The sequence below is a fragment of the Cellulomonas sp. P2_B4 genome (assembly GCF_056404795.1).
This window is the reverse complement of the sequence record NZ_JBFUDI010000003.1, coordinates 508462-566132: the sequence shown is the minus strand read 5'-3', so window position 1 is coordinate 566132 and position 57671 is coordinate 508462. Positions and strand designations below refer to the sequence as shown.

The following is a 57671-nucleotide window of genomic DNA, read 5'->3' as shown; positions in this document are numbered from 1 at the left end:
TGGCATGTTCGAACCGCTTCGGCGATTCCCGGAGCGAAGAGTGACCACGATCGGCGACGTCGCCGGTCTCGCCTGCCCCTCCAGATGAGGACCTCGTTGCCTTGACAGACATGGACGACCGCGTGCTCTTCGGCGCCGCGTACTACCACGAGTACCAACCCTCCCCCCGGCTCGACCAGGACCTCGACCTCATGCAGGAAGCTGGCTTCACCGTGATCCGGGTGGGCGAGTCCACGTGGGCCACCTGGGAGCCAGAGGACGGAGTGTTCGACCTTGACTGGCTGCAGCCAGTCCTGGACGGCGCGCGTTCGCGAGGGATCGCCGTCGTGCTGGGTACGCCCACCTACGCCGTGCCCCCGTGGTTGACGCGCAAGTATCCCGAGATCGCCGGAGAGCGACGCACGGGAGAGCGCATCGGTTGGGGGGCCCGTCAGGAGATGGACCTGACGCACGCGGCCTACCGCTTCCACGCCGAGCGCGTGATCCGTGCCGTTGTCGGGCGCTACCACGACCATCCCGCCGTGGTCGGGTTCCAGGTGGACAACGAACCCGGTCTCGAGCTGCTGCACAACGAGGGTGTGTTCCAGGCCTTCGTCGACGACCTACGCCGCACGTACGGCGACGTCGAGACCCTGAACCGGGAGTGGGGGCTCGTCTACTGGTCGCATCGGCTCACTACCTGGGCGGATCTCTGGCGACCGGACAGCAACGCCCAACCCCAGTACGACCTCGCCTGGCGGAAGTTCCAGGCCCGTATGGTCACCGAGTTCATCGGTTGGCAGGCCGAGATCGTCCGGGAGATCGCCGGCACCGAGAAGTTCGTGACCACCTGCATCGCCTACGACAGGCCTGGAGTGCAGGACCCGGAGCTGACGGCCGCGCTGGATGTGACAGCGGGCAATCCCTACTACGCGATGCAGGACGGACTCGCTCTCCCCGCCACAGGGCACGTCCCGCTGGGTTGGACGGTGAACGGGGCCTGGGCGATATTCCACAGCGCAGACCGGATGTACTCCTCGAAGCAGGCGCGGTTCTTGGTCACCGAGACGAATGCCGGGGCCATCGGCGGCCCGGCCATGAACGCGCCCGCGTTCGATGGGCAGTGGCGACAGGCCGCCTGGGCGATGATCGTCCGGGGAGCACGAATGATCGAGTACTGGCACTGGCACACGCTTCATTTCGGTGCCGAGACGTACTGGATCGGAATTCTCCCGCACGACCAGCGGCCCGGGCGGGTCTACGAGCAGCTGGCCGCGCTGGGTGCAGAGATCAGGTCTGCCGAGGATCACCTGAGCGGACTCGTCCCGGACGCCGTGGTGGGGCTGCTGTGGTCCAACGAGTCGATGTGGGGCCTCGAAGGTCAGCCGGCGCTCGCCCGCGACGACGGCTCCGCGGACCCCGACAGCTACCAGCGAATAGTGCACGCCTTCTACCGGGGAGCGTTCGACGCCGGCGCGCCGGCGCGAATCGTTCACGACGTCCAGCTGGTCGACAAGGGCGACGGCACGCGGCTCCGCGAACCGGCCGAGGTCGCCGCCGAGCTGCCGGTCCTGCTGGCGCCTGCGCTCTACGTGGCCAGCGACGCGCTGCTCGACTGGTTGCGCGACTACGCCGAGGCGGGCGGACACCTGGTGCTCGGACCGCGCAGCGGATATGCGGACAGAGAGGCCCGAGCTCGCGCGGAGGTCAAGCCGGCGCGGCTCGCCGCCGCCGCTGGCGTCAGCTACCAGGAGTTCAGCAACCTGGCGACACCGGTGCGCGTGACGGGCTCCGACGGTGCACTGGAGCTGCCAGACACCGCGGCCGGCGCGGCATGGGTCGACTACTTGCAGGTCTCGGACAGCTCGGTCCAGGTCCTCGCCCGATATCAGCACCCCGCGTTCGGCCTGTACCCGGCGATCACCACCGCTGAGGCGGGGCTGGGGCGCGTCACCGTCGTCGGTACGGTGCCCAACACCGAGCTGTCGGCTGCGCTGGTGGCCTGGGCGGTACCGGGTGCCCGGGACGTCTGGAGCTCGCTGAACACCGGTTCGGTCACGGCGACCTCAGCGACGACGGCCGCAGGGCGTCGGCTGCGAGTCCTGCACAACTGGTCGTGGGACGCCTGCTCGGTGCTGTTGCCGACCGACGTCACGGATCTGCTCTCGACCCAGCCCCTGGCGGCCGGCGCGCTGGTCGAGCTGGGGCCGTGGGACGTCCGCGTTCTTCTGGAGGAGTAGCGGGCGCAACGGCATTCTCGATGACGCGACCCGGTGCTCGACTCGGCGCGGTGAACAAGCGCAGTCACACCTTCCGGAGATGCCCTTTCGTACCTCAACGGTGCGGACAGTGTCGCGGATGAGAGCGTGCGTGACGTGCTGGGGAACCCAGGCACGCCTTCAGCGCCACGCCTTCCTTCGAGATTGCGACAGCGTTGTGCTCCAACCTTCGTCGTGGCGTAAGAAGGACATGCCGGCAGCTCGCCGTCAACGGCGTGGGACGAGAGGAGTGCCGCGGATGGTTGGTCGGGGCGTCACCACCGCGGAGATCGCGGCCGCGGCTGGGGTCTGCGTGCCGACGGACTCGACGACGCGAGGGGTGGCGCGGTGAACGTCGCTCGCCTCGCCGCGGATCCGGCCGTCGCGCACCGCGTCCTGCGTTCCGACCTGACCCTGCGCGGCCCGGACGGGAGGGCTCTGGCGGATCGGCGGGTGACGGTGCGCCAGAAGCGGCACGCCTTCGCGTTCGGCAACATCGGCTTCGACTTCGTGCCGGTCGCCAACGACGAGGAGGACGACGGCCCTCGCGCCGCGTTCGGCGGTGCGTCTCCGTCGACGGCTCGCAGGGTCGCCGAGCTGTGGTTCGACGTGTTCAACACGGCGACCCTGCCGTTCTACTGGGCGGGCTTCGAGCCCGAGCGCGGCCGTCCCGACACGCAGCGGCTGCACCGGACCGCACAGTGGTTCGTCGACCGGGGCGTCGCCGTCAAGGGCCACCCGCTGGTCTGGCACACCCTCGCGCCGTCGTGGCTGCTCGACCTCGACGAGCGGGACGTCGAGCGTGTGGTCCGGGCCCGGATCACACGGGAGGTCGGCGACTTCGCGGACGTCGTCCGGACGTGGGACGCGATCAACGAGGTCGTCATCATGCCGGTGTTCGACAAGGAGGAGAACGCGGTCACCGAGCTCTGCCGCCGGCTCGGCCGCGTCGAGACCGTCCGGCTCGCGTTCGAGACGGCCCGCGCGGCAGATCCCGGGCTCACCCTGCTGCTCAACGACTTCAACATGTCGACGGCCTACGAACAGCTGGTCGAGGAGTGCCTCGGTGCCGGCATCCGGATCGACGCGCTCGGCCTGCAGAGCCACATGCACCAGGGCTACTGGGGCGAGGAGCGCACGCTCGAGGTGCTGGACCGCTTCGCGCGGTTCGGTCTGCCGCTGCACCTGACCGAGACGACGCTGGTCTCCGGCGACCTCATGCCGCCGGAGATCGTCGATCTCAACGACTACCAGGTGCCGTCGTGGCCGACGACGACCGAGGGCGAGGAGCGGCAGGCCGACGAGCTGGAGCGGCACTACCGGACGCTGCTGTCGCACCCCGCCGTCCAGGCCGCGACGTACTGGGGTCTCACCGACGACGGTTCCTGGCTGGGCGCGCCGGCCGGCCTCGTCCGGGCCGACGGCACACCGAAGCCCGGCTACGAGGCTCTTCGCCGGCTGGTGCGCGAGGAGTGGTGGCTCGCGCCCCAGGACGTCGTCACGGACGGCGACGGCCGGATCGTCGTCGAAGGGTTCGCGGGGGACTACGCGCTCGACGTGGAGGGCACGACCGTGCCCGTCCCGCTCGACGGGCGTGCCCACGAGGTGGCCGTGCTCACGCCCCGGTGAGGCGGACCTCTCCGACGCGTACGACGTCCACCGTGGCGATGTGAACCCCGTCGGGGATCTCGCGCACGACCGGGTCGACCCAGACCCCGGTGCTGCGCCTCCACGGCAGGAGCTCGAACCGGACGCCGTGACGAGCGACTGCGGCCGCCCAGGGCGTCAGGTCGACGTCCCAGTCCCGTCCGTGCCAGAAGTGGTCGCTGATCAGCTCGTCGCCCACGTAGGCACGACCGATGTCACCGGTCCATCGCAGCCGGACCAGTGTGCGGTCGGGGCCGTCGAACAGCTCGGGGGGGACGTCGATCTGGACGACGGCGGCGCCGGCGAAGTCCGTGGGCGCGCTGAGCCGGTTCAACGGACCGCCTCGCTCGGGACGCGGGGCGCTCGCCTCAGGGTGGAGCCCGGCGAGGAGCGTGCGACGGCCCGCGTGCTGCGCGCGCATCCGCCACGTCCGCCACGGGCCGTCGGCGAACGGCTCGCCCGGCTCCGCACCCTCGGCCCGGAGGGTGTGGGGTGCCGGGAGGATCGAGATGCTGAGACGGGGGTCCTCCGTCTTCACCACGAGCCCGCCGTCCAGGGCGTAGACGGGCGCCGTCGACAGCACCAGCCGCTCCCTGCCGTCGACCTCGAGCACATAGAGCTGGTCGACGCTCGCCTGGTCCAGGACGATGATCCGCGCCCCCTGGAGCTCGACGACGCACGTCGGGCCGGGCGGTGCGGTGAGCGAGACGATCGTCGCGCCGCCGCTGTGGACGGCGACACCCGTGCCGCCGACGTCGTGCCCGCCGTCGAGCACGAGCTCGACGGGGATGTCGTCGTAGGCGCCGAGCACGACCACCTCGCGGTCGTCGACGGTCACGCGGGTGATCACCCGGGCGGTCGCACTGCGGAGCGTGACGCCGGGTGCGAGCGGGTACCGGAGCGGCCACACCACCGAGACACCGGCGGGGATCGTGAGCGGCTGGGTGGGGACCGTGACGTCCCCGTCGTCGAACGACACGGTGAGCTGCACGCCGTTCTGCTCGCGCAAGGCTGCCCTCGCGGGCTGGTAGGTCGACGCGAAGAGGTAGCCGCTGTGCCCGTCGGACCGCACCGCCCAACGCAGGACCTCGGGGTCGGCGCTGCCGCCTCCGACGGTGGTGGCCATCGCGGCGATCCGGTGGCCGTCCTCCTGGAGCCACAGGTGCTGGGCTCGCAGGTAGTGGTGATGGGCGCGGACCTGCCCGTGCTCGCCGATCGGGGCGGCGAAGTCGTAGGTCACCCGTGGCACGTCGTTCGGGTAGCCCGTGGCGTGGGACTCCTGCTCCGGACCGTGCGCGCCTGTTCGCTGGGATCCGCCCGCGTACATGTAGTAGCCCTGCCAGATCGAACCGCTGCCGACCTTGGCCAGGGCGAGCGCGGCGACGTCGGACGGGGTCACGAGCGGCCTGCGGTGGTAGGCGACGTGCATACCGCCACCCAGCTCGCACGTCGCGAAGGGAACGGCGTCGTCGTTCGTGAGCGGCACGGCACCCGGATCGATGGTGATCCCGTCGAGTGCCTCTCGCAGGTCGGCCCCGACCGAGAGGTCGTCGCGGACCGGGCTGTAGCGGAAGTGGAACGCCGAGAACTCGGGCCACTCGGTCGACTCGTCGTCCCAGAAGCCGTCGGCGTACGCGCTGTACACCGGCAGGAGCGACTCGGGGACCTGTGCGCCACCCCAGCCCGTGGCCGTCCAGATGGGCACGTGAAGTCCGAGCCCTTCGGCGAGCTCGCGGAGCCGGGCCAGGTGCTGGGGCTGGTCGTAGAGCTCGTTCTCGATCTGGACGCCGATCACCGGCCCGCCGTCCGCGTGCGAGAGACCCCGGAGCTGGGCGACGGTCTCGGCGTAGAAGGCGTGCACCAGCGCGAGGTAGTCGGGGTCGTTGGTGCGGGTCGGGAGCCTCCGCTCGACGAGCCAGTCGGGGAAGCCGCCGTAGCGTGCTTCGCCATGGGCCCACGGTCCCAGCCGCACGACGGCGTCGAGGCCGTGCGTCTGCGCCTCGTCGACGAACGCGCGCAGGTCGAGCTGGCCGTCCCAGCGGAACTGCCCGGGCTCTGGCTCGTGAGCCTGCCAGAACACATACGTCGCGACCGACGTCAGACCGCCGGCCCGAGCGTGGCCGAGGACGTCACGCCACCGGTTGCGCGGCACGCGCGAGTAGTGGATCTCGCCGGTGACGGGGAACCACGGGTTGCCGGCGCGCTCGATCCACGTGCTGGTCACCTCGATCCGGTCGTCGCCGCTCGGGGACTCACCCACGCGTAGGTGGCCTCGGCGAGGCGCCGTCGGCGTGGTGACCCTCAGGTGGTGCGGTGCCACGAGGCCGTTCGAGCGAGCGTCGTCGGTCACGTCTCTCCTTGAGGCGAAGTGCAGGCGAAAGCTGGCGCAGGACCTACCAACCGCGTGCCCGCAGGCCCCAGCTGAGGTCCCACGTCTCGTCGGGGGCGAGCCAGCGCAGGCCGAGGCCGGAGTTGAGCGCGTCAGGCGCCGCCGTCATCGGCTCGACGGCGATCGCGCAGGTCAGCCCCTGGTCGGAGTCCGGGAACTTGTCCGTAACGTAGACCTGCAGGTACGCGAACGACGTGTCCGTCCAGACCTCGACCGATCGCCCGTCCGCCGCGGTCAGCCGGTGTCGGTACGCGTCGCCTTGTGGACTGAGCGCGTGGTAGCAGGTGTTGACCTCCCGCCCGGCAAGGACCCGACCCTCCCGCAGGTCGACGTCGCCGTCGACCGGGTCGTCGCCCACGGGGATCAGCGTCGCGTCGACGGGGAGGTGGCGCGCAGCGAGCACGGTGAGCTGCAGGTCCTCGGCCGGAGCCGTGCCGACGCGAACGTACGGGTGGGCACCGAGCGCGACCGGCGCCGGTCCCTCCGACAGGTTGCGGATCGTGTGGTCCACGCGCAGGCCGGTCGCCTCGGTGGTGTAGGTCGTGTCGAGCTCGACCTGGAACGGGTAGCCGGGTCTCGGCTCGACCACCGTCGACACCGTGACGCTGTCCGCGCTCGTCGACGTGATGCGGAACGTGGCCGCCCGGACGACGCCATGGATCGCATGTCCCAGCTCCGGCTCGTCGACCTCGAGCTGGTGCTCGACGCCGTCGTGCAGCCAGCGTCCGCCGCGCACACGGTTGGGCCAGGGGAACAACAGGGCTCCCGAGCAGCACGGCGCGGGTCCCGCGGCGTCGTAGGTGTGGACGATCGGCTCGCCATCGAGCGTGAGGCTGTGCAGGCCACCGCCGCGCAGGTCGACGGAGGCGCGCGTCCGCCCATCCGATGAGGCCAGGCCGTGCAGCCTTCCGGCCCGGTCGGCCTCCCGCGTGCCGCGCGCGCGGGTCGTCATCGGGCGGACTCCGCTTCCGTCGGTCCGGACAGCTCGCGTCGCAGGTCGAGGGCGCGCAGCCGGCCGGGCTCGCGAACCAGGACCTCGTCGAGGTGCGAGGCGGCGACCCCGCGGTCTCCGCGCAGCGCGGCGACCTGGGCCTCCAGGAGCATCGCTGTCGTGGTCTGGGCCGCCTGCAGGTCGTCCTGGAAGAGGAGGAGCGTCGGCAGTGAGGTAGCGAAGTAGTCGACGGTCGCGGGCGTCGAGCGCAGCCTCTCCGCGTGCTCTGCGAGGTCGTCGACCAGAGCGTCGGCACGGACCGCATCGCCGAGACGGCGCATCGCGAGCACGGCGTAGCAGGTCGTCTCGGAGAGCTCCACCGGCGCCATGCTCCGGAAGTCGCCCGTCGAGCCGGCGGCGCTCGTCCACGCGGCGATCGCGCCGTCGCGGTCGCCTGTGGCGGCGAGCGCGTCCCCGAGCATCAGGTGAAGCTGCGCCGTGTTCGCCAACGGGTGCCTGGCCTCACCGAGGTTCGCGACGGGCTCGAGCGCCGCGCGCACATGCTCCAGCGCGACCTCGGCGTCGCCGTCCTCGAGCGACCGGCGTGCGAGCGCGAGGTGCGCCTCGTCCCAGGCGGAGAGCACTTGTCCCTCGCCGCCCTCCCATGGCTGGAACCACCTGGAGTGGAGGAGCTCGAGAGCGGCGTCTGCACCGCCGGTCGCCGTGTGCAGCTGCGCCAGCTCGACGCTGAGGTCGTCGCGGGCGGCCACGGCGGCACGCTCTCGGGTGAGGAACGCGAGGCGCTGCTCGGGCGTCGCGCCCGAACGCTTGGCCAGCTGGTCGAGCTCGTAGACGAGGCGAGGGTCGCCGGGCGCGACGGCGAGCGCCTGCTCGTAGTGCTCCCGAGCAGCATCCCGGTCCGCGAGGACGTTGAACGCCGCGACGGCGCGGTTCCGCCACACGACGGGGTCGCTCGGGTCGAGCTCGCAGGACGTCCGCCACGCGGCGATCGCGTCGTCGTGGCGGCGCTGGAAGTAGAGCCAGTGGCCGAGGATCGCCCACGCCCGAGCATCGTGCGGATGGTTCGCCACATGCGCCTGCAGGGTGTCGACGTCGTCGAGGCGCGAGGCCAGGCAGTGCACGGCGGGAACCGTGCGCGCCAGCCCGCGTTGCCGCTCGGCAGCATCGCCCTCACCGGCCCGCTCGAGGATCCTGGCAGCGTGCAGGTGCACGAGCGGCCGAACCTCGACCTGCCCCAGCGCGGGCTCGATCCGGGCGGCCTGCTCGAGGAGCCGGACGGCGTCGCTCCAGGAGCCCAACGAGTCGTACTCCAGGGCGACGTCGAGCAGGGTGGGAGCGTCGGTCGCGACGCCCAGTCCCGCCAGGTCGCGGGTCCAGACGTCCAACGGGTCTCGCTCGACAGCGCTCGCAAGCACCGCGGCGGCCTCGGCATCGCGCCCGACGCGGCGCAGCAGGACCGCGAGCGCGCACTGAGCCTGCAGGTTGTCCGGGTCGGCGCCGGCAGCACTGCGGGCGTGGTCGAGCGCAGATCGGTCGCGACCGCGCGCCGCGTCGAGGCGGGCCATCGCCAGGTGTGCTGCGCCCCGCCACGCCTGGTTCCACTGCGCCTTGCCGAACATCTCGTAGGCCTCGTCGAGACGGCCGGTGCGTGCGAGCACCTGGCCGAGGCGGAACGCCGTCTCGCCGTCACCCGGGTTCGTGTTCAGCCGGGTCTGGCGCGCCAGGGCCGCGCGCAGGTGATGCTCGGCCTGCGCGTACCGGCCGTCCCGGTACCGTCGCGCGGCCAACGCCGCGTGCGAGCGGTAGTCGCCCTCGTCGCGCCGCAGCGCCTCAAGCCAGTAGGGCTCGGGTGACCTCGTCGCGTGCCGGTACTGCTCGAGGTGGACGCCCGTGAGGTAGAGCTCGTCGACGGAGGGCACGTCCTGCGGTGCCGCGGGCTCCTGCGCAGGCTCGGGCAGGTCGGGTGAGGTGAGGTGCGCACGGGGCCGCCAGGCGATGAGCTCGTCGCCGTCCTGCTCCACGACGACGGTCAGGTCCTCCGGGTTCCACACGGCGGCCAGGTCCACTGCATGCACGATCGGACGATCGGGCGCGGCATCCGTCGTGACGTGCCACAGCGTGTCGCCTCGGGGTCCGACCACACGCACGGTCGTCGCCGCCCGTGCACGGGTCACCGCGGCAGCGACCCGGATGGCCGTGGTCCTCGCGCCCGGGATCACGTCCAGTCGCACGGCGGCCTCGAGGTTGGCCTCGTGGACCGGCCCGGTCTCCTGGATCGGGTACCAGTACTGGCTGAAGGTCTTCGTCTCGCCCGGGGCCAGGAACGTGAAGTCGGGCTGGTTGTCGGTGAAGACTCCGGCCATGAGCTCGACGTAGGGCCCGTCCGTGTCCGTGAGGTTCGCGTCCCAGGCCTTGCCGAACGCGCCGTTGCCCCAGGTCCACTGCTTCTTGCCGGGCGCGACGTGGTGGTCGGCCCAGTGCACGAAGCCCGCGCGGCGGCCGTGGTCGTAGCCCCCGAAGAAGTCGGCCTGCGTGCCCAGCGCCATGTACGAGGTGGGCACCGGGATGTTGCGGTACCAGTCGATCCTGTCGCCGTCCGGGGCGCCGTCGGGGTGCACCGCGTCCTTGCGCGCCGGGTAGTCGATCCCGTAGTACGGGCGGTCGGCTGCAGGGAACGCCGTCACTGCGCGCTTGGCGTGGTCGGCCACGGCGTGCACGTCTGTGGGGAAGAACGACTGGTAGTCGTCGTTGACGGCCGCGGCGACGTTCGCCCACCACAGGAAGGTCTGGACCTCGTCGGTACGGTTGTACAGCCGGGCGCGCAGCTCGATCACCGAGGAGTCCGGGCGCAGGCGGATGCCGTGCATGCCCTTCATCCGAGCGAACGGGTCGTGGTCCGAGCACCACACCGTGACGCCACCGTCGGCCTCGTGCTCGATCGTCGCCTCGACGGGAAGGAACGTCGCAGGGCGGTGGTGCTGCGGCCAGTTGAACTCGACACCGCCCGAGATCCAGGGACCCGCGAGCCCGACGAGCGCCGGCTTGATGACGTTGTTCCGGTAGAAGAAGTCGTACCCGTTGGTCGTGTCCATGCCCACGTGGATGCGCCCGCCGAGCTCCGGCAGGATCATCAGCCGGATCCACGGGTTCTCCAGGTGGATCGCGTCCCACGAGCGGGGCGCCTTGGTCGGGCTGATGCGCTCGTGGAACGGCAGCGGGTACACGCGGCCCGACGAGCCCTGGTAGACGCGGTTCTCCAGGAACGCCGGGTACCGGTCCGCGGGATCCGGCAGGTACGTGTCGATCGTGACCGGCTGCCGCCAGGCTGCGACGCCCTGGCCCACGAGGTGGCCGGGCACGGCCGGCAGGACGAGGCGGGACTCTTCTTCGAGCACGTGCAGGACGCTACGTTCCGGCACCGGCGGTGCAGAATGGCAGTTCCTCCGGAAGGTATGGACGAATCGATGATGTCGTTGCCCGAACCCCGTGTCCGTCGACCAGAAGGTTTCCCCGGTCAGCGGATGCGGGTGCTGCCGCGACCCCTGGTCGCCCGGGCGCTGTCGTCGGCACCGATGTCGCAGCTGCTCGTCACCGACGCCGGCTACTTCCCCCGTGCCTCGTCGCACGGGCGATCCCGCAAGAACGGTGCCGCGCAGCACGTGGTCATCGTCTGCGCGGCAGGTCGGGGGACCTGCACGCTGCCCTCCGGGGTGCACCAGGTTCGGGCAGGTCAGGCGCTGGCCATCCCGGCGGGCCTGCCGCACAGGTACGAGGCGGACGCGGACGACCCATGGACCATCTGGTGGATGCACCTCGTCGGCCAGCAGGTCCCGCCGCTCCTGGACATGATCGGCGCCACTGCGGACCAGCCGGTCTTCGGCGTCGGCGACCCGGCACGCGTCGTCTCTCTGATCGACACGATCATCCGACGCATGGAGCGCGACGAGACGATGGGCACGCTGCTGGCGTCGTCCGGCGCCGCATGGCACGCGATGGCGCTCCTCGCCGCCGACAGGCGCACGATCAGCAGGCAGCAGGCAGACCCGGTCGGGGCGACGATCGAGCACCTGCGCGCGAACGTCTCGACCCGCATCTCGCTCGGTGACCTCGCGAGCATGGCCGGGCTGAGCATGTCCCACTACTCGGCACTGTTCCGGCAGGCCACGGGCTACGGCGCCCTGGAGTTCCAGACCCGCCTACGCATGGGCGCCGCGCGCGAGCTCCTCGACACCACCGACCGCCCGGTCGCGTCGGTCGCCGCCGAGGTCGGCTTCACCGATCCGCTGTACTTCTCCCGGCAGTTCCGGCGCATCCACGGCATGAGCCCCACCGAGTACCGCTCGCACGACAAGGGCTGAGCCGGCATGGTCACAGTCCGGTAACGACCGGTGTGCAGGCCTTCGCATCGGCGACGTCGATGCCTAGCCTGTGCACGTTCACAGTCTGGCTCGTGCACAGTCGCACGGCCCGGCGCGACGGAGGGTCCTGGACCCCAGCCGGCCCACGGGTGTCGCGATCTCGTTCGGTCGTCGTCACGTCACAGGACCGCTGGACGCACACGCAGCACCGGCTCGACCACGGTCGACGACGACGTACGACCGATGACGCTCGACTCGAAGGGGACAACGCCGTGCCTTCATTGCCTCGCCGACTCAGGGCCGCCGCCTACCTGGCCTCCTGCTCGCTCGTCCTCGCGGCGGTTCCGGGAGCCGTGCTACCGGCGGCCGCCGACGACCAGGGCCCGGTCGATGCCGGGATCGTCGTGCAGAAGGTCGAGGGGATGCCCGAGGGCTTCATGCGAGGCGTCGACGTCTCCACCGCCCTCTCCCTGGAGGAGAGCGGCGTGACGTTCCGGGACACGGACGGCCAGGTCGCGGACCTGTTCGACGTGCTGGCGGAGTCCGGTGTCACCGACGTGCGGGTGCGCGTGTGGAACGACCCGTGGGACGCGCAGGGCCACGGGTACGGCGCCGGGAACGTCGACGTCGAGCGGGCTGTGGAGATCGGCGAGCGGGCGACTGCTGCAGGCCTCGGCGTGCTCGTCGACTTCCACTACTCCGACTTCTGGGCGGACCCGAGCAAGCAGCAGGCCCCCAAGGCGTGGGCCGACCTCGGGGTCGCCGAGAAGGCAGCTGCTGTCGAGACCTACACGGCTCAGAGCCTGCAGGCGTTCGAGGACGCCGGGGTCGACGTGACGATGGTGCAGGTCGGCAACGAGACGAACAACGGCGTCGCGGGCGTGACCGGCTGGGACGACATGGCGCAGATCTTCTCCGCCGGCAGCGTCGCTGTCCGGGACGTGCTCCCGGACGCGCTCGTCGCCCTGCACTTCACCAACCCGGAGTCGGCGGGCCGGTATGCCGGGTACGCGGCCGAGCTCGACGCGCGGAACGTGGACTACGACGTCTTCGCGTCGTCGTACTACCCGTTCTGGCACGGCACGCTGGACAACCTGACGACGGTGCTGGGCGACGTCGCGACGACCTATGGCAAGAAGGTCATGGTCGCCGAGACGTCGTGGGCGCGGACCCTCGAGGACGGTGACGGACAGCCCAACGTGATCCGCGAGGGCTCGGTCAGCAACCCGGCCTACCCGTACTCGGTGCAGGGCCAGGCGAACGAGGTGCGGGACGTGATGCAGGCCGTCGCGGACGTGCCGGGCGACGCCGGGATCGGCGTCTTCTACTGGGAGCCCGCCTGGCTCCCTGTCGGCCCCCCGAGCGCGCTCGAGGCGAACAAGGTGCTGTGGGAGCGGGACGGCTCCGGCTGGGCGACGAGCTACGTCGGGGAGTACGACCCGGTCGACGCCGGGGCCCGCTACGGCGGTTCCGAGTGGGACAACCAGGCCCTGTTCGACTTCGCGGGGAACCCGCTCGAGTCGCTGCAGGTGTTCCGGTACGTGCTCACCGGTGCGGTCGCCCCGCGGGCGGTCTACTCGATCGAGTCGCCCAGCGTGACGGTCACCGACGGTGACGCCGTGGTTCTCCCCGGCACGGTCGCGGTCACGTACAACGACCTGAGCGCCGTCGACGTCGCCGTGACGTGGAGCGACGCCGTCTCGTGGATCCGCGGACCGGGCGAGTACACGATCGCCGGCGTCACCGCCGACGGCGACGCGGTGAGTGCGACGGTGACGGTGCTGGCGGTCAACGTCGTGCCCAACGGCAGCTTCGAGAACTGGGGCGCCGGCTGGTCGCTCGACTGGAACGTCGCGAACGTCAAGGAGGAGTCGGCGAACGTGCGCAGCGGCGCGATGGCCGTGAACTTCTGGAGCGCCACGGATGCGACCTTCTCCGTGAGCCGTCAGGTCACCGGGGTCGCGCCGGGCGCCTACACGCTCTCGGTGTGGAACCACGGCGCGCCGGAGGTCGCTGGGGTCAGCCTCTCGGCCGCGACGTCGGCGGGTTCCTGGTCCGTGCCGATGCCGCAGACCGGCTGGTCACTCTGGGCGAACCCGACGGTCGACGGCGTGGTCGTCGGGGCCGACGGTGTCGTGACCGTCGCGGTCGGCGGATCCGTCCCTGCGAACGGCTGGGGGTGGTTCGACGACGTCGTGCTGACCCCGAGCACGGGCGCCGTCGCGCCCGACACCTCCGCGCTCGACGCCGCGCTCGCGGCTGCGGGTGCCGTCAACCGGGCCTGGTACACGGACGAATCGCTGGCGGCGCTCGACCACGCGGTGGAGGTCGGGCACGTCGTGCTCGCCGGTAGCTTCGCCGACGACGACGACGTCGCAGCGGCGACGGCGCTGGTGAACGGCGCCATCGCGGGGCTCGAGGTCAGCGATCTCGCAGTCCCGACCGTGACGGCCACGCTGGCAGCGCCCACCGTGAGCACCGTGACGGCTGCGTCGGTCCGGGTGACGGTGGGCGCGGGGGCGTCGGACGCACCGACCGGCCAGGTCACCGTCCACTACGGCTCGCAGTCCGTCGTGGCGACGCTCACGGCGGCGGACGCGGGTCGGCTCACGGTGCCGCTGCCCGTCCTGGCCGCCGGAACCTATGCCGTCTCGGTGGACTACGCCGGTGACGCGGACGTCGCGCCCGGGACTGCTTCTGCCGGCACGCTCACCGTGGTCAAGCTCGCGTCGACGGTCAAGGCGCACGTGCGCAAGGCCCTCGTCACGACGAGCACCACGGCTGTCGTCGACGTGACGGTCACCTCCGTGCCGGCGGGCACGGTCCCGACGGGGACGGTCAAGGTCACCTACGGCAGCGCCACGAAGGAGGTCGCTCTGACGCAGGCGGACGGAGGTCGGCTCGCGGTCGAGCTGCCGCGTCTGGCGATCGGCCTCTATCCGGTCAAGGTGGCCTACTCCGGCGACGCGGTCGTCGCGGGATCCTCGGCCACGGCGGGTCTCGTCGTGGTCGTGCGGACACCCCCGGTCGTGAAGGCGCAGCTCGCGAGTGCGAGCGTCACCGGGTCGCAGGCCGCGAAGGTCGACGTCACGGTGCAGGCGGCGGACTTCACGTCGCCGACGGGCACGGTCCTGGTCACGTACGGGTCGAGGTCGACGTCCGTGCCTCTGCGGGCGACCGACGACGGGAGCGTGGCGGTCACGCTCGCGAAGCTGCCCAAGGGCACGTACACCGTGCAGGTCGTCTACGTGAGCAACGACGGCAGGGTCGGCAGTGGTGCCGCGGCGCCGCTGCGGCTGACTGTGCGCTGATCACACGCGCTGGGGTGGTCCGGCGATCCAGGCCACCCCAGCACGTCGCGGCCGGCCCCGAGCACGTCGGGGGCCCGACGGCGGTCCGCTCGTGCCAGCATGAGGCGTGCTGAGCGTGAGCGTGGTCGTCACCGCATTCGACCAGGGTGGACTGGTGGCCGAAGCGGTCGACTCGGTCCTGCGCCAGACCCGCGTCCCGGACGACGTCATCGTGGTCGACGACGGCTCGACCGACGACGAGTCGGTCGAGGTCATCGAGCGGCTCCAGGCGGACGCACGTGTCCGGGTGCTGCGTCAGTCCAACCGCGGCGTCAGCGCGGCCCGGAACGCGGGGATCGCGGCCGCTGGGACCGACCTCGTGGCCGTGCTGGACGGCGACGACCGCCTCGCGCCGACGTTCCTCGAGCGGACGGCCGCGGTCCTGGAGGGCGACCCCGGCGCGCGTGCAGCATCGTCGTGGCTGCGTGCGCACGGCGTGATCGATGCCGTCGTGCGGCCCGGCGGAGGGTCGGCGGTCGACTTCCTGCACCGCAACGCCTGCCCCGCGACCGCGGTCGTCCGCCGCGACGCCTGGCGTGCGTGCGGCGGGTACGACGAGGACATGCGCAGCGGGTTCGAGGACTGGGACTTCTTCCTGTCGCTCGTCGCCGATGGGGGGCACGTCGCCGTCGTGCCGGAGCCGCTCATCGAGTACCGGACGGCGCCCGCCTCCGCGAACCTCCGCTCGATGGACTCACGGCTCGAGCTCTACGGCCGGCTCGTCGACAAGCACCGCGCCGTCTTCGAGCGGCACCTGCGGGAGGTGCTGCTGGCGCTCGAGGCTCGCGCGATGGACGCCGCCGGACGGTGGGAGGACCTGGTGGCCGCGGACCGGTCGCTGCCGGTCGGAGACGTCGAGTACGGCGACGGCGGCATGGCCGCAGCCGTCCGGATCGCGGTCCGCCGGGGGCTGGCGCAACCTACCTAGCGCTCGCGGCCGGGCCGTCGCCCCAGCTCGACCTCACTGCACGAGGGGCCGGTCCACCGTCGCCGAGGTTTCTCTGGTGCCGCGCGGCGCAGGGACGTCGAGGCGGCGCAGCACCAGCAGGGCGATGCCTGCGGACAGGAGCTCGCCGGCGGCCAGGCCGATCCAGGTGCCGGTGGGCCCGGTAGGGCCCAGCACGAGCACGAGAGGGACCTTGACGAGCAGGAGGGTTCCGACGGAGATGACGTAGGACGGTCGTGGTCTGCCCCGGGCCTGGAAGTACGCGGAGACCAGGGGTGTGACGCCGGCGGCGGCGAACCCGATCGCCAGGATGCGCAGGGCGTCGACGGACTCGGAGCGGACGGCGGCGTCGTCGACGAAGGCGGCGATGACGGGCTCGGCGAGGAGCGCGACCGATCCTGCGGCGACGGTGCTGTAGACCAGGGTGGCGCGCAGCGACAGGGTCCGGGCGCGTCGGACGCGTGCGGCGAGCCCGAGACCGACGTTGTACCCGACGATCGGCTGCATCCCCTGGCTGATGCCGAGCTGAGGCATCGCGACGAACGTCTGGATGCGGGAGCAGATCGCGAACGCGGCCAGCGCTGCGGTGGCGGCGGCCACCCGGGACAGGGTGGTGTTGACGACGACGACGAGCAGGGTGGCTCCGAAGCCGGCGAGGAACGAGGGGGCACCGATGCCCACGAGGGTGCGAACCGTGGTGAGGCGCGGACGGAGGTCGGCCCTGCGGATGCGGTAGGGGCGATGCTTCTGGACGAAGAAGAACCACAGGCTCATCGCGGCGGAGACCGCCTGGCCGCCGACCGTCCCCAGGGCCGCACCACGGACGCCGAGGTCCAGGCCGAAGATGAGCAGCGGATCGAGGGTGATCTGGACCGCGACCGGGACGACCCACAGCATCGTGGCGAACCGCATCCGGCCCTCGGCGCGCACCAGGCTGGAGAACCCGGTCGAGACGATCGCGCCGGCCAGGATGACCACGGCGTAGTCGCGTGCGTAGTCGAGTGTGGGGCCGTGGGCGCCGAGCAGCCGCAGGAGCGGCTCGAGCCCGGTCAGCCCGATCACGGTGATCGTGACGGCGGCGGCCCAGAACACGATGAAGGCGTTCCCGGCCGCGCGTGCGGCCGTGCTCGTGTCGCCGGCGCCAAGGTGCCGGGAGACCACCGACGCTGCGCCCACCCCGAGGGCGGTCGAGACCGCGCCCAGGGCCAGGAGCAACGGGGCGACGAGGTTGACCGCCGCCATCGCGGTCGTCCCGACGCCGCGGGCGACGAACCAGGCGTTGGTCAGTGCGTAGATCCCGTAGACCCCGACCGCGATGGTGGTCTGGGTGCAGGCGTGCCACAGCAGCCGCCCGACGGGCCGTTCGCCCAGGGCGGCGGCGTCGAGCGTGCGCCGCGTCGGAGCGCCTGGGTCCCGGGGGCTCACGGTTCCGTGAGCTGCCGCATCATCAGGTCGATGTTCTCGCGTGCCTGGTCGTACTGGGTGGTGGTGGTGTGTCCGCGGTAGACGGTCTCGATCGCCATGATCACGACCAGGTGCAGGCAGTAGAGGCGCCGGCGCACCTGCTCTCTCGGGGTGAGCTGCTCATGACCGTAGCCGCGCATGAACGCCGTGGAGTCGCCGAAGTAGGGCAGCTGGGTGCCGGCGAAGCCGGCCTCCATCAGCGGGTCCCCGTACAGGGCGCGCTCGTGGTCGATGATCATGACGATCCTGCCGTCGCGGACCATGACGTTGGAGTCCCAGAGGTCCCACTCGACGAACCTCGGCTCGACGACGTCGTCGAGGACGTCGGCGTGCAGGGCGACGACCTTGCGGATCTCGTCGTAGTCCCGGCCGATGTCGACGTTGCGGGCCTCTCCGTCGGCCAGGACATCCTCGACGAGGCCGGTGAACACGACCCGCCACGACGGGTCACCCGGCCCGGCGAGGGGCCCGAACCGGTTCCCTCGGATCGAGTTCAGCTCACGGTTGGCAGCGCCGAGCGCCTCGTTGTACGCGTCGCGCTGCTCGGTGCTCAGGTCCTCGACGATGACGCCGAAGTTCTCCGCGTCGACGAACGGCATGAAGAAGTAGTCGGCGTCGACGAGCTCGTGGCTCAGGTCGGCGTGGTCGACCTGCGGGACCGGGACGTCGGTGCGTTCCGCGATCAGCGCCAGCGAGGCGAGCTCGATGCGCATCGCGCCGCGCTCGGCGGTCATCACCGGCACGGCACGCGGCGGCGCGATCTTCAGGGCCACGTTCCGGCCGTCGCGCAGCACGATCCGGTACGCGACGTTGAACCAGCCGTGCCCCAGCTCCTCGAGCCAGGCGTCCGGCTCGCCGGTGGGCACCTGCTCGGCGCCGTAGGCACGCTCGACCATCGCGCTCAGGGTCGCGGGCGTCTGGCGGTTCTTCGTGATGCTCTCCATCGAGTCCTCATCGTCGTGCGGCGGCGTGCGTGGTCCTGGGGCGACCTCGACGTCGAGGTTCAGCGTGGAGGTGGCGGTCCGGTGCTCGCCCGGACGATGAGCTCCGTGGGCACGACGGTCAGGGCCGGCGGGGGCACGGAACGCAACCGGAGCTGACCGAGGACGAGGGTGATGAGTGCGCGGCCGATGGCGTGGAAGTCCTGCCGGACCGTCGTCAGAGGTGGTGACGTCCAGCCGGCGACGGCGATGTCGTCGAAGCCCACCACGGACACGTCGTCGGGCACGCGGCGACCGGCCTCGTTCAGCGCCCGCACCAGGCCGAGCGCCATCTCGTCGTTGGCGCAGAACACGGCGGTGACGTCGGGGTCGGCCGCGAGCCGCAGTCCCGCCTCGTAGCCGTCGTGCGCGCTCCAGTCTCCGTACACCGGCTCGGGCGGACGGATCCCGGCTTCCAGGAGGCATCGGCGCCACGTGCCGCTGCGCACCAGGGCGTGCTCCGAGTCCCGCGGCCCAGCGAGGTGGTGCACGGTGCGGTGTCCCAGGCCGAGCAGGTGTCGCATCGCGTCCTCGCTGCCCTGGACCTGGTCGGCGGTGACGGTGGGGTAGTGGCCCGCGAACTTGGAGAAGGACACCGCAACGGGCATGCCCGCGGGGAGCGCCAGCGTCGCCGGCGACGCCTGCTCGGCCCGCATGATGACGAGCCCGTCGATGGCCTGGTGCGAGATGCGGTGCGCCGCGCTGTCCCAGCTCTCCCGAGCGGGGTTGCGCACGTGCAGGAGCGTGACCGAGTAGTCCTCGAGCGCGGCGGCTTCGACCAGGGCCTCGACGGTGAGGGCCTCGCCGGTGCGCTGGAAGCCGGTCGAGAGCACTCCGATGGCCCCGAACGTGCCGTTCCGCAGCGCCTGTGCCGCCCGGTTCGGCGAGTACCCGAGCTGGTCCATCGCGTGCACGACTTTCGCGCGGGTACTCGGTCGGACCGAGTCGGCGCCGGTCGAGACGCGCGACACCGTCTGCGGCGAGACACCCGCAAGACGGGCGACGTCGCCGATCGAGGGGCCCGAGCGGCGACGGCCGGGCGCAGGCGCAGTTGTCATGGCGCGATGCTAGTGGTACGGAGCGATGGTGACGTCACCATATCGCCCACCACGCCGGAAAATGCATGCCTTTCCGTTACCAAAGCGTCGCCGAACGAGGCGCCAACCGCTGCTATGGTGACGTCACCAAACGCCAGAGAGGGTCGAGTGACGCGGTTGTCGCTCATGGTCGGTGTGGACCGGACCCCTCGGGCGTGGAGCTGATAACCGCCTCACCCAGAGCACGGTGCACGACCTCCAACAGCACAGTCGACCTTTCCCGGTCACTCGCCGCGATGTCGCGGCGGGGCAGCGGGAGCCGGCGGCTCGGCGCGAGCCGGCGGCGGTCCACGGGACGACCAACAGCACGAAGGGACTACCCGATGAAGAAGACACGCACGCTCGGCGCGCTGGGCGCCGTCTTGTCGCTGAGCCTTGCCCTTGCCGCTTGCAGCGGCGGGGACGGCGGCTCCGGCGGGGACGAGACGGCTGCCGCGAGCGGTGGTACCTGCGACGAACTGACGGTGTGGGCCTGGGACCCGGCGTTCAACATCTACGCCCTCCAGGAGGCCGAGAAGGTCTACCAGGCCGATCACCCGGACTTCAAGCTCAACATCGTCGAGACGCCCTGGGACGACCTGCAGACGAAGCTGACCACGCTGGCCCAGTCGGGCGAGACGGACCAGCTGCCGGACATCTTCCTGATGCAGAACAACGCGTTCCAGAAGAACGTCATCAACTACCCGGACATCTTCGCCGACTTCGCCGACTCCACGGTCGACTTCAGCGAGTTCCCCGAGTCCGTCGTGTCGTACTCCACGGTCGACGACACCAACTACGGCGTGCCGTTCGACAACGGCACCGCGATCGGCGCGTACCGGACCGACATCCTGGAGCAGGCCGGCTACACGGTCGACGACTTCACCGACATCACGTGGGACGAGTTCCTCACGATCGGCGAGGACGTGCTGGCCAAGACCGGCAAGCCGATGCTCACGGGTCAGGCCGGCTCCTCCGACACGATCATGATGATGCTGCAGAGTGCGGGCGCCAGCATGTTCGACGACGAGGGCAACCCGACCATCACCGACAACGAGGCCCTGCTGGCCGCCATCGACATGTACCAGAAGCTGGTCAAGTCCGGTGTCTATGTCGAGGTCAACTCCTGGGACGAGTACATCAACACGATCGTGAACTCGAACACGGCCAGCGTCATCAACGGCGTGTGGATCTCCGGCTCGATCCAGTCCGCCGCGGACCAGTCCGGGAAGTGGGCCGTCACCAACGTCCCGAAGCTCGAGGGTGTCAAGGGCGCGACCAACTACACGGCGAACGGCGGCTCGTCCTGGGCCACCAGCGCAGGCCCCAACAGCCAGTGCGCGGACGACTTCCTCGCCGCGACGTTCGCCGGCTCGACCGCCTTCTACGACACGATCCTCCCGGCCTCCGGGGCGCTCGCCAACTGGCTCCCGGCTGGTGACTCGGACGTCTACAGCCAGCCGCAGGAGTTCTTCGGCGGGCAGCCGATCTACGCCGACGTCCTCAAGTTCGCAGCGAAGGTTCCCAGCAACAACACGGGCGCCTACTACTACGAGGGTCGCGACGCCGTGAGCGTCGCCATCACCAACATCATGAACGGGGCCGACCCGAAGACCGCGCTCGCGGAGGCGCAGTCGACCGTCGAGTTCGCCATGGGGTGACCTCAGGGCGGGCGGCGGATGCCACTTCCAGGGCTCCGCCGCCCGCTTTTCCGCCCTGTTCGTCACCTGCGAAGAAGAGGTGAGCTGCTCATGTCCGCTCCCACCGCACCGACCGAAGGTCGCGCGCCGAGCGCGCCGCCCGTCGGGACGAAGAAGTCCCGGCCGTCCAAGCCGCCCAAGGCGCCGCCCCTGTCGGCGATAGCGCGCCGCCGCAGCCTGACGGGCTGGGCGTTCATCCTGCCGGCCGCAGCCATCATCGTGCTGGTCAACTTCTGGCCCATGATCAACGCGTTCTTCCTGTCGCTGAAGACGGGACGCGGGACGAGGCTCACCTGGGCAGACCCGCTCTGGCTGAACTACCAGCGCCTGTTCCAKGACGACAACTTCCGGCTGACGCTGAGCACGACCTTCATCTTCCTGATCGTCCAGGTGCCGATCATGCTTGGCATCGCCATGGTGCTGGCAAACCTGCTCAATGCGCCGTGGCTGAAGTACAAGGCGTTCTGGCGCACGGCGATCTTCCTGCCGTGCGCGGTGGGCCTGGTGTCGTACTCGCTGGTGTTTCGGCAGATGTTCGCGACGGACGGACTCGTCAACGACCTGCTCATCAACACCGGGATACTCGACGATCCCGTCAACTGGCTCGGCCAGACGGGCACCGCGCGGCTGGTGATCATCCTCGGGCTGCTGTGGCGCTGGACCGGCTACAACATGATCTTCTTCCTGGCCGCCCTGCAGAACATCGACCGGTCCACCCTGGAGGCCGCCCGCGTCGACGGTGCGAGCGGGTTCAAGACCTTCTGGTACGTGACGATGCCGCAGCTCAAGCCGATCATCCTGCTCTGCGCGATCCTGTCGACCAACGGCACGCTGCAGATGTTCGACGAGTCGTACAACCTGACCAACGGCGGCCCCGGCAACACGACGATGTCGGTGTCGATGTACCTGTACAACGTGTCGTTCCGCAACAGCCCGAACTTCGGGTACGCGGCCGCCATCTCCTACGCGATCCTCATCATCGTGGCCGTCCTGGCCGCCATTCAGCTGAAGGTGGGCGACAAGCGTGACTAAGACAACCCTGCGCCGGATTCCCGCGTACGCATTCCTGTCGGTCGCCGTCATCCTGTCGGTCTTCCCGCTCTACTTCATGACGGTCTCGGCGACGAACACGAGCAACGAGGTCGTGGCGTCCAAGCTGCTGCCGGGCAGCAACCTCGTCGAGAACTTCCAGTCGCTCGTCGACTCCCAGCCCCTGTGGACGGCGGCGTACCACTCGTCGCTCAACGCCATCGTGACCACCGTGCTCGCCCTGGTCCTGTGCTCGATCGCCGGGTACGCGTTCGAGATCTACCACTCGCGAGCCAAGGACGCCGTCATGGCGATCCTGCTCCTGGCGATCATGATCCCGTTCGCGGCCACGATGATCCCGTTGTTCCGCCTCTTCGCGCAGGTGGGCCTGGTCAACTCGACGACCGCGGTCGTCCTGCCCCTGATCGCGACGCCCTTCCTGATCCTGCTGTTCCGGCAGGCCTCGCGGACGTTCCCGCACGAGATCATCGAGGCCGCGCGCCTCGACGGGCTGGGCGAGGTGAGCATCTTCGCGCGCATCTACCTGCCGACGATGAAGCCCACCCTCGCTGCCGCGGGCGTCATCACGTTCCTGTTCTCGTGGAACAACTTCCTGTGGCCGAAGGTGATCCTCGTCGACAACGCCTACCAGACCTTGCCCATGCTCCTGTCGAACATGCGCGCCGGGTACGTCACCGACTACGGGAGCCTCATGCTCGCCGTGCTCATCGTCTCGGTGCCGACGATGGTCGTCTTCCTCGCGCTGCAGCGCCACTTCGCCGAGGGCGTCACGGGGGCCATCAAGTGACCTTCGATCTCGCCCGCATCGCCGACCCCGAATACGTCAAGGAGAACCGGCTCGACCCGCACTCCGACCACCGGTGGTTCGCCTCCTCGCACGAGGCGGTCACCGGGACGAGCTCGTTCGAGCAGTCGCTCAACGGGCTGTGGAAGCTGCACTACGCGAAGAGCCCTGCCCTCGTCGTTCCCGGCTTCGAGCGGGTGGACGTCGACGACTCCGGCTGGGACGACGTGCCGGTGCCCGCCCACGTGCAGCTGCTCGGCTACGACCGCCCGCAGTACACCAACGTGCAGTACCCGTGGGACGGCTACGAGCAGCTCGAGCCGGGGGAGGTACCGCAGCGGTACAACCCCGTGGCGACCTACCGCCGGACCTTCACGCTCGAGCACCCGCTCGAGCCCGGAGAGCGGCTGAGCGTCAGCTTCCACGGCGCCGAGAGCGCCGTCGCCGTGTGGCTGAACGGCTCCTACGTGGGCTACGGGACGGACTCGTTCACCCCGTCGGAGTTCGACCTCACCGACGCACTGGTCGACGGTGAGAACGTCATCGTGGCGCAGGTGGTCCGGTGGAGCGCCGGCTCATGGATCGAGGACCAGGACTTCTTCAGGTTCTCGGGCCTGTTCCGGGACGTCGTCCTGTACCGCCGGCCCACCGTGCACGTCGAAGACGTCGCCGTGGTGACCGACGTCGCCGACGACCTCTCCGAGGCGACGGTGCGGGTGCGCGTCGTGCTCGCCGGCGAAGGCAGCGTGGACGCCACGATCGCCGGTGCCGGACAGCTCGGTGGCGACGACGAGCTCGTGGTCCGCATCGAGAGCCCGCGACTGTGGAGCGCAGAGGACCCGCACCTGTACGACCTCACGCTCGACGTGTACGACGGGTCGGGCCGCCTGACGGAGCACGTCCCCGTGCGGGTGGGGGTGCGCCGGTTCGGCATCGAGGACGGGCTGCTGAAGGTCAACGGGTCCCGCGTGGTCTTCAACGGGGTGAACAGGCACGACTTCGGCCTCCAGGGTCGCGTGATGACCCGTGAGCAGACCGAGGCCGACATCCGGCTCATGAAGCGGCTGAACATCAACGCGGTGCGGACCAGCCACTACCCGAACAACTCGTTCTTCTACGAGCTGTGCGACGAGTACGGCCTGTACGTCATCGACGAGATGAATCTCGAGTCGCACGGCATGTGGGACCGCGTCGCCCGAGGCGGGGTGGGGATCGAGGAGGCGTTGCCCGGGGACCGCCCGGAGTGGCTGCCGACTCTTCTCGACCGCGCCGCGAGCATGCTGGAGCGGGACAAGAACCACGCGAGCATCGTCATGTGGTCGTGCGGGAACGAGTCGTTCGGCGGGACGGGCATCCTGAACGTCGCGGAGTACTTCCGTGGCGCAGACTCCCGGCCGGTGCACTACGAAGGCGTCCACTGGGACCCCCGGTACCCGCAGACGACCGACGTCGTGTCGCGGATGTACGCGCCGGCCGCCGAGATCGAGGAGTTCCTCGCGACGCACCGTGACAAGCCCTACCTGCTGTGCGAGTACGCCCACGCGATGGGCAACTCGTTCGGGGCGGTCCACAAGTACGTCGACCTCGCCTACCGTGAGCCGCTGTTCCAGGGCGGGTTCATCTGGGACTTCGCGGACCAGGCGCTCCGGCGTACCGACCCGAGCGGCCGTGAGTACTTCGGATACGGCGGGGACTTCGGTGACGCGCCGCACGACTCCGACTTCAGCGGCAACGGCATCGTCTTCGCCGATCGCACCCTCAAGCCGCTCGCGCAGGAGGTGCGCTACCTCTACCAGGGCTACCGGCTCTCGGTGGACGGCGACAAGGTCACGGTCGAGAACCGTCACCTCGCCACCCCGTCGTCGGCGCACGAGTGCGTGGTGACCCTCGCCCGGGAGGGGCGGGTGCTGCAGGAGGAGGTGCTCGAGACGGCCGTCGTCCCGGGGACCTCGCAGATCTACGCGCTCCCCGTCACGGTGCCGACCGCACCCGGGGAGTACACCGTCGACGTGTCCTTCCGACTGCGACGCACCACCCGCTGGGCCCCGGCCGGGCACGAGGTGGCGCACGAGCAGGCGGTCGTGGTCGTGCCCGGTTCCACGCCGACCCGCCGCGCCGCCGCGCCGGAGGTCGTGTACGGCATCCACAACGTGGGCGTGCGGGGGCGGCACTTCACCGCCTTGTTCTCCCGGCTGCACGGTGGGCTGCTCTCGTACCGCTACGGGCTGACCCCGGACGGTGGCCGTGAGCTGCTGCGCTCCGTTCCCCAGCCGTGCTTCTGGCACGCGCCCACGTCCAACGAGAGCGGATGGGGCGCACCGGCGCACGACGGCGCGTGGCTTCTCGCCAGCCGGTATGCCAAGGCCGTTCGCGGTCCCGACCAGCCCGTCGTCGAGCAGACGGACGCCGGCGTCCGCGTCCGCTTCCGGTACGAGCTGCCCACCTCGCCTGCGGGGGAGTGTGAGCTCTCCTACCTCGTGGACGGTGACGGGCGCGTCGAGGTGACCCTCACGGTGCGACCTGGGGCGGGTCTGTCAGACATGCCGGAGCTCGGGCTCCTCCTGGTGACCGACCCCGCGTTCCGCAACCTGCGCTGGTACGGGGACGGGCCCGAAGAGTCATATGTCGACCGTCGAGCGGGCGCACGCCTGGGTGTCTGGGAGGCCGACGTCCGTACCTCGCTCACGCCCTACCTGCGTCCGCAGGAGGCGGGCAGCCGGACCGGCGTGCGCTGGGCGACCGTGACGGACGAGCAAGGTGCGGGCCTGCGGCTGGAGTCGGACCAGGGCATGGAGCTGTCGGCCCTGCCGTGGACGCCGTTCGAGATCGAGAACGCCGCGCACCACACGGAGCTGCCGCCGATCTATCAGACGGTGCTGCGTCCAGCGCTCCAGCGGCGTGGGGTCGGTGGCGACGACTCCTGGGGAGCGCAAACCCATGCCGAGTACCGACTTCCTACGGAGACCGAGCTGACGTTCCGGTTCGCGTTCCGCGGGCTCCTCTAGGCCTGGACCGGGACGTTGCCGACGGGGGTGCATGCGCTCCCGTCGGCAACCGGTACACCGCCGCCGGCGACCGTAGCCACGCCACCTCCCCTGACCTCGGGGCGGACCCGCCCGGCGAGCGGGGGCCGGGGACAGGCGCAGATTCCACCACCACGGAGAGAGAGCATGCTGTGCAGCACGACCGAGTGCGCTTCGGCGCGGCGTACTACTACGAGTACGCGGGTCCGGGGCAGGACCCGAAGCCGGAGACGCTGGAGCGGGACCTCGACCTGATGAAGGACGCGGCCTTCTCGGTGATCCGGGTGGGGGAGTCGGTCTGGTCCACGTGGGAGCCCGACGAGGGCAGGTTCGAGCTGGACTGGCTCGAGCCCGTCCTCGACGCAGCACTGGCCCGGGGGATCGACGTGGTCATCGGCACGCCGACGTACGCGCTGCCCATGTGGATGGTCCGGCGCTACCCCGAGGTCGCCGGCGAGGACCGCACGGGCAGCCCGATGGGCTGGGGAGCGCGGCAGGAGGCGGACTTCACGCACCCCGTGTTCCGGCTCTACGCGATGCGGATCCTGCGCAAGATCGTCGAGCGCTACCGGGACCACCCCGCTGTGATCGGCTACCAGGTGGACAACGAGCCCGGTGGACACCTCCTGCACAACCACGGGGTGTTCCAGCGGTTCGTCGACCACCTACGGCACACGTACGGCGACGTCGAGACCCTGAACCGGGAGTGGGGGCTGGTGTACTGGTCGCACCGGCTGTCGTCGTGGGCGGACCTGTGGACCCCGGACGGCAACGCCCAGCCGCAGTACGACCTCGCCTGGCGTGAGTTCCAGGCGAGGCTGACCACCGAGATGATCGACTGGCAGGCCCGAGCGGTCCGCGAGCTCGCCCGCTCTGACCAGTTCGTCACCACCTGCATCTCCTACGACCGCCCGGCCCTGGAGGACGCGGATCTCGCCTCCGTCCTCGACGTCACCAGTGGGAACCCCTACTACCGCATGGCTGACGGGCTTGCGCACCCCAGCGCAGCGGTCGTGCCGCAGTACTGGACGACCAACGGCACCTGGACCCTGTTCCAGTCGGGCGACGCGATGTTCTCGAGTCGCGGCGAGCCGTTCCTGGTGACCGAGACGGATGCCCAGGCGATCGGTGGATCGAGCACCAACTACCCGGCCTACCCGGGCCAGTGGCGGCAGGCAGCCTGGGCGCTCGTCGCGCGGGGTGCGCGGATGGTCGAGTACTGGCACTGGCACACGCTGCACTACGGCACGGAGACGTACTGGGGCGGGATCCTGCCGCACAGCGGGCGCCCGGGTCGGGCCTACGACGAGATCGCCCGGCTGGGTGCTGAGCTCGCCCGCGCGGGTGGCGCGATCGCCGATGCGACGCCCGACGCCGACATCGCGATCCTGAGCTCGACGAAGGCGCGGTTCGCGCTGGCGGCGCAGCCGCCGCTGCAGCTCGGCGACGGCACCGAGGACGCCAACAGCTACCCGCGGATCGTCGCGGCGTTCTACCGGGGCGCGTTCGACGCCGGGCTGCAGGTGCGCGTGGTGCGCCCGCGCTACCTCTTCGACGACGAGCCGGCGGAGGCGGCCCGCGCGCACCCCGTCCTGGTGGCGGCGGGCTACTACCCGGCCTCCGACCGCGACCTCGACTGGCTGCGCCGGTACGCCGAGGCAGGCGGGCACCTCGTCGTCGGGCCACGGACGGGGTATGCGGACGGTGAGGCACGCGCGCGGGCCGAGACCCAGCCCGCACGCCTGTCCGAGCCCGCCGGGGCCTGGTACGACGAGTTCTGCAACCTCGACGAGCCGGTCCCGGTGCGTGGGTCCGCCGCCTTCCCGCTCGCCGAGGGCGCGGCGGCGACGGCCTGGGCGGAGTGCCTCGTGCCGGACGGCGCGGACGTCCTGGCCACCTACGACCACCCGCACCTGGGCACCTGGGCCGCGGTCACCACGCGGGCGTACGGCGCCGGCCGGGTGACGGTCGTCGGCACGGTGCCGGACCTGACCCTTGCCCGCAGCCTCGCGCACTGGCTGGTCCCGACACCGCTCGCGGGCTGGTCCGACCTGCCACCGAGCGTCACCGTCCACAGCTCGTCCCGTTCCGACGACGCGCGCGTGCACGTCGTCCACAACTGGTCCTGGGAGGCCACCGTGGTAACCGTTCCGACCGACCTGGACGTCATCGCGGCGCCGCACGGGTCCTCCCCGACCCCGACCCGGTTCGCCGCGGGCGACACCGTCACGCTCGGCGCGTGGGACGTGCTCGTGGCGGTGACCCGGTGAGCGCGCGCTGGACCGGCCCCTGGCCCACCGAGGGCATCGCGTTCGGGGCGGACTACAACCCGGAGCAGTGGCCCGAGGAGGTCTGGGCGGAGGACATCGCGCTCATGCGCGAGGCGGGCGTGAACCTGGTGAGCGTCGGCATCTTCTCCTGGGGCGAGCTCGAGCCCGAGGAGGGTCGGTTCGAGTTCGGCTGGCTGGACCGGGTCCTGGACCTGCTGCACGAGGCCGGGATCGGGGTGGACCTGGCGACGCCGAGCGCGGCGCCGCCGGTGTGGCTGCACCTCTTGCACCCGGAGATGCTGCCGGTGGACGCCGACGGCCTGCGGTTCACGCACGGCAGCCGCGAGTCGTGGTGCGTGAGCTCGCCGGTCATCCGGCACCACGCCACGCGGATCGCCCGGGTGGTCGCCGAGCGGTACGGCCACCATCCCGCGGTGAAGATGTGGCACGTCTCCAACGAGCTCGCCTGCCACAACGGGCGCTGCTACTGCGACGTGTCCGCAGCCGCGTTCCGCGACTGGCTGGGCAAGGAGTATGCGGACGTCGACGCGCTCAACCTGGCGTGGGGGACCGCGTTCTGGGGGCAGCGCTACTCGTCCTTCGAGCAGATCCTGCCGCCCCGACGCACCACCACGATCCCGAACCCCGGGCACCGGCTCGCGTTCGAGCGGTTCTCCTCCGACGCGTTCGTCGCGCACCTCGAGGCCGAGGCGGCGGTGCTGCGCGAGGTGACACCGCACCTGCCGGTCACCACCAACTACATGGTCATGGGCGACTTCCACCAGATCGACTACACGCAGACCACGCCGTTGGTCGACATCGTGTCCAACGACCACTACCTCTGGGGCGAGGACCCGCGTGGGTGGGCGGAGCTCGCCTTCAGCGCCGATCGGACGCGCGGGCTGGCCGGGGGCCACCCCTGGATCCTCATGGAGCACTCCACGAGCGCGGTCAACTGGCAGCCGCGCAACATCGCCAAGGAGCCCGGGCAGATGCTGCGCAACGCGCTGCAGCATGTCGCCCGCGGCTCGGACGGGGTGCTCTTCTTCCAGTGGCGGCAGTCGCGCGCCGGTGCGGAGAAGTACCACTCCGGGCTGGTGCCGCACGCCGGACGCGACTCTGCGCTGTTCCGGGACGTCGTCGAGCTGGGGGCCACCCTGGGCCGGCTCGCCGAGGTGCGGGGGAGCGAGGTCGAGCGGGCCCGCGTGGCGCTCCTGTGGGACACGCAGGCGTGGTGGGCGGCCGAGCTCGAGGCTCACCCCACCGTCGACCTGCGCTACCTCGACCTGGCCCGGCGCATGCACGGCGCGCTGCTCGACGCGGGCGTCGCGGTGGACGTCCTGCCGGCCGGGTCGACGCTCGACGCCTACGACGTCGTCCTGGTGCCCACGCTGTATCTCGCACCGGAGGACCTCTCGGACCGGCTGACCGAGGTCGTGGCTCGGGGCGGGCAGGTGCTCGTCTCGTACTTCTCGGGCATCGTCGACGCCTCGGACCGGGTCATCCTGGGCGGGTACCCCGGGGCGTTCCGGGACCTGCTGGGGGTGCGTGTGGAGGAGTTCGCGCCGCTGGCGGCCGAGGGGACCACGACGTTGAGCGACGGGAGCACCGGAGAGGTCTGGACCGAGCGCATGACGTTGACGGGCGCCGAGGCCCTGGCGAGCTACGTCGACGGACCGTCGGCGGGCGGTCCTGCGGTCACGCGCCGGAGCACGCGGTCGGGCGGTGCCGCGTGGTACCTGTCGACCCGCCTCGACGACCGGTCCCTCGCCGATCTGCTCGGACGCGTGCTCGCGGCCTCCGGCGTCTCGTCCCTCGTCCCGTCGCCGGATGGCCTGGAGGTCGTCCGTCGGACGAGCGCTTCCGGCAGCTGGCTGTTCGCGCTCAACCACACCAGCACGGTCATGCCTCTGCACGCCTCCGGGCACGACCTCGTGGCTGACCGACGTCACGAGTCAGGGGAGGGCGTCCCAGCGCTGGGCGTCGTCGTCGTCCGAGAAGACTGAGCACGCTCGAGGACGTCCGCGACGGTACGTCCGCGATCAGGCGCCTGTCGGTGATCCCGTTCCCCTAGAGTCTCGTGCGATGGGACCGACGACCGCGCCGCGCAGACGCCCGACGATCCGCGACGTGGCGGCTGCGGCGGGCGTGTCCCGGGGGACGGTCTCGCGCGTCATCAACGGGGGGCACTGGGTGTCCCCGGACTCGCTCGCGGCCGTCCAGGAGGCGATCCGCACCACGGGGTACTCGGCCAACCAGCACGCGCGGAGCCTGGTCACCGGACGGTCGAACTCGGTGGCGTTCCTGCTCACGGAGCCGCAGCACCTGCTGTTCGAGGACCCCACGTTCTCGATCCTGCTGCGGGGGGCCGCCCAGGCGCTGGCCGCCCGCAGCATGCCGCTCCTGCTCATGGTCGCGGGCACCCCCGAGGAGCAGAAGCAGGTGTCGTCCTACGTCGGCGCCGGGCACGTCGACGGGGTGCTCGCGATCTCCTCGCACAGCGGCAACCAGCTGCTCGACGCGCTCGTGCAGCAGGGCATCCCGATGATCGCCTGCGGCATCCCGCTCGGCTTCGAGGGCAGCCTCGGCTACGTGGCCGCCGACGACGTGGGCGGCGGGCGGCGCATGACCCGGCACCTGCTGGACCTCGGGCGCACCAGGATCGCGACGATCACCGGACCGCTGGACACCCCCGGGGGCCGCCTGAGGCTCGAGGGGTACCGCGAGGAGCTCGGTCCGCTCTACGACGAGGCGCTGGTGGTCCACGGTGACTACACGCGCGACGGCGGTGCCGTCGGCATGCGCACGCTCCTGGAGCGGCGACCGGACCTGGATGCGGTGTTCGTGGGCTCCGACCTGATGGCCGCCGGCGCCCTGCAGGTGCTCCGCGAGGCCGGCAGACGCGTCCCGCAGGACGTCGCCGTCGGAGGGTTCGACGACTCCGGGCTGGCCGCCACGCTCGACCCGCCGCTGACCACGATGCGGCAGCCGCTCGAGCGCATCGCCGGCGAGATGGTGCGACTGCTCATCGAGCTGGTCGAGGGCGGGGAGCCCGCGGCCGTCACGCTGCCGACCTCGCTCGTCGTGCGCGCCAGCACCGGACCGGTCCCCCCGACGGATTCCTGACCAGCATCACGCCTCGATGCGCAGCTCCACCCAGGCGATGGGCGGGACGGTCATCACGAGGGTGCGGCCCTCTCGCACGACGTCGAGGTCGTGGAGCCGTACCCGGTCGGGGTCTGCGAGGGTGTTCGCGGCGAGCGGGTCGTCGTCGGTGAGCACCTGCGCCCGGATCGTCGCGGTCTCGAGCGCGTCGCCGATCGCGCTGACGTCGATCCGGATCTGGGTGGCCTGGTCGACAGAGCGGTTGACAGCGTGGACCGTGTAGCGCCCGGCGGTCTCGTCGTACGAGCCGACGCCGTCGACGACCGGCACGTCGCCGAGGCCGGGCGACGGGTAGGTGGGGGACCGCACGGCGAGGTCGAGGGCGGTGCCGCGCGCGTGCGCGGAGGTTGCCGCGAACGGGAAGAACGTGGTCTGGCGCCAGGCGGGGCCGCCGGGCTCGGTCATGATCGGGGCGATGACGTTGACGAGCTGTGCCAGCGACGCGCTCGTGACGCGGTCGGCGTGCCGGAGCAACGTGATGAGCAGGCTGCCGAAGACGACGGCATCGGTGACGGTGTAGACGTCTTCGAGCAGGCGGGGCGCCTGGGGCCAGTTGTCGACGCCTTCGATGCGGTCGACGTTCTCGAAGCGGCTGTTGTACCAGATGTTCCACTCGTCGAAGGAGATGTTGATCGTCCGGTCGCTGCCGCGCACCTCCTTGACGTGGTCGGCTGTCGCGACGACCGTGCGGATGAAGCGGTCCATGTCGACGCCCGAGGCAAGGAAGGCGGCGCGGTCCCCCTTGTCCTCGTAGTACGCGTGGCAGGAGATGTAGTCGACCGCGTCGTACGCGTGGCCGAGAACGACCCGCTCCCACTCCCCGAACGTGGGCATCGAGGAGCTGGACGATCCGCAGACGACCAGCTCCAGGTCCGGGTCGAACTGCTTCATCGCCTGGGCTGTCTGCGCGGCAAGCTTTCCGTAGTCGTCGGCGGAGCGGTGCCCGATCTGCCAGGGTCCGTCCATCTCGTTGCCCAGGCACCAGATCCGCACGTCGAACGGCTCGGAGCGTCCGTTCGCGATCCGTTGGTCGGCGAGCGCGCTGCCCTTTCTCAGGTTGGCGTACTCGAGCAGCTGCAGGGCCTCGGCGGTGCCGCGCGTGCCGAGGTTGACCGCGAGCATCAGCTCGCTGCCGACCGCGTCCAGCCAGGCAGCGAACTCGTGCAGGCCGATCTCGTTGGTCTCGGTGGAGTGCCAGGCCAGGTCGAGGCGGCGCGGGCGCTGCTCGCGAGGTCCGACGCTGTCCTCCCATCGGAACGCCGAGACGAAGTTGCCGCCCGGGTAGCGGATCGCGGACACGCCGAGCTCGCGGACCAGCTCGATCACGTCCTTGCGGAACCCGTCCTGGTCCGCCAGGGGGTGGCCGGGCTCGTAGATGCCGTTGTAGACGGCGCGGCCCAGGTGCTCGACGAACGAGCCGTAGAGCCGGGGGTTGATGCGGCCGATCGTGGCGTCGGGCCTGAGGGTGAGGTGAGCGATGTGCATGGGGCTATTCCCTCGGTCGGGTCGTCGTGCGGTTCTGGGAGGCGTGCTGGCGGTAGCGGGAGGCGACGGGGTTGGCGACCCGCAGCAGCCCGTCGGGGCTCTCGACGAGGTCGTGCAGCCCCATGGGCAGGAGGTGGTCGGCCCGGGGTCGGTCGCTGTGCCGCCAGGTCCACTCGTACATGTCGAAGAGCGGCCACCACGTGTAGCCGACGAGGTCGGCACCTTCGGCCCGCATGGCGTGGACGAGAGCGACGGAGTCGTCGAGCCAGCGCAGGCGCTCGGCCACGGTGCCGGTCACGCAGGTCTCGGTGATCATGACCGGCGCGCCGTACCGGGACGCGAACGTGGTGATCGCCTCTCGGAGCCCGTCCGTGCCGCGGTCGACGCTCGGGCGCGGGTCGACGAATCCGCCGGCGTGCTGCACGCCCGGTTCGAACAGCTCCGTGGAGTGCCGGGGGTAGTAGTTCACGCCCATGACGTCAGGTTGCACGGCGTGAGCGGCGAACCAGGCCAGGGTGTCGTCCCCGGCCGCCTCGGCGATGACTTCGCGCAGGGGGTGGTCACGATCGACGCGGCCCGTGACCAGGTCTTCGATGAGGTGGACCTGGTGGCGCAGACGGGTCGCCTCGACCCGGTGCTCCGGTGCCGTGTCGTCCCCGACGAAGCCCATGGCGGCGTCGACGTGCACGAACGTGGCGGCGGCGCCGACGGCGTCGAGGATCGCGCGCTGGGTGCTCACGAAACCTTGCGCGAGGTTGATCGCGATCCGCGTGAACCCGTCGGATCCCTGCAGGTAGGGGGGCCAGTACCCGTACTCGCCGCAGAACAGGGCGTGCACGACGGGCTCGTTGACCGGGGTGTAGTCGCTGAACCGGTCGGCGAACCGCTCGGCGAGACGGTGGGCGTACTCGGCCACGTGCTGCGGGTAGTCGGGGTGGGCGAACTGGTCCTCGAGCCACAGCGGTGTCCCGTAGTGCAGCACGTCGATGATCGGGCGGAGTCCTTGCTCGAGCAGCGCGTCGACGGCGCGGTCGGTCCACGACCAGTCCCAACGGCCCTGTTCCGGGCTGACGCGGTACCAGGGGACTCCCCAGCGGATGAGCTCGGCGCCGACCCCTGCGGCCAGCGCGAAGTCCGCCGCATAGCGCGTCGTGTGCTCGGTGAGGTCGTACTCGTCGATCGCACGTTCTCCGGTCCGCGACTGGGGGACGAACGTGTCCTCGATACCCAGGGCGAAGTGCAGTCGCCCGTCGGCGAACCAGCGGGGCGCGGTCACTTGAGCCCCGTCGTCGCGACCGACTCGATGAACCGGCGCTGCATCAGCAGGAAGAGGATCGCCAGGGGCAGCACCGCGATCAGGGAGCCGGCCATCATCGTGCCGTAGGGCACGATGCCGCTCGGCCCGGTGAGCAGGGTCAGGCCCGAGGTGATCGTGCCCATGTCGGGCGTCGTCGTGAACACCAACGGCCACAGCAGGTCGTTCCAGTTGTTGACGAAGGTGAATATCGCGAGCGTCATGAGCGCCGGGACGGCGTTCGGCAGCACGATCGACCGGAAGATGCGCAGCTCGCTGGCGCCGTCGATCCGGGCGGCGTTGTCCAGGTCCCGTGGCAGCGAGATGAAGAACTGCCGCAGGAAGAAGATGCCGAAGGCGTCGGCCGCCCGGGGCGCGATCATGCCGGGAAAGGTGTTGACCAGGCCCAGGTGGGCGACGAGCTGGTAGACGGGGATCAGGGTGGCCTGGAACGGGATCATCAGGCTCGCGACGATCGCCGTGAGCAGCAGCCGGTTGCCGCGGAAGTCGAGCCTGGCCAACGCGTAGGCGGCCAGGGAGTCGAACAACAGGGCGAACGCCGTGACGCCACCGGCGAAGACGAAGCTGTTCAGCAGCAGCCGGGCGAACGGCAGGTCGGTGAAGATGCGGCTGAAGTTCGCGAACGTCCAGGAGCTGGGCACCAGGGTCGGCGGGAAGGCGTTGACCTCCGCGGTCGGTTTGAACGCGGTGAAGACGATGACGAGCACCGGCAGCAGCATGATCAGCGTCAGCACGGTGACCACGACCACCAGCAGCCAGCGCGAGACCAGCGGTCCGGATCGGGCTCGGGGGACGGCGATGGTGCTCATGCGGCGGTGTCCTTCTCACGCTTGCCGAAGAATCGGAACTGGATCAGGGAGAGCACCAGGGTGGCCAGCAGGAGCACGTAGGACAGCGCCGCTGCGAGGCCGAGGTCGAGCTTCTTGAAGCCCTCTTCGTAGATCTCCATCACCACGGTCTGGGTGGTCCGGTAGGGGCCGCCGCCGGTCATCACGTAGATCTGGTCGAACGCCTGCAGAGCCGCGATCATCGCGAAGATCACCACGAAGGTCAGCGTGCTGGACAGCTGAGGAACGGTGACGTGCACGAAGCGCCGCCACGCGCCGGCACCGTCGAGCTTGGCCGCCTCGTACAGCGAGGCGGGGATCTGCTGCAGCCCGGCGATGAAGATGACCATGTAGAAGCCGAGGCTCTTCCAGATCGCGACGAGCACGACGGTCGGCATGGCCCAGGTGGGGTCCTGCAGGACGTTGCCGACGTGGATGCCGAGCGCGCGCAGCCAGTAGGTGAGCAGGCCGATCTGGGGATCGAGCAGATAGCTCCAGGCGAAGGCCGCGACGGCCAGCGAGACGATGAACGGGATGAAGAGCGCGGTACGGAACACGTCGCGCCCGAGCAGCGCGCGATTGGTCAGCAGCACGGCCAGACCGAGCGCCACGAGCAGCGCGGTCGGGGTGAACAGGGCGGTGTACAGCGCAGTGTTGCCGAGCGTGGTGCGGATCTTCGGGTCGGTGAAGACCTGCACGTAGTTGTCCAGGCCCACCCAGCTGGGGACGCCGAACCCGCTGGCGTCCGTGAAGGAGAGCCGCAGTGCCGAGATCATCGGCCAGGCGACGAAGGCGAGCAGGATGAGCAGCGCCGGTGCCATGAAGAGGGCAGCGATCCGTGCCTGCTGGCGGGCCGCTACCGGCCGGCCGCCCAGAGGCGCCGGTGCCCGATAGGGCTTCTTCGCACGAGGTGCGCGCAAGGTCGTGGCCATCAGGTTCCTTCGTCGAGACGACCGGCCGCCGCTGCAGGCGTGTGCGCCGGCGGCCGGTCGTCGGTCCGGTGGGCTCAGTCGTCCAGCGACTGCTGGGCAGAGGCCGACGCTGTCTTGAGCAGATCCGCCGGGTCACCGCCGGCGAGCGCCTTCTGCGTCGCCTCGTCGACCGCCTTGAGCACATCGGTGCTGTTGGCGACGCCGGGCAGGAGTGGACGTGCCGTCCCGGACATCGCCGTCAGCGCGGCGACGATCGGGTTCGAGGCGACGTCTGCGGCCGGGATGTCGGTGCGCAACGGGGGCCAGCCGGAGCCGAGCGACCACTGCGTGGCCACGTCCTTGGTGTAGAAGTAGTCGAAGAACTTCTCCGCGGCGGCCTTCTTGGCCTCCCCGGCCTTCGCCGTGACGGCCGCAGAGATCCCGATCGCCGAGGAGGCCTGCTCCTCGGGACCCGCGGGGATCGCCGCGATGCCGTAGTCGATGTTGTTCTCGGTGGCGACGCCGGCCATCCAGGGACCGCCGACCTCCATGGCGGCCTTGCCGGAGGAGAAGAGCTTGTCGGAGGCGACGCCGTCCAGACCGGTCGGGCTGATCTTGTCGTTCGTCACGGCGTCGGCCCAGTAGGTCAGTGTCTCGACGTTCGCCTTGGAGTCGAGGACGGACTTCGACCCGTCCACGAGGTCGCCGCCGTTGCCGTAGAACAGGCTCGCCCACACACCGTTGCCCACCGTCGCGTGGTCGGGCAGGGCAAGCCCGTACTGCTCCGGGGTGCCGTCACCGTTCTCGTCGATGGTGAGCTTCTTGGAGTCGGCGACCCAGTCGTCCCAGGTGGTCGGGAACTCGGTGATGCCGGCGGCGGCGAACAGCGCCTTGTTGTAGATCACGGACAACGGGACGAAGCCGGTGGGGACGCCGTAGGAGGAGCCGTCCACCTTCACCATGTCGACGGCGTTCGGGTTGAGCGAGGCGGCCTTCGTGGCGTCGCTGGCGTAGAAGTCGTCCAGCGTCGCGAACGCGCCCTTGGAGGCGTAGACGGGCAGGTTCTCTGCAGGCAGGGCGACGATGTCGGGGCCCTGGTTGGCCGAGAGGGCGGTCAGGAGCGTGTCGCCGATGACCGCCCAGGTCTTCGTGGTCGTCTCGATCGTGACGTCCTTCTGAGACGCGTTGAAGTCCTGGACGATCTGGTCCAGGACCTTGCCGTCTGCCTCCGTGTAGCCGTGCCAGAAGGTCAGCGTGACAGGACCGGAGGGGGAGGAGCCCGACGAGCCGGTCGAGTCCGAGCACCCGGCCAGCGCAAGAGCCGAGCCCGCAGCGAGCGCCGCGAGCGCCGCAACCATCTTCTTCATTGAATGGCCTCTCTGGGGATCGACCACGTCGTCGATCTTCGGTTTCAACGTTGCAATTCCAACGTTGAAACGGAGTCTAAGCGCGAGGATCAGAGGCGTCAAGACGGATCAGAGGGCGGGACTGGGAACGAGCGCCGGGGCGGACTCCCGGATGACCAACGTCGCGGGCACGGCCACCATCTGTGGCGCTTGACGTCTCGGTGTCCCTTCGGCGATCCGCCGGATGACGGCGTCGACCGCCGCCTGCGCGATGAGTGCGCGGTGCGGGTCGATCGTCGTCAGGCTCGGCAGCGCGAACTGCGCCTCCGCGACATCGTCGAAGCCGACGACGGCCACCTCGTCGGGCACGCGCAGCCCGTCACGAACGAGCACCCGCAGGGCGCCGAGGGCGAGCTCGTCGTTCAGCGCGAAGATGGCGTCGAACGGGACGCGGCGAGCCAGCAGCTCGCGTGCGGCGTCGGCGCCATCGGTGCGGTGCCATCCCTCGTGGAACACCACCAGCTCCGGATCGACCTCGAGACCGGCCTCGCGCAGCGCCGTCGCATAGCCCTCGAGCCGCAGCGAGGCCGAACCCATCTGCTCGCCCTCATGGGCTCCGAGCACCGCGATGCGGCGGCGGCCGAGCTCGAGCAGGTGGCGGGTCGCCGCAGCGGCGCCGTCCACGTTCTGCATGGTGACGTGATCCGTCGGGCCGTTGAAGATCCGCTCACCGAGCAGCACCAACGGGTAGGGCACGTCGAGCACGTCGGCATCGTCGGGCGAGAGCCCGAGCGGGGAGAAGAGCAGGCCGTCCATCATCGCGACCCGCGGGCCACGGAGCAGCTCGATCTCCGTCGAGCGGTCGCCCCCGGTCTGCTCGATGAGCACGACGTACCCGTGCTGCTGTGCCGCCGCCAGGACCGCGTCCGCGAGCTCGGCGAAGTAGCTGAACCGCAGCTCCGGCACCGCCAGGCCGATCACTCCCGTGCGGCCGGCGCGGAGGTTTCGTGCCGCGAGGTTCGGCACGTAGCCGATCTGGGCGATCGCGTCCTCGACCCTCTTCCGGGTCGCCGGCTTCACAGGTACCGAGCCGTTGACGACGTTCGAGACCGTCTTGATCGACACGCCCGCGAGAGAGGCGATGTCTCGAAGCGTCCCCATCGATCCCCCTCGGTCCGGCGTGTGTCGAGACATCCTAGAGGCGCGAGGGACGCGGCGAGGCGGAGCGCTCGTCGCCGAATCCTCGGCTCCACCGGCGAAAGGCGCCCGGCGTCATGCCCGCCTGCCTCAGGAAGTAGGCGGAGAAGTTCGAGGGGTCGTCGAATCCCAGCTCCTCGGCGATCTGCAGGACGGAGGTGTCGGCGTGGCTCAGCTGCCGTCGGGCCTCCAGCAGGATGCGCTCGTCGATGAGCTCTTTCGCTGAGAGACCGGTGTGCTGGCGCGCCAACCGGGTCAGGGTGCGTGCTGAGTAGCCCAGGCGGTCGGCGTACTGGCCGACCTTGTGCCAGCTCCGGAAGTGCTCTTCGACCTCGTCGCGGAACCAGCCGTATGCCTCGTGGGTGGCCGCGGGCACCGGTGTGCCACCGGAGTCCTTGGCTCGCTCGAGCTCGACCAGGAGGGTGCCGAGGGAGTGGGCGAGTGCGACCTGGTGCAGGTCGTTGCGCCCGCGCGGTCCCGTCGCGGCGATCCGGTTCAGAAGGCCGAGCGCATCGATCGTCGGCGTGCCCGCCAGGTCTGACGCGGGCCAGAGGCTCTGCGAGCGCACGAGGTCCGGCCGGACCAGGGAGCGGGTGCCGTCGGTGGCGCCGCGCGGACCGAACATCACCACCGGTCCCTCGATGTCGGCGATCGTCCCCCAGCGGTGGACCTGTCCTGCGCGTACCCACAAGACGTCCCCGGGGTGCAGCGTGTGTTCGCGGAAGTCCACCGTGTGCACGGTGGTGCCGCTCTCGATGTGCATGAGCAGGTCGAAGTCGAGGCGTTGCGAGGTGAGGAACTCGTGCCGTCCGCCGCGGTCACGGATGCCCCGCACGGTGTTCACCTCGATGTCGCCGACGCTCGCCGCGGGGGGTGTGAAGTGCACCCGACGGATCTCGCCGTGTCCAGTTTTAACCATCGGCATCCCCGTTCTGACCGTGTGGTGTCCTGGCGTGGATCCTAGGCTCACCATTATGGCAAAGCTCACGTACACGATCCTGGACGCGACCGACGCGTCGCTGAACAAGACCAGCGTCCTGGTCGCCGGCCAGACCGAGGCCGTCGTCGTCGACGCGGGCTTTACGCGCGCGGACGGGCACCGGATCGTCGCCGCGGTGCTCGACTCCGGCAAGGAGCTCACGACGGTCGTCGTCACTGCGGGCGATCCCGACTTCTACTTCGGCGCGGAAGTCATCGCCGACGCGTTCCCCGAGGCCCGCTTCCTCGCTCCGGCCGACGTGATCGAGCACATCCAGCACAGCTACCAGGGCAAGCTGCAGGCCTGGGCGCACCTCGGCGCCAACCTGCCCACCCGCCTGGTCGCCATGGCCTCGCTCGCCGAGCCGACGCTGACCGTCGACGGCGTCACCATCGAGGTACGCCGAGGCAGCGACCTGCTCGGCGACCGGGCGTGGTACCTCTTCGAGCCGGAGTCGCGGGCACTGTTCGGCGGGGTGCTCCTGTTCGAGGGGCTGCACGTGTGGACCGCCGACTCCCCGACACCTGAGCTGCGAGCCGAGTGGATCCGGGTCCTGGACCACCTCGAGGCGCTCGCACCCTCCTTCGTCGTCGCCGGGCACAGGGTGGCAGGGGCCCCGACGGACCTCACCGCGATCGCCCACACCCGGGGCTACCTCGAGAACTTCGAGAAGGTCATCGCCGCGTCCGCGGATGGCGCCGAGGCCGAGGCCAGCCTGACGAACGCCTACCCGGACGCCGGCCTGACGATCGCCGCACAGCTCGGCACCAAGGTCGCCAAGGGGGAGATGTCATGGGGCTGAACCCCGAGGACGCTCCGGCCCAGGTCGTCCGGCGCCAGTACATCGCGTCGGCGCAAGGAGACCTCGAAGGCCTACGCGCGACTCTCGCCCCCGACGTGGAGTGGACCGAGATGGCCGGCTTTCCGCTGGCAGGCACCTACCGCACGCCCGACGGCGTGACGAGCAACGTGATGGAGCGGCTGGGGGCGGAGTGGGAGGACTGGACCGCCCACGACGACACCTATGTCGCCGAGGGCGAGCACGTCGTCGTCCTGGCCCGCTACACCGCTCGCCACCGAGTGACCGGCAAGCAGCTGGCGGTGCGCGTCGCCCACCACTTCGTCGTTCGTGGCGGGCTCATCGTCAGGTTCGAGCAGTTCGTCGACACCGCCCTCGTCCGCGACGCGGCCAGCTGACCGGTCCGGCTGCTCAGGGGACCTCGTCGAGTCGGAGGTGCTGCTCGTGCTCGTCGACCGCGGGTGCGACGAGGGTGCGCAGCTCGTCGGCAGTGACGTTGGCCCCGAACGCCGGTGTGCCGGGCTGCAGCAGTGCCCCGGCGGAGAGCGGTCCGATCGGCAGGGGCTCGAAGCCGAGGCCGTCCACGAGGGCGGCGACGGCGGCGACATCGGTCTCGTCGTCCCCCGCGATGGCGATGGCCTTGCGCCCGGACGAGCCGGACCGGGTCTCGTCCTGGAGGTCGTGGTAGCCCATGTGGTTGAACGCCTTCACGACGCGCGAGCGGCCGAGGTGCTCCTGGACGAGCTCGCTGGTCGTGGTGCGAGGATCGGCGAGGTCGTCGCGGACTCCGTCGGTCTCCCACCAGTAGTTCATGGCGTCGACGACGACCTTGTCCTGCAGCTCGGGGACCGGCAGCTTGCCGAGCTTGCCGAGCGGGAGGGCGAGGATGACCAGGTCGGCGTCGCGAGCCACGTGGGCGGGCCAGGCCGGGACGGCACCGGGCGTGAGGACCTCCGTCGTCAGGGCGATCCTGTCCGGATCCCCGGACCCGGCTATCAGCACCCGATAGCCGGCGGCGACGGCGAGACGTGCGAGGACCGTGCCCAGCTTACCGGCGCCCAGGATGCCGATCGTGCGGGGGTGCGTGCTGCTCATCGGGTGGCCGCCACGGCCGGTTCGTCGGCGAGCAGCTCGCGCACCATCGGGATCACCTTGCTGCCGTAGAGCTCGACCGCGTCCAGCCGCGCGGAGGCAGAGACGGCCCCTGCCGCGGAGTAGATGAGGTCGAAGCGCCCGACGTCCAGGGCGCGGATGGCGTGGGCCATCTTGCGTGCGACGGTCTCCGGTGAGCCCACGTACAGGGAGCCCTGGGCGATGTCCGCCTCGAACTCCTCGCGGCGCAGGGGCGGCCAGCCGCGCAGTGCCCCGATGCGATCACGCATCTGCTTGTAGCCGGGGTAGAAGAGGGCTCGGGCCTCGTCGTCGGTCGCGGCGACGAAGCCGGGAGAGTGCATCCCGACGGGGTAGGCGGTCGTGCCGAGCTGCTCGGTGGCACGCCGGTACAGCTCCACGTAGGGAGCGAACCGGTCGGGTGCGCCGCCGATGATGGCGAGCATCAGCCGGAACCCGTAGCGCGCCGTGCGCACGACGGACTGAGGGGAGCCGCCGACCCCGACCCACGTCGTCAGGCGTCCGGACTCGGTCTTCGGGAACACGTCCGCCTCGAAGAGCGGCGCCCGCTTGGAGCCCTCCCAGGTGACGGGCGACTCGTCGAGCAGCCGATGAAACAGGTCGATCTTCTCGTCGAAGAGCACGTCGTAGTCGGCCAGGTCGTAGCCGAAGAGGGGGAAGGACTCAGTGAAGGATCCCCGTCCGAGGATCACCTCGGCACGCCCGTTCGAGAGGGCGTCGACGGTGGCGAATCGCTGGAAGACGCGCACGGGGTCGTCGGACGACAGCACCGTGACCCCGGAGGCCAGGCGGATGCGGGAGGTCGCCGTGGCGATCCCGGCGAGGACCGTCTCCGGTGTGGAGATCGCGTACTCCGGCCGGTGGTGCTCACCGAGGGCGATGACGTCGACGCCCACCTGGTCGGCGAGGACCGCTTCATCGAGGGTCGCTCGGATCGCCTGAGCGTGCGAGACCACCTTCCCGTCACCGTCGCGCGGGAGGTCGCCGAACGTGTCGACGCCGAACTGGATCTCAGACATGACGCCCCTTCTGGAGGATCTGGAACACGATGATTGAACGCTCAACTATGTTTCCGGGCAACCGCCTGATCCGGCGACGTATTCCCGTCTGTCCCTCGTTGGCACACCGGGTCGAACCGATCCTGAGAGCTCTCCCAGGAACTCGACGAGCCGGGTCCCGGGGGTCGACCTAGCATCGGACCGGCGTCGCTCGGCGCCGTCGAGCGGAGGACGCACGTGGGTATCCAGACGTCGCTCGACGCGCTCCGTGCGGCCGACCGCATCGTCGACGGCATGCGCCTCGCCGACGAGCTGGCGTTCGAGAGCACCCGGGATCCCGGCGTCCGGACGATCCGCGTGCTCACGGGGGCGCTGCAGGACTCCGACCAGCTGGTGGCGATCGCCGCGGTGCACGCTCTGGGCAGGATCGGCGACGACGAGGCATCGCGTGCCTTGACGGGGCTCCTGTCCGATCCCCGACAGTTCATCCGCGAGCACGCCGCGTGGGTGCTGGGCTCCGGGCTGCCGCGCGCCGACGCGGTCGCGCGGCTCATCGCCATGATCGACGTCGGCGGGTTCGGCGCGATGCTCGCCCAGCGGACGCTGGAGCAGTGGTCCGCCGGCGCACCGGAACCCGTGGCGGTCGGTCTGGAGGTCGCCCTGCTCGGGGTGACCGAACCCGAGGCGCGAGCCCGGATCACGGAGACCCTGGGGCTGGTCAGGCATGCCGTCGCCGTCCGGCCCCTGCTGGCGCTCGCCGGGGACGGAACCGAGGGCGCGCGGGTGCGCGGCGCGGCGGTCGCCGCCCTCGGCCAGCGGCCAGGCGACACCTCCGTCATCGGCCTGCTCGACAGACTGGCCGCGGGTGCCGACGAGCTGGCGGACGTCGCACGGTTGTCGCTCGTGGACATCGGCGCATCCGCATCGTGGCGGCGCGACACCGCGCACGACGGCCTGAGCATCGCCCAGCTCTTCCTGCACGCGGACATCGACGCGGGGCTGAGCTCCGCGGGCGCGGGCGACAACGGGGGGATCGCGACCCTGCTGGTGCGCCTCGGCGACGCGCTCGTCGCCGGGCCTCGCGGGACGCGGAAGGTGGACCGGGTGCTGACCATCTCCCGCGGTTCCGTGGCGGAGGCCGCGGCCGACCTGGGCGCGCTGAGCGGCACCGGCCACCACTACGGCCGCGTCCCTCTGCGGCACGAGCCGGTGCCCATGGCGGCGGCGTGGGAGCTGCGGGTCGCGGCGCGCCGCGGCATCCGACGGATCCTGCGGAGCGCCGGTGGTGTCGATCTGATCCACCTGCGCATGGCCGACGTGGGCAGCCTGGCGGCGGCCGACGTCGCGAGCGAGCTCGACCTCCCTGTGGTCTTCACGGTGGCTCCGGACCCGCATGCAGTCATCCGGTCGCTCGACGTCGCGGGTCGCCTGACCCGGGAGAACTTCGGCACGGTCGACGAGGTGGAGCACTTCTGGTTCCGGGCGCGGCTGGTGCAGCGCCTGGCCGCCAACGCCGCGCACACCGTGCTGTTCCCGCGCCCCGCGTTGCCACGCGACATGCGCGAGCTGGTCGGCATCGACATCACGGCGCACCCCGAGCGGCACACGATCGTGCCCGAGGGCGTGGACCTCGTCGTCGTCGACCGTGCCGTGGCCGAGGCGGAGGCGCACGCCGCAGGCGGTCAGCCGACGGAGGCGCTGCGCGAGCTGCGTGATCTGGTCGCGGCCCTGCCCGGCGAGCGACGATCGCTCCCGCTCATCGTCAGCGTGGGGCGGCTCCACCGGGTCAAGGGCGTCGCCACGCTCGTCGAGGCATGGGCCGACGGCGCGCTGCGCGACCGTGCGAACCTCCTCGTCGTGGGGGGTGACCTCGAGCACCCTTCCGCCGACGAGCGCGAGCAGCTGGACCTCATCGAGGCTGTCGTGCCCGCCGCCCAGCGGGCCGCCGCAGGCCTGCTCCTTCCCGGTCATCGACCCAACGACGTGGCCGCCCGCTGGGTCGCTGCCACGCGTACCGGCCTGCCCGGGCTGACCGCACCACGCGGCGTCTACGTGTGCGCGAGCCTCAAGGAGGAGTTCGGCATCGCGCTGCTCGAGGCGATGGCGTCCGGCCTGGTCGTCGTGGCCCCCGACGGCGGTGGGCCGGCCACCTACGTCGATCAAGGCGTCACCGGGTTCATGACCGCCACCTGGCACGCCGACCGGCTCACCGCCGCCATCGGGTCCGCGCTCGACGCGTCGCTCGCCGAGACGGACGGTCGACGGGCGGCCCTGTCGCACGCGACCGTCGCCGAGAGCTTCACGATCCAGCGCATGGCGGGCACCCTCGGTGACCTGTACCGACGCGTCGCGGCCGACGAGCTGGCGGACCGCTCGTCCCTGGTCGGTCACGGATGACCCTGATGATCATCTGCCCGGACTACGCCTCGCACCTGATCCCTCTGGCGACCTTGGGAACGGCGTGGCGCGACGCGGGTGAGCGGGTGGTCGTCGCCGGCGGTGACGCGACCGCAGGCATCGTCGCCTCGTTCGGCTACGAGCGCGTCCCCCTCCAGCTCGGCCGAGGGTCGAACCCCGGCATCATCCGGGCGGAGCAGCAGGCGGACGAGGAGGCGGACTCGCTGCGCGGGTTCTTCGACGCGACGCGCCAGGGGATGGTGCCGACCCTGGCGTACCAGGCCCGCGAGCGGCTGGTCGACCTCATGTGGCAGCCGGTGGAGAAGGCCCGCGCAACCCTGGCCGTCGTGGACGCGGTGCGGCCCGACGCCCTCCTGGTCGACCACCTCGCGTACAGCGCGCGGCTCGCACTGTGGGCCGAGGCGGTGCCGTACGGCGACGTGGTGCTGGGCCACCCGACCGCGCTGCCCGTGGGCGACGAGGTCTACGGATGCCCTCCGGTCTGGCCGCGAGCGTTCCGACCCGACCCGGGCGGCCTCGCCGATCTCGACGCCCTGTGCCGTCGGGTGTCCGCCGGGTTCACCGCCGAGTGGAACGCGGCCGCCACCGAGCTGGCGCCGGGGATCGCACCCGCCGACGACGCGTTCGCCCTGCACGGTCCTCTCGTGCTGTACCACTACCCGGAGCAGCTGGCCGCGCCCGAGCGCGCCCCCGCCCTCCCGCCGCACCGGTACCTGGGCGGCAGCCTCCGGACCGAGCCCGCGGACCCCGACGTCGACGCGTGGCTCGCCTCCGCGGAACCGTTCGTGTACGTCAGCTTCGGCACCTTCCTGTCCGTCCGAGCCGACGTGCTTCGCACCGTGGTGGGCGCACTGCGCGAAGCCGGGGTGCGGGCTGCGGTCGCCAGCGGCTCCACGCCCACCGCCGAGCTGGGTGATCTACCGGCGGGCTGGCTCGTCCGCGAGTATCTCCCGCAGGTGCGCCTGCTCCGCGAGGCGGCGCTGCTGGTGACGCACGGCGGCAACAACTCCGTCACCGAGGCCGTCGGCACGGCCACACCCATGCTGGTCCTGCCGTTCTCGACGGACCAGTTCGCCGGTGCCGCTGCCATCGAGCGCGTCGGCGTCGGCGAGGTGCTCGACCCCAACCGCGCCTCCGTGAGCGAGCTGCGCGAGGCGGTCGGCCGGCTGCTGAGCCGCTCCGACACGACCCTCCTGGACACGGCGGCCGACTCCCTCGCTCACGACCCGGGCCCGGCCAGGGCGTTGCGCGCACTCCGCGCCTCGGCGATCAGCTGAGCCATGCCCGCACGGTCGCCCGCGACCGCCTCGTAGCGTGCCATCAGGGCGGCGTTCGCCTCGTACTGGGCGCCGCGTCGTGCCGCCTGGACGTGGTGCAGCGCGTAGACGCGCCCATCGACCCGCACGGGCGGGCGCCCGAGCATCGTCTCGTGAGCGAGGTACCACGCGGCATCCTCGAATCCCCACCCCCGGAACCGCTCGTCCTGGCCGCCGTGAGCGAACCACGTACGGGGCGTCGTGACGGTGACGCCCGAGCACGCGCCCCGCACGAGATCGAAGTCGCAGTCCTCGGCAGGCACCCCCGCGGCGTACTGCGCGGTGCCGGCGGCGCCGAACCACCGGTACTCCGTGTACGGCAGGTGCACCGCCCGCGTCGTGGCCGCCTCGTCGATCGCGCGCAGCAGCGGGTCCCGTTCCGGGATGGTGTCCGCGTCGTTGAGCACCACGACGTCGTCGTCGGCCCCGGTGTCGACCGCTCTGTTGCGGCACCGCGCGACGTTGAAGACCGTGTCACCGGAGTCGATCGTGCGCAGCTCCATGTCCGGCAGGTTCTGCTGGTACCAGGTGACCAGGCGGTCGAACGCGTCGAGTCGGGACGGTTGAGGACGCCACGGCACGACGACGACCACGGAGCTCACGCCGACCGCCACGAGGTGATGCCGCGCACGGCGCGGGGGAAGCGGTCCATCCGACGAACGTTCCAGGACCGCCCGACGAACCGCAACCGCACGGCGCGCTTCGCGACGAGGGGGGCGGGAGCTCGGCGTCCGTCGCTCGTCGGGCCGGGTCGAAGATGCTCCGCCATGGTGGTGTTGTGATGGTGAGTCGTGGGACGGGGGTGGGACCAGCGGTGACAGCAGTCGCGTGGCCGTCGCCCTGTGCCGGCCGACGTCGTCCGGGGTGCAGCCGCGGTCAGCACAGACCCCGGAGCGCGGGCGGTGCATCGTGAGCAACCGACTGGCGCAGGCCACCAGCCCGTACCTGCTGCAGCACGCCGAGAACCCCGTGGACTGGCAGGAGTGGGGTGACGCCGCGTTCGCCGAGGCTGTGTCCCGCGACGTGCCCGTCCTCGTCTCCGTGGGCTACGCCGCATGCCACTGGTGCCACGTGATGGCCCACGAGTCGTTCGAGGACGCGGGCGTCGCGGCGTTCCTCAACGACCACTTCGTCTGCATCAAGGTGGATCGCGAGGAGCGTCCCGATGTCGACGCGGTCTACATGGCGGCGACGCAGGCGATGACCGGGGCGGGCGGCTGGCCCATGACGGTCTTCACCACGCCGACGGGGGAGCCGTTCTACTGCGGGACGTACTTCCCCCCACGCCGGGTGAACCAGATGGCGTCGTTCTCGGAGGTTCTCGCCGCGGTCGCCGCCGCCTGGACGACGCGTCGCGAGGAGGTCGTCTCGAGCGCCGGCACGATCACGGCGGCGCTCGGGCAGGGCCGAGGTGCGAGCCCGGCTCCCGATCTGGGCCACGCCGACGTGGTCGAGGAGGCTGTGCTCCGACTCGCCTCGACGTTCGACACCGTCGACGGCGGGTTCGGCGGCGCCCCGAAGTTCCCGCCGTCGATGGTGCTGGAGTGGTTGCTCCGTCACCACGCGCGCACGGGCGACCCCGACGCGCTGGAGATGGCACGGCGCACGCTCGACGCGATGGCGCGCGGCGGGATGTACGACCAGCTCGCGGGCGGCTTTGCCCGGTACGCCGTCGACGGGTCGTGGACCGTGCCGCACTTCGAGAAGATGCTCTACGACAACGCGCTCCTCCTGCGGGTGTACGTGCACGCCTGGCGCACCACCGGCACGACGCTCTACCGTCGCGTCGCCCTCGAGACCGCCGAGTGGATGCTCGCGGAGCTCCGGACCGCCGAGGGCGGTCTCGCCTCGTCGTTGGACGCCGACAGCGAGGGCCGGGAGGGTGCCTTCTACGTCTGGAGCCGGGCCGAGCTGCGCGAGATCCTCGGCGATGACGAGGGCAGCTGGGCGGCCGACGTCCTCGGGGTGACCGCCGAGGGGACGTTCGAGCGCGGTTCGTCGGTGCTCCAGCGTCGGGGCGACCCGCCCGACCAGCACCGCTTCGAGGACGTGCGCGGGCGCCTTCGCGCGGCGCGGTCGCACCGGCCGCGACCGGACCTGGACGACAAGGTGGTGTCCGGGTGGAACGGCCTGGCTGTCGCCGCCCTGGCCGAGGCCGGAGCGCTCCTCGATCGGCCGGACCTGGTGGGCGCGGCGGTGAGGGCCGCCGAGGCGCTCGTCGGGACCCACCTGCGGCAGCACGGAGACGGGTCGACGCGGCTCCTGCGGTCGTCGCGCCGCGGCGTTCCCGGGAGTGCGCCCGGTGTGCTCGAGGACTACGCCAACCTCGCGGACGGTCTGCTCGCGCTGTCGGCGGTCACCGGCGACGCCCGGTGGTTCACCATCGCGGGCCGACTCCTCGAGACGGTCCTCGACCATTTCGCCGCCGCCGACGGCGGCTTCCACGACACCGCCGACGACGAGACGGACGCCGTCGTCGCCCGGGTGGGCAGACCGCGCGACCCCGCCGACGGACCCACGCCCGCCGGCCAGTCCGCGGCCGCCGGCGCCCTCCTGACCTACGCCGCCGTGACCGGCTCGCTACGTCACCGCGAGGCCGCCGAAGGTGCGCTGCGGGGCGCGCTCTCCCTCGCCACGAGGTTCCCTCGCGCGGCCGGTGCCGCGCTGGCCACGGTCGAGGCGATCCTCGACGGGCCGCGGGAGGTGGCGATCGTCGGCCCCCGCGACGACCGCCGAACAGCGGCCCTGCACGCGGTCGCGATGCGGTCCACGGCGCCGGGTCTGGTCGTCGCCGTCGGGGAGCCCGGCGCACCGGGCGAACCTCGCGAGCTCCTCCTGGACCGACCGCTTGTGGCGGGCGCGCCCACCGCGTACGTCTGTCGGGGATTCGTGTGCGATCGGCCCACGACGGACCCCGAGACGCTGACGCACCAGCTCACCTGACGATCTCGACGGCTGCCGACCCGAGTCGAGGGGTTCGCCGGGGACTACGAGCTCGATATGGAGGGGCTGGCCGTGCTCGCGCCTCTCGACGAGCGTGCCCACCAGGTGGCCGTGCTCGTCGGTGGCGCACCGCCCCCGGCCGACGCGGCTGACGTCAGAGCGTGCGGCAGCTCGCCCGCTCGACCAGCTCGGTGGGCAGCCGCACGTGCGTGTCCCGCTCGACGCCGTCGAGGAGGTCCACGAGCAGCGTCAGGGCCTCCGCGCCGAGGCGCTGGAGCGGCTGGTTGATGGTGGTCAGCGGGGGAGTGGTGAGTGCCGACTCAGGCACGTTGTCGAAGCCGATGACCGAGACGTCGTCCGGCACCCGGAGGTCGAGGCTGCGTGCGACCTCGAGCGTGGCGATGGCGGACAGGTCGTTCGCGGCGAAGACCGCCGTCGGACGGAGCTCCTGCGTCAGGAGCTGGCGCGCCGGTTCCCGCGCCGTCTCGGTCTTGTAGCCGCCCACGCGCACGGAGGCGTCGTCGACGGTGACGCCCGCGTCGGCCATCGCCTGCCGGAACCCGGCCTCGCGCAGCCGGGCGGACTCGAGGTCGCTACGGCCGTCGAGGAACCCGATCCTGCGGTGCCCGAGGGACAGCAGGTAGTTGGTGGCCACCACCGCGCCGCCGAAGTTGTCGGAGTCGACCGTCGGCAGCTCCGACGGCCCGGTGTGCGGGTCGACGGCGACGACGGGGACGCCGTGGTTGGTCACCACGACGGTCGGCGTGACGATGACCGCGCCGTCGATGAGCGTGCCGGAAAGCCGTGACAGGTAGCGGCGCTCCCAGCCGACGTCGCCACCGCGGCCGCCGCCGGAGTAGGCCAGCAGCTCGTACCCGGTCGAGGCGACAGCGGCGGACGCGCCCTTGAGCAGCTCCGTCGAGAAGGGTTCGAACTCGGCGACGAGGATGCCGAGCACGTTGGTGCGATGGCTGCGCAGGCTCTGCGCTCCGAGGCTCGCGGAGTAGCCGAGCTGTTCGATGACTTCCTGGACGCGGTCGACGGTGCTCTGGGCTACCCCGTACCGGCCGTTGACGACCTTGGAGACGGTCGCGACGGAGACTCCCGCGGTGCGGGCGACGTCGGCCATCTTCACGCGCGGCAGGAACTCCACCGGGCGATCATAGACGGGCGCCAATTGTTTCGAAACCGTTATCGATAACGATTGACGACGACGCGGCCGCCGTCGCAGAATCTCCATCGCCAGGCTTCGACCTACCCGTCAACGACGACAGAGGAGTTCCCTTCATGGCAAGGAAGATGCGAGGTGCGGCCCTGGTCGCACTCGGTGCGGGCATCGCGCTCGCGGTCGCCGGATGTTCCAGCTCCGACAATGGCGGCGGTGACGACAGCACCGCGGACGCCTCCAACCCGGTGGAGATGACGTTCTGGAACAACGCCACCACCGGCCCCGGCGCCGAGTTCTTCAAGGAGACGGTCAAGAGCTTCGAGGCCGCCAACCCGGGCGTCACGATCAAGATCCAGACGGTCCAGAACGAGGACCTCGACGGCAAGCTGCAGACCGCGCTCAACGCGGGCGACGCGCCCGACATCTTCCTGCAGCGCGGTGGCGGCAAGATGGCCGCGATGGTCGACGCGGGCCAGCTCATGGACATCACGGACTCGATCTCCGACGAGACCAAGGCCGGCATCGGCGAGGGTGCGTTCAAGGCCGAGTCGATCGACGGCAAGACGTACGCCATGCCGGTCGCGACGCTGCCCGGTGGCTTCTTCTACAGCCAGGACCTCTACAAGGCCGCCGGCATCACCACGCCGCCGAAGACCCTCGACGACCTGGTCGCGGCGAACAAGGCCCTCAAGGCGAACGGCGTCTCGCCGATCGCGCTCGGTGGCAAGGACGCCTGGCCGGCTGCGCACTGGTACTACTGGTTCGCGCTGCGCGAGTGCAGCGAGGACGTCCTGAACGAGACCGCCAAGACGCTGCAGTTCGACGACGAGTGCTGGACCAAGGCCGGCAACGACCTCGACGAGTTCGCCAAGGGCGGCAACTTCAACGAGGGCTTCCTGTCGACCTCTGCGCAGCAGGGTGCCGGTTCCTCGGCAGGCCTCATCGCCAACCACCAGGCCGGCGCCGAGCTCATGGGCGCCTGGGACCCGGGCGTGATCGCCTCGCTGACGCCTGACGAGAAGCCGCTGCCTGACCTGGGCTTCTACCCGTTCGTCTCGGTTCCGGGCGGCAAGGGCGACCCCAAGGCGATCATGGGTGGCGTCGACGGCTACTCGTGCTCGGCCGATGCCCCGAAGAAGGCGTGCACGGACTTCCTGAACTACCTCGCGACCAAGGACGTCCAGGAGGCCTACTACAAGGCCTTCAACGCGCCCCCCGTCAACAAGGACGCGCAGGCCGTGGTCACCGAGCCGTACCTGAAGGACGTCATCGCCGCGTTCAACGACGCGCCCTACGCGTCGCAGTGGCTCGACACCCTGTACGGCCAGAACGTCGGCAACGCGCTGAACGGTGCCGTGGTGAACCTCCTCCGGCAGCACGCCGGCTCCGACCGCCGCCCGCCCGCGCCGACGTGGCGTGGGGTGGCGCCAGCGCTTCGAGATCGCGATTCTTTCCGGGCCAGCCGTCATCGTGTTCGTCGGCTTCGTCATCTTTCCGGTCTTCCTCGCCGCGTACTACGGCTTCTTCCGCTGGAAGGGCTACGGCAAGCCGACCGACTTCGTCGGACTGAACAACTACAAGATCATCCTGACGGACCCGGAGTTCCACGCGGCGCTGTCGCACAACCTGTTCATCGTCATCGCGTCGCTGGTGATCCAGGGCCCGATCGCGATCGGGCTGGCGCTGCTGCTCAACCGGCGCATGCGCGGGCGCTCGTTGATCCGCGTGCTGATCTTCGTCCCGTACGTGGTCTCCGAGGTCATCGTCGGGACGGGCTGGAGCTTGATGCTCCAGAGCAACGGCGCGGCCAACGGCCTGCTCAACAAGGTCGGCCTGGGCGCGCTGGCCAGCGAGTGGCTGTCGAACCCGGACATCGCGATCTGGACCCTGATGGTCATCATCTCGTGGAAGTACATCGGGTTCGCGGTGATCCTGTTCATGGCCGCGCTGCAGAACATCCCGCAGGAGCTGTTCGAGGCGGCCTCGATCGACGGCGCCAGCTACTGGCAGATCCAGCGCACCATCACGCTGCCGCTCCTCGGCCCGACCCTGCGCATATGGGCGTTCCTGTCGATCATCGGCTCACTGCAGCTGTTCGACCTCGTCTACATCATCTGGGGCCAGTACGTCGCCGGCACCGCCGGCGTCTCGACGATGGCGACCTACATGGTCCAGTACGGCCGTACCGCAGGGAACTTCGGGTACGGCAGCGCCGTCGCGGTGGTCCTGTTCGTCATCTCCCTGATCATCGCGCTCGTCTACCAGCGCTACGTGCTGCGCCGCGACACCGCAGGCGCCCTCACGGACAAGGCCACCCGATGACTGCCTCGACGATCCAGCTGCCGGCATCGAAGCCGCCCGCCAAGCGGCCGGGCGTGAACTCCCGGGCCCGAGGCGGCGCCGGCCCGGCGACCTACTTCATCGCACTGCTGCTCGTCTCGATCATGCTCGCCCCGATCCTGTACATCATCCTCGGTGGCTTCAGGACGAACTCGCAGATCACGACGGACCCCGCAGGACTCCCGTCCCCGTGGAAGATCTCCAACTACGTCGACGTCCTGACCAACTCGACGTTCTGGCGCGAGGTGGGCAACTCGACGATCGTTGCCCTGTTCACGGCTGCTGCGGTCGTCGCGCTCGGGCTCATGGCGAGCTACGTGCTGGCGCGATACCAGTTCAGGGGCCGCGGTGCGCTCTACGCGCTGTTCGCCGCCGGACTGATGTTCCCGATCACCGTCGCGATCACGCCGCTCTACATCCTGGTCCGCAACTTCGGGCTCATCAACAACCTCGGCGGCGTGATCCTGCCGCAGATCGGCTTCGGGCTTCCGGTGACGATCATCATCCTCGTCCCGTTCCTGCGGGCGATCCCGGACGAGATCGAGGAGGCCGCGGCGATCGACGGTGCGGGCAAGCTCGGGTTCTTCTTCCGGATGGTGCTTCCGCTCTCGCTGCCGGGCGTCATCACCACGGGCATCCTTGCGTTCGTCGGCAGCTGGAACGCGTACCTCCTGCCGTTGTTCATCCTCAACGACCAGGGAACGTTCACCTTGCCGCTCGGTGTCCAAGCCTTCTCGTCGCAGTACTCGCAGGACACCGCCAAGGTGCTCGCGTTCACTTCGCTGTCCATGATCCCGGCCCTCGTCTTCTTCTCGCTCTTCGAGCGACGGATCGTCGGCGGACTCCAGGGCGCGGTCAAGGGCTGAGGGAACCCCGACATGACGGAGATTCGTACACACGCGCCTGCGGGCACCTCCCGAGCCGCCCGAGACGTGGACGAGGTGCGACTGCTCGACCTGCTCGGGCGGATGACCCTCGACGAGAAGCTCGCCCAGATGGTGGGCTTCTGGGAGAAGGCCGACGGCGAGTCGGTCGCGCCGCTGCAGGGCGAGTTCGCCGCGCCGACGGCCCTCGACGAGTTCGTGCGCCACGGGCTCGGACACCTGACGCGCCCCTACGGCACGCGCCCGGTGCGGGCCGCCGAGCGCGCGGCCTGGCTGCGGGAGTTCCAGCGCGGACTGGTCACCGGCACCCGCCTCGGCATCCCGGCGATCGTGCACGAGGAGGTGCTCACCGGCCTGTCCGCGTGGGGCGCCACGACGTACCCGACGCCGCTGGCGTGGGGCGCCGCGTTCGACCCCGAGCTCGTCGAGGAGATCGGCGCGGCGATCGGGGACTCGATGCGGACCCTCGGGGTGCACCAGGGCCTGGCACCCGTGCTCGACGTCGTGCGGGACCCGCGCTGGGGCCGGGTCGAGGAGTGCATCGGCGAGGACCCGTACCTCGTCGGCACGCTCGGCACGTCCTACGTGCGGGGGATGCAGTCACGCGGCGTGCACGCGACGCTCAAGCACTTCGTCGGCTACTCGGGCTCCCAGTCCGGCCGCAACTTCGCGCCGGTGCACGCGGGCCCGCGGGAGATCGCCGACGTGCTGCTCGTCCCGTTCGAGATGGCCATCCTCGACGGCGACGCGCGATCGGTGATGCACGCGTACACGGAGATCGACGGCGTGCCGGTGGCGTCCGACCCGACGATCCTCACCGGGATCCTGCGCGACCTGTGGGGGTTCGACGGCACGGTCGTGGCCGACTACTTCGGCATCGCCTTCCTGCACCTCCTGCACCACGTCGCCGTCGACCTCGGCGACGCCGCCGGGCAGGCGCTCGCGGCCGGGGTCGACATCGAGCTGCCCACCGGTGACGCCTACGGGCGGCCGCTGGCGGACCGGGTCCGGGCCGGGGAGGTCGACGAGGCCCTCGTCGATCGCGCGGTGCTGCGGGTGCTCCGGCAGAAGGACGAGCTCGGTCTGCTCGACGCCACGTTCGACGACGCGCCGCCGACCGACATCGACCTCGACACCGCCGAGCAGCGCGAGCTCGCCCGGCGCCTGGCCGAGGAGTCGGTCGTGCTCGTGTCGAACGACGGCACGCTGCCCGTGCGTGGCGTGTCTCGGCTCGCGGTGATCGGCCCGAACGCCGACCGCACCGACGCGCTCTACGGCTGCTACTCGTTCGTCAACCACGTCCTCGCGCAGCACCCCGGCTTCGAGGCCGAGCTCGACGCACTGACCGTCGTCGAGGCGATCGGCGTCGAGCTCCCCGGTGCTGCGGTCCGGTCGGTGGTCGGCTGCGCCGTGGACGACGACGACCGTTCCGGCTTCGCGGCCGCCGTCGAGGCTGCCAGGGAGGCCGACCTCGCCGTCCTGGTGGTCGGCGACCACGCCGGCCTGTTCGGCCGGGGCACGTCCGGCGAGGGCTGCGACCGTGACGACCTCGAGCTGCCCGGCGTCCAGCGCCAGCTCGTCGAGGCCGTCCTGGCGACCGGGACCCCCGTGGTCCTGGTGCTCGTGACGGGCCGCCCGTACGCGATCGACTGGGCGATCGAGCAGTGCGCCGCCGTGGTCCAGGCCTTCTTCCCCGGAGAGGAGGGGGCCGGTGCGATCGCGGGTGTGCTGTCCGGGCGCGTCAACCCCTCGGGCAAGCTTCCGGTGAGCCTTCCGCGCTCGGCCGGGGCGCAGCCGTACTCCTACCTGCACCCGCCCCTCGGCGAGGGTCGCGAGGTCACCAACCTGGCCTCGACACCGGCGGCACCGTTCGGGCACGGCCTCTCGTACACCACGTTCTCGCACGAGGACCTGACGGCCACGGCCACGGCGGCGACGGACGACTCGATCGTGGCCGAGGTGCGCGTGACCAACACCGGTGCGTCCGCGGGCGACGACGTGGTGCAGCTCTACGGGCGCGACCTCGTCGGATCCGTGACGCGGCCCGTGGCGCAGCTGCTCGGCTACCGACGTGTCCGGCTCGATCCGGGCGAGTCTGCGACGGTGACGTTCGCCGTCCCGACGACGCGCCTCGCGTTCGCGGACCGGACGATGCGCCGGATCGTCGAGCCCGGTGACGTCGACCTGTGGGTCGGCACGAGCCAGCACCGCGATACCGTCGCCCGCACGACGCTCGTCGGTGACGTCCACCTGGTGACCGGGGCGTCGGCACGCTGGACGACGACCGAGGTCCGCTGACCGCCGAAGGAAGTACATGAGCAACGCCCACGTCGTCATCGACCCCCGGTTCACCGTCGGACCGGTCAACCGCAGGCTCTTCGGGTCCTTCGTCGAGCACCTCGGACGGTGCGTCTACGACGGCCTGTACGAGCCGACGCACCCGCTGGCCGACGAGGACGGCTTCCGCGCCGACGTGCTCGCCCTGGTCCACGAGCTGGGGGTCACGACCGTCCGGTACCCCGGTGGGAACTTCGTCTCGGGCTACCGGTGGGAGGACGGGGTCGGCCCCCGGGAGGACCGTCCGCGCCGGCTCGACCTCGCCTGGCACTCGCTCGAGACCAACGAGGTCGGGCTCGACGAGTTCGCGCACTGGTGCCGCAAGGCGGACGTGGAGCTCATGTACGCGGTCAACCTCGGTACCCGCGGCATCGAGGAGGCGCTCGACGTCCTGGAGTACGCCAACGTCACGTCCGGCACCACCCTGTCGGACCGCCGGGTGGCGAACGGGTCGCCCGAGCCGCACGACGTGCGCATGTGGTGCCTGGGCAACGAGATGGACGGTGACTGGCAGCTCGGCTACCGCACCGCCGACGACTACGGCTCGCTGGCCGCCCGGACCGCCAAGGGGATGCGGCAGCTCGACCCGGACCTGGAGCTCGTCGTCTGCGGCTCGTCGGGCTCCGCCATGCCGACGTTCGGGTCCTGGGAGCGCACCGTGCTGCGGCACACGTACGACGACGTCTCCCACATCTCGTGCCACGCCTACTACCAGCTGCACGGCGACGACCTGGGGTCCTTCCTCGCCTCCGCGGTCGACATGGACTTCTTCATCGAGTCCGTCGTCGCCACCGCGGACGCCGTGAAGGCCGAGCTCAAGAGCGACAAGACGATCCAGATCTCGTTCGACGAGTGGAACATCTGGTACATGGAGGAGCACCAGGCGGCCGAGAAGGACCGGACCGAACAGTGGCAGGTCGCCCCTCGGCTCCTCGAGGACCGGTACACGGTGGCCGACGCGGTGGTGCTCGGGAGCCTGCTGATCTCCCTGCTCAAGCACGCCGACCGGGTCACCGCGGCGAGCCTGGCGCAGCTGGTCAACGTGATCGCCCCGATCATGACGGAGCCGGGTGGCCCGTCGTGGCGTCAGACGACGTTCTTCCCGTTCGCGCTGACCTCGCGCCTCGCCCACGGGGTCACGCTCGCCACCACGATCGAGGTCGGCTCCTACCCGACGGCCCGACACGGCAGCGCCCCGCTGCTCGACGCGACCGCGACCCACGACGCGGACACGGGGCGCGTGTCGGTCTTCCTCGTCAACCGCGCACAGGACGCGCCGACGACCGTGACCATCGACGTCTCGGGCTTCGGGCACCTCGTGGTCGACGAGTGCCACGGTGTACACGACGCCGACGTGAGTGCGGCCAACGATCTGCAGGACCCGACCCGCGTCGGGCCGACCGTGAACTCGACGGCGCGCCTCGAGGGCGGCATCGTGACACTCGAGCTGCCGCCCGTCAGCTGGACCGTGCTCACGCTCGAGCGCTGACCCGGAGGGACCACCGTTGTACGTCGACATGCCGTTGGACGAGCTGCGCGCCTATGCCGCACGCCTCGACGAGCCCGCTGACTGGGACCGGTTCTGGGCGGACACGCTCGAGGAGACCCGGCGGCACGACGTGGACGTCGTCTGCCGGCGGGTCGAGACCGTGTACGTGGGTGTCGAGACGTACGACGTGACGTTCCGGGGCTTCGGGGGAGACCCGATCCGCGCGTGGCTGCGACTGCCCGCGGGCCGCCTCGAGCCGCTGCCCGTGGTGGTGCAGTTCCACGGCTACCAGGGCGGACGAGGGCACGTCGTCGAACCGATCTCGTGGACGCTCGCGGGCTTCGCGCACCTGTCGGTCGACAACCGTGGGCAGGGCGCGAGCTGGCAGGTCGGCGCC

General features: G+C 70.8%; 39 protein-coding genes and 1 pseudogene (1 of these 40 running past the window's edge). 23 read left to right on the top strand and 17 right to left on the bottom strand.

The genetic code is table 11. From position 1 onward, the window contains the following. Positions 1 to 110 precede the first annotated feature (110 nt). Together AC1DZC_RS07510 and AC1DZC_RS07505 are read left to right on the top strand one after the other, a co-directional pair. On the top strand, positions 111 to 2219 hold the full coding sequence (locus tag AC1DZC_RS07510) for a beta-galactosidase (RefSeq protein ID WP_477042842.1): 2109 nt from the start codon (positions 111 to 113) through the stop codon (positions 2217 to 2219). A gap of 366 nt (positions 2220 to 2585) precedes the next feature. Continuing rightward, a complete protein-coding gene (locus tag AC1DZC_RS07505; protein ID WP_477042787.1) occupies positions 2586 to 3866 on the top strand; it encodes an endo-1,4-beta-xylanase in 1281 nt (426 codons plus the stop codon). Here the strand turns inward: AC1DZC_RS07505 and AC1DZC_RS07500 are convergent. Genes AC1DZC_RS07500 through AC1DZC_RS07490 form a run of 3 tightly spaced genes read right to left on the bottom strand, consistent with a single transcriptional unit; the run spans position 3853 to position 10620 of the window. Continuing rightward, entirely contained in the window at positions 3853 to 6234 is a 2382-nt protein-coding gene (locus tag AC1DZC_RS07500; RefSeq protein ID WP_477042786.1) for a beta-galactosidase, read from the bottom strand. The two genes, AC1DZC_RS07505 and AC1DZC_RS07500, sit on opposite strands and share 14 nt — an antisense overlap. A gap of 43 nt (positions 6235 to 6277) precedes the next feature. Beyond that, positions 6278 to 7225, bottom strand: coding sequence for an aldose 1-epimerase family protein (locus AC1DZC_RS07495; protein WP_477042785.1), 948 nt, complete (start codon positions 7223 to 7225; stop codon positions 6278 to 6280). Further along, the gene (locus AC1DZC_RS07490) at positions 7222 to 10620 is read right to left on the bottom strand and encodes a DUF5107 domain-containing protein (protein WP_477042784.1); all 3399 of its coding nucleotides are present in this window, start codon (positions 10618 to 10620) and stop codon (positions 7222 to 7224) included. The genes AC1DZC_RS07495 and AC1DZC_RS07490 overlap by 4 nt, the downstream gene beginning before the upstream one ends. A gap of 126 nt (positions 10621 to 10746) precedes the next feature. On the opposite strand from AC1DZC_RS07490, the gene AC1DZC_RS07485 reads away from it, so the two are divergent. From AC1DZC_RS07485 to AC1DZC_RS07475, 3 genes are all read left to right on the top strand, one after another. Next, complete coding sequence (locus AC1DZC_RS07485) at positions 10747 to 11583, top strand: helix-turn-helix domain-containing protein (protein ID WP_477042783.1); 837 nt, start codon at positions 10747 to 10749, stop codon at positions 11581 to 11583. Between the two features lie 272 nt (positions 11584 to 11855). Beyond that, positions 11856 to 14894 (top strand): glycosyl hydrolase 53 family protein, encoded by a 3039-nt coding sequence (locus tag AC1DZC_RS07480; RefSeq protein WP_477042782.1) that lies wholly within the window; start codon positions 11856 to 11858, stop codon positions 14892 to 14894. Positions 14895 to 15009: 115 nt separating this feature from the next. Then, on the top strand, positions 15010 to 15861 hold the full coding sequence (locus tag AC1DZC_RS07475; protein WP_477042781.1) for a glycosyltransferase family 2 protein: 852 nt from the start codon (positions 15010 to 15012) through the stop codon (positions 15859 to 15861). Positions 15862 to 15894: 33 nt separating this feature from the next. On the opposite strand, the gene AC1DZC_RS07470 is transcribed toward AC1DZC_RS07475, so the two are convergent. From AC1DZC_RS07470 to AC1DZC_RS07460, 3 genes are read right to left on the bottom strand one after another with little or no spacing between them, the layout of a single operon-like run. Continuing rightward, positions 15895 to 17304 carry an MATE family efflux transporter gene (locus AC1DZC_RS07470; protein ID WP_477042780.1) on the bottom strand — a complete coding sequence of 470 codons (1410 nt, stop codon included), beginning with the start codon at positions 17302 to 17304 and terminating at the stop codon, positions 15895 to 15897. After that, positions 17301 to 18287 carry a phosphotransferase family protein gene (locus tag AC1DZC_RS07465; protein ID WP_477042779.1) on the bottom strand — a complete coding sequence of 329 codons (987 nt, stop codon included), beginning with the start codon at positions 18285 to 18287 and terminating at the stop codon, positions 17301 to 17303. Before AC1DZC_RS07465 ends, AC1DZC_RS07470 begins: the two co-directional genes overlap by 4 nt. A gap of 59 nt (positions 18288 to 18346) precedes the next feature. Then, entirely contained in the window at positions 18347 to 19381 is a 1035-nt protein-coding gene (locus tag AC1DZC_RS07460) for a LacI family DNA-binding transcriptional regulator (RefSeq protein ID WP_477038032.1), read from the bottom strand. A 362-nt stretch (positions 19382 to 19743) separates the two neighbouring features. Between AC1DZC_RS07460 and AC1DZC_RS07455 the strand changes: the two genes are divergently transcribed. The 7 genes from AC1DZC_RS07455 to AC1DZC_RS07425 all read left to right on the top strand — a co-directional run bounded on the left by AC1DZC_RS07455 (position 19744) and on the right by AC1DZC_RS07425 (position 31352). Beyond that, positions 19744 to 21060 (top strand): ABC transporter substrate-binding protein, encoded by a 1317-nt coding sequence (locus AC1DZC_RS07455; protein WP_477038031.1) that lies wholly within the window; start codon positions 19744 to 19746, stop codon positions 21058 to 21060. Positions 21061 to 21150: 90 nt separating this feature from the next. Beyond that, positions 21151 to 22131: a carbohydrate ABC transporter permease gene (locus AC1DZC_RS07450; RefSeq protein WP_477042778.1), complete on the top strand. Its 981-nt coding sequence runs from the start codon at positions 21151 to 21153 to the stop codon at positions 22129 to 22131. Continuing rightward, on the top strand, positions 22124 to 22936 hold the full coding sequence (locus tag AC1DZC_RS07445; RefSeq protein WP_477038029.1) for a carbohydrate ABC transporter permease: 813 nt from the start codon (positions 22124 to 22126) through the stop codon (positions 22934 to 22936). Before AC1DZC_RS07450 ends, AC1DZC_RS07445 begins: the two co-directional genes overlap by 8 nt. Further along, positions 22933 to 25938: a beta-galactosidase, LacZ type gene (gene lacZ / locus AC1DZC_RS07440; protein WP_477042777.1), complete on the top strand. Its 3006-nt coding sequence runs from the start codon at positions 22933 to 22935 to the stop codon at positions 25936 to 25938. The genes AC1DZC_RS07445 and lacZ overlap by 4 nt, the downstream gene beginning before the upstream one ends. Positions 25939 to 26108: 170 nt before the next feature. Beyond that, positions 26109 to 28226: a beta-galactosidase gene (locus AC1DZC_RS07435; protein WP_477042776.1), complete on the top strand. Its 2118-nt coding sequence runs from the start codon at positions 26109 to 26111 to the stop codon at positions 28224 to 28226. Next, positions 28196 to 30232, top strand: a complete 2037-nt coding sequence (locus AC1DZC_RS07430) for a beta-galactosidase (protein ID WP_477042775.1) — start codon at positions 28196 to 28198, stop codon at positions 30230 to 30232. The genes AC1DZC_RS07435 and AC1DZC_RS07430 overlap by 31 nt, the downstream gene beginning before the upstream one ends. A gap of 79 nt (positions 30233 to 30311) precedes the next feature. After that, on the top strand, positions 30312 to 31352 hold the full coding sequence (locus tag AC1DZC_RS07425) for a LacI family DNA-binding transcriptional regulator (protein WP_477038025.1): 1041 nt from the start codon (positions 30312 to 30314) through the stop codon (positions 31350 to 31352). 6 nt (positions 31353 to 31358) lie between these two features. On the opposite strand, the gene arfA (AC1DZC_RS07420) is transcribed toward AC1DZC_RS07425, so the two are convergent. The 7 genes from arfA (AC1DZC_RS07420) to AC1DZC_RS07390 all read right to left on the bottom strand — a co-directional run bounded on the left by arfA (AC1DZC_RS07420) (position 31359) and on the right by AC1DZC_RS07390 (position 39391). Continuing rightward, the gene (gene arfA, locus AC1DZC_RS07420; RefSeq protein WP_477038024.1) at positions 31359 to 32876 is read right to left on the bottom strand and encodes an arabinosylfuranosidase ArfA; all 1518 of its coding nucleotides are present in this window, start codon (positions 32874 to 32876) and stop codon (positions 31359 to 31361) included. A gap of 4 nt (positions 32877 to 32880) precedes the next feature. Next, on the bottom strand, positions 32881 to 34152 hold the full coding sequence (locus AC1DZC_RS07415) for a family 1 glycosylhydrolase (protein ID WP_477042774.1): 1272 nt from the start codon (positions 34150 to 34152) through the stop codon (positions 32881 to 32883). Beyond that, the gene (locus tag AC1DZC_RS07410; protein ID WP_477038022.1) at positions 34149 to 35000 is read right to left on the bottom strand and encodes a carbohydrate ABC transporter permease; all 852 of its coding nucleotides are present in this window, start codon (positions 34998 to 35000) and stop codon (positions 34149 to 34151) included. Before AC1DZC_RS07410 ends, AC1DZC_RS07415 begins: the two co-directional genes overlap by 4 nt. Then, on the bottom strand, positions 34997 to 35950 hold the full coding sequence (locus AC1DZC_RS07405) for a carbohydrate ABC transporter permease (RefSeq protein ID WP_477042773.1): 954 nt from the start codon (positions 35948 to 35950) through the stop codon (positions 34997 to 34999). Before AC1DZC_RS07405 ends, AC1DZC_RS07410 begins: the two co-directional genes overlap by 4 nt. Positions 35951 to 36024: 74 nt before the next feature. Beyond that, positions 36025 to 37296, bottom strand: a complete 1272-nt coding sequence (locus tag AC1DZC_RS07400) for an ABC transporter substrate-binding protein (protein ID WP_477042772.1) — start codon at positions 37294 to 37296, stop codon at positions 36025 to 36027. 108 nt (positions 37297 to 37404) lie between these two features. After that, on the bottom strand, positions 37405 to 38436 hold the full coding sequence (locus AC1DZC_RS07395; protein WP_477042771.1) for a LacI family DNA-binding transcriptional regulator: 1032 nt from the start codon (positions 38434 to 38436) through the stop codon (positions 37405 to 37407). A 34-nt stretch (positions 38437 to 38470) separates the two neighbouring features. Next, the gene (locus tag AC1DZC_RS07390; protein WP_477042770.1) at positions 38471 to 39391 is read right to left on the bottom strand and encodes an AraC family transcriptional regulator; all 921 of its coding nucleotides are present in this window, start codon (positions 39389 to 39391) and stop codon (positions 38471 to 38473) included. 55 nt (positions 39392 to 39446) lie between these two features. Between AC1DZC_RS07390 and AC1DZC_RS07385 the strand changes: the two genes are divergently transcribed. Next, positions 39447 to 40253, top strand: coding sequence for an MBL fold metallo-hydrolase (locus AC1DZC_RS07385; protein ID WP_477042769.1), 807 nt, complete (start codon positions 39447 to 39449; stop codon positions 40251 to 40253). Continuing rightward, the gene (locus tag AC1DZC_RS07380; protein WP_477038016.1) at positions 40244 to 40648 is read left to right on the top strand and encodes a nuclear transport factor 2 family protein; all 405 of its coding nucleotides are present in this window, start codon (positions 40244 to 40246) and stop codon (positions 40646 to 40648) included. Before AC1DZC_RS07385 ends, AC1DZC_RS07380 begins: the two co-directional genes overlap by 10 nt. Before the next feature lie 13 nt (positions 40649 to 40661). Here the strand turns inward: AC1DZC_RS07380 and AC1DZC_RS07375 are convergent, their stop codons facing one another. Then, complete coding sequence (locus tag AC1DZC_RS07375; RefSeq protein WP_477042768.1) at positions 40662 to 41345, bottom strand: NADPH-dependent F420 reductase; 684 nt, start codon at positions 41343 to 41345, stop codon at positions 40662 to 40664. Next, a complete protein-coding gene (locus AC1DZC_RS07370) occupies positions 41342 to 42400 on the bottom strand; it encodes an LLM class flavin-dependent oxidoreductase (protein WP_477042767.1) in 1059 nt (352 codons plus the stop codon). The genes AC1DZC_RS07375 and AC1DZC_RS07370 overlap by 4 nt, the downstream gene beginning before the upstream one ends. A gap of 216 nt (positions 42401 to 42616) precedes the next feature. Between AC1DZC_RS07370 and AC1DZC_RS07365 the strand changes: the two genes are divergently transcribed. Together AC1DZC_RS07365 and AC1DZC_RS07360 are read left to right on the top strand one after the other, a co-directional pair. Further along, positions 42617 to 44776: a glycosyltransferase gene (locus AC1DZC_RS07365; RefSeq protein ID WP_477042766.1), complete on the top strand. Its 2160-nt coding sequence runs from the start codon at positions 42617 to 42619 to the stop codon at positions 44774 to 44776. Next, positions 44773 to 46074 carry a nucleotide disphospho-sugar-binding domain-containing protein gene (locus AC1DZC_RS07360; protein ID WP_477042765.1) on the top strand — a complete coding sequence of 434 codons (1302 nt, stop codon included), beginning with the start codon at positions 44773 to 44775 and terminating at the stop codon, positions 46072 to 46074. Before AC1DZC_RS07365 ends, AC1DZC_RS07360 begins: the two co-directional genes overlap by 4 nt. Here the strand turns inward: AC1DZC_RS07360 and AC1DZC_RS07355 are convergent. Further along, on the bottom strand, positions 46017 to 46715 hold the full coding sequence (locus tag AC1DZC_RS07355) for a hypothetical protein (protein ID WP_477042764.1): 699 nt from the start codon (positions 46713 to 46715) through the stop codon (positions 46017 to 46019). The two genes, AC1DZC_RS07360 and AC1DZC_RS07355, sit on opposite strands and share 58 nt — an antisense overlap. 307 nt (positions 46716 to 47022) lie before the next feature. On the opposite strand from AC1DZC_RS07355, the gene AC1DZC_RS07350 reads away from it, so the two are divergent. Then, positions 47023 to 49056 (top strand): thioredoxin domain-containing protein, encoded by a 2034-nt coding sequence (locus AC1DZC_RS07350; protein WP_477042763.1) that lies wholly within the window; start codon positions 47023 to 47025, stop codon positions 49054 to 49056. 154 nt (positions 49057 to 49210) lie between these two features. On the opposite strand, the gene AC1DZC_RS07345 is transcribed toward AC1DZC_RS07350, so the two are convergent. Next, positions 49211 to 50185: a LacI family DNA-binding transcriptional regulator gene (locus AC1DZC_RS07345; RefSeq protein ID WP_477042841.1), complete on the bottom strand. Its 975-nt coding sequence runs from the start codon at positions 50183 to 50185 to the stop codon at positions 49211 to 49213. Between the two features lie 170 nt (positions 50186 to 50355). Here AC1DZC_RS07345 and AC1DZC_RS07340 point away from each other — a divergent pair. The 6 genes and pseudogenes from AC1DZC_RS07340 to AC1DZC_RS07315 form a co-directional block, all read left to right on the top strand. Continuing rightward, positions 50356 to 51594 (top strand): annotated as a pseudogene (locus AC1DZC_RS07340) (ABC transporter substrate-binding protein); the annotation flags it as partial. A 46-nt stretch (positions 51595 to 51640) separates the two neighbouring features. Further along, on the top strand, positions 51641 to 52546 hold the full coding sequence (locus AC1DZC_RS07335) for a carbohydrate ABC transporter permease (RefSeq protein WP_477038008.1): 906 nt from the start codon (positions 51641 to 51643) through the stop codon (positions 52544 to 52546). Next, positions 52543 to 53430: a carbohydrate ABC transporter permease gene (locus AC1DZC_RS07330; protein WP_477038007.1), complete on the top strand. Its 888-nt coding sequence runs from the start codon at positions 52543 to 52545 to the stop codon at positions 53428 to 53430. Before AC1DZC_RS07335 ends, AC1DZC_RS07330 begins: the two co-directional genes overlap by 4 nt. A 12-nt stretch (positions 53431 to 53442) precedes the next feature. Then, positions 53443 to 55746, top strand: a complete 2304-nt coding sequence (locus tag AC1DZC_RS07325) for a beta-xylosidase/alpha-l-arabinosidase (RefSeq protein ID WP_477042762.1) — start codon at positions 53443 to 53445, stop codon at positions 55744 to 55746. Between the two features lie 16 nt (positions 55747 to 55762). After that, positions 55763 to 57274, top strand: coding sequence for an arabinosylfuranosidase ArfA (gene arfA, locus AC1DZC_RS07320; RefSeq protein WP_477042761.1), 1512 nt, complete (start codon positions 55763 to 55765; stop codon positions 57272 to 57274). A gap of 28 nt (positions 57275 to 57302) precedes the next feature. Further along, positions 57303 to 57671 carry the 5' end (the start) of an acetylxylan esterase gene (locus AC1DZC_RS07315; RefSeq protein WP_477042760.1) on the top strand. 639 nt of this gene lie beyond the right edge of the window, so the window shows 369 of its 1008 coding nt (coding positions 1–369); the start codon lies at positions 57303 to 57305; its stop codon lies off the right edge, out of view.

What these genes read in the sequence shown, in the direction of transcription:
- AC1DZC_RS07510 (WP_477042842.1), top strand. Translation starts at nt 111, where the DNA reads ATGGACGACCGCGTGCTCTTCGGCGCCGCGTACTACCACGAGTACCAA.
- AC1DZC_RS07495 (WP_477042785.1), bottom strand. Translation starts at nt 7,225, where the DNA reads ATGACGACCCGCGCGCGCGGCACGCGGGAGGCCGACCGGGCCGGAAGG.
- AC1DZC_RS07485 (WP_477042783.1), top strand. Translation starts at nt 10,747, where the DNA reads ATGCGGGTGCTGCCGCGACCCCTGGTCGCCCGGGCGCTGTCGTCGGCA.
- AC1DZC_RS07465 (WP_477042779.1), bottom strand. Translation starts at nt 18,287, where the DNA reads ATGGAGAGCATCACGAAGAACCGCCAGACGCCCGCGACCCTGAGCGCG.
- AC1DZC_RS07460 (WP_477038032.1), bottom strand. Translation starts at nt 19,381, where the DNA reads ATGACAACTGCGCCTGCGCCCGGCCGTCGCCGCTCGGGCCCCTCGATC.
- AC1DZC_RS07455 (WP_477038031.1), top strand. Translation starts at nt 19,744, where the DNA reads ATGAAGAAGACACGCACGCTCGGCGCGCTGGGCGCCGTCTTGTCGCTG.
- AC1DZC_RS07425 (WP_477038025.1), top strand. Translation starts at nt 30,312, where the DNA reads ATGGGACCGACGACCGCGCCGCGCAGACGCCCGACGATCCGCGACGTG.
- arfA (WP_477038024.1), bottom strand. Translation starts at nt 32,876, where the DNA reads ATGCACATCGCTCACCTCACCCTCAGGCCCGACGCCACGATCGGCCGC.
- AC1DZC_RS07410 (WP_477038022.1), bottom strand. Translation starts at nt 35,000, where the DNA reads ATGAGCACCATCGCCGTCCCCCGAGCCCGATCCGGACCGCTGGTCTCG.
- AC1DZC_RS07405 (WP_477042773.1), bottom strand. Translation starts at nt 35,950, where the DNA reads ATGGCCACGACCTTGCGCGCACCTCGTGCGAAGAAGCCCTATCGGGCA.
- AC1DZC_RS07400 (WP_477042772.1), bottom strand. Translation starts at nt 37,296, where the DNA reads ATGAAGAAGATGGTTGCGGCGCTCGCGGCGCTCGCTGCGGGCTCGGCT.
- AC1DZC_RS07395 (WP_477042771.1), bottom strand. Translation starts at nt 38,436, where the DNA reads ATGGGGACGCTTCGAGACATCGCCTCTCTCGCGGGCGTGTCGATCAAG.
- AC1DZC_RS07390 (WP_477042770.1), bottom strand. Translation starts at nt 39,391, where the DNA reads ATGGTTAAAACTGGACACGGCGAGATCCGTCGGGTGCACTTCACACCC.
- AC1DZC_RS07385 (WP_477042769.1), top strand. Translation starts at nt 39,447, where the DNA reads ATGGCAAAGCTCACGTACACGATCCTGGACGCGACCGACGCGTCGCTG.
- AC1DZC_RS07380 (WP_477038016.1), top strand. Translation starts at nt 40,244, where the DNA reads ATGGGGCTGAACCCCGAGGACGCTCCGGCCCAGGTCGTCCGGCGCCAG.
- AC1DZC_RS07375 (WP_477042768.1), bottom strand. Translation starts at nt 41,345, where the DNA reads ATGAGCAGCACGCACCCCCGCACGATCGGCATCCTGGGCGCCGGTAAG.
- AC1DZC_RS07370 (WP_477042767.1), bottom strand. Translation starts at nt 42,400, where the DNA reads ATGTCTGAGATCCAGTTCGGCGTCGACACGTTCGGCGACCTCCCGCGC.
- AC1DZC_RS07360 (WP_477042765.1), top strand. Translation starts at nt 44,773, where the DNA reads ATGACCCTGATGATCATCTGCCCGGACTACGCCTCGCACCTGATCCCT.
- AC1DZC_RS07345 (WP_477042841.1), bottom strand. Translation starts at nt 50,185, where the DNA reads ATGGCCGACGTCGCCCGCACCGCGGGAGTCTCCGTCGCGACCGTCTCC.
- AC1DZC_RS07330 (WP_477038007.1), top strand. Translation starts at nt 52,543, where the DNA reads ATGACTGCCTCGACGATCCAGCTGCCGGCATCGAAGCCGCCCGCCAAG.
- AC1DZC_RS07325 (WP_477042762.1), top strand. Translation starts at nt 53,443, where the DNA reads ATGACGGAGATTCGTACACACGCGCCTGCGGGCACCTCCCGAGCCGCC.
- arfA (WP_477042761.1), top strand. Translation starts at nt 55,763, where the DNA reads ATGAGCAACGCCCACGTCGTCATCGACCCCCGGTTCACCGTCGGACCG.